This window comes from Mangrovibacterium marinum (genome assembly GCF_003046625.1).
Taxonomy (GTDB): domain Bacteria; phylum Bacteroidota; class Bacteroidia; order Bacteroidales; family Prolixibacteraceae; genus Mangrovibacterium; species Mangrovibacterium marinum.
The window spans coordinates 1-57671 of the sequence record NZ_QAAD01000018.1 but is presented as its reverse complement, the minus strand read 5'-3'; the positions used below and the strand labels follow the sequence as shown (position 1 = coordinate 57671).

The 57671-nt window shown below is 50.2% G+C and carries 41 protein-coding genes and 2 tRNA genes; 30 read left to right on the top strand and 13 right to left on the bottom strand.

What is annotated here, in order from left to right:
* Positions 1 to 208 precede the first annotated feature (208 nt).
* Complete coding sequence (tpx, locus tag C8N47_RS14795) at positions 209 to 721, top strand: thiol peroxidase (RefSeq protein ID WP_107823355.1); 513 nt, start codon at positions 209 to 211, stop codon at positions 719 to 721.
* Between the two features lie 72 nt (positions 722 to 793).
* Here tpx and C8N47_RS14790 read toward each other — a convergent pair whose 3' ends face one another.
* Both C8N47_RS14790 and C8N47_RS14785 read right to left on the bottom strand, forming a co-directional pair.
* A complete protein-coding gene (locus tag C8N47_RS14790; protein WP_107823344.1) occupies positions 794 to 1219 on the bottom strand; it encodes a hypothetical protein in 426 nt (141 codons plus the stop codon).
* A 418-nt stretch (positions 1220 to 1637) separates the two neighbouring features.
* A complete protein-coding gene (locus tag C8N47_RS14785) occupies positions 1638 to 2216 on the bottom strand; it encodes a peptidylprolyl isomerase (RefSeq protein WP_107823343.1) in 579 nt (192 codons plus the stop codon).
* 433 nt (positions 2217 to 2649) lie between these two features.
* On the opposite strand from C8N47_RS14785, the gene C8N47_RS14780 reads away from it, so the two are divergent.
* Together C8N47_RS14780 and C8N47_RS14775 are read left to right on the top strand one after the other, a co-directional pair.
* Entirely contained in the window at positions 2650 to 3483 is an 834-nt protein-coding gene (locus C8N47_RS14780) for a UDP-2,3-diacylglucosamine diphosphatase (protein WP_107823342.1), read from the top strand.
* Positions 3484 to 3502: 19 nt separating this feature from the next.
* Positions 3503 to 4546: a glycosyltransferase family protein gene (locus tag C8N47_RS14775; protein WP_211316160.1), complete on the top strand. Its 1044-nt coding sequence runs from the start codon at positions 3503 to 3505 to the stop codon at positions 4544 to 4546.
* A 598-nt stretch (positions 4547 to 5144) separates the two neighbouring features.
* Here the strand turns inward: C8N47_RS14775 and C8N47_RS14770 are convergent.
* The 4 genes from C8N47_RS14770 to crtD are packed head-to-tail and all read right to left on the bottom strand — an operon-like array spanning position 5145 to position 8665.
* Entirely contained in the window at positions 5145 to 5867 is a 723-nt protein-coding gene (locus tag C8N47_RS14770; protein ID WP_146161539.1) for a hypothetical protein, read from the bottom strand.
* Complete coding sequence (locus tag C8N47_RS14765; protein WP_107823340.1) at positions 5864 to 6562, bottom strand: fatty acid desaturase; 699 nt, start codon at positions 6560 to 6562, stop codon at positions 5864 to 5866. The genes C8N47_RS14770 and C8N47_RS14765 overlap by 4 nt, the downstream gene beginning before the upstream one ends.
* Positions 6562 to 7206: a carotenoid biosynthesis protein gene (locus C8N47_RS14760; RefSeq protein ID WP_107823339.1), complete on the bottom strand. Its 645-nt coding sequence runs from the start codon at positions 7204 to 7206 to the stop codon at positions 6562 to 6564. Before C8N47_RS14760 ends, C8N47_RS14765 begins: the two co-directional genes overlap by 1 nt.
* Positions 7199 to 8665, bottom strand: a complete 1467-nt coding sequence (crtD, locus tag C8N47_RS14755; protein WP_107823338.1) for a 1-hydroxycarotenoid 3,4-desaturase CrtD — start codon at positions 8663 to 8665, stop codon at positions 7199 to 7201. The genes C8N47_RS14760 and crtD overlap by 8 nt, the downstream gene beginning before the upstream one ends.
* A 111-nt stretch (positions 8666 to 8776) precedes the next feature.
* Between crtD and C8N47_RS14750 the strand changes: the two genes are divergently transcribed.
* The 5 genes from C8N47_RS14750 (at position 8777) to C8N47_RS14730 (ending at position 15381) form a co-directional block, all read left to right on the top strand.
* Positions 8777 to 10261 carry a phytoene desaturase family protein gene (locus C8N47_RS14750; protein WP_107823337.1) on the top strand — a complete coding sequence of 495 codons (1485 nt, stop codon included), beginning with the start codon at positions 8777 to 8779 and terminating at the stop codon, positions 10259 to 10261.
* A complete protein-coding gene (locus C8N47_RS14745; RefSeq protein ID WP_211316159.1) occupies positions 10239 to 11078 on the top strand; it encodes a phytoene/squalene synthase family protein in 840 nt (279 codons plus the stop codon). Before C8N47_RS14750 ends, C8N47_RS14745 begins: the two co-directional genes overlap by 23 nt.
* A complete protein-coding gene (locus C8N47_RS14740; RefSeq protein WP_107823336.1) occupies positions 11079 to 11768 on the top strand; it encodes a lycopene cyclase domain-containing protein in 690 nt (229 codons plus the stop codon).
* 1073 nt (positions 11769 to 12841) lie between these two features.
* Complete coding sequence (locus C8N47_RS14735; protein ID WP_107823335.1) at positions 12842 to 13186, top strand: hypothetical protein; 345 nt, start codon at positions 12842 to 12844, stop codon at positions 13184 to 13186.
* A gap of 200 nt (positions 13187 to 13386) precedes the next feature.
* The gene (locus C8N47_RS14730; RefSeq protein WP_170111411.1) at positions 13387 to 15381 is read left to right on the top strand and encodes a tetratricopeptide repeat-containing sensor histidine kinase; all 1995 of its coding nucleotides are present in this window, start codon (positions 13387 to 13389) and stop codon (positions 15379 to 15381) included.
* Positions 15382 to 15440: 59 nt separating this feature from the next.
* Here the strand turns inward: C8N47_RS14730 and C8N47_RS14725 are convergent, their stop codons facing one another.
* Positions 15441 to 15962 carry a NanQ anomerase/TabA/YiaL family protein gene (locus C8N47_RS14725; protein WP_107823333.1) on the bottom strand — a complete coding sequence of 174 codons (522 nt, stop codon included), beginning with the start codon at positions 15960 to 15962 and terminating at the stop codon, positions 15441 to 15443.
* Positions 15963 to 16153: 191 nt separating this feature from the next.
* On the opposite strand from C8N47_RS14725, the gene C8N47_RS14720 reads away from it, so the two are divergent.
* The gene (locus C8N47_RS14720) at positions 16154 to 16663 is read left to right on the top strand and encodes a hypothetical protein (protein WP_107823332.1); all 510 of its coding nucleotides are present in this window, start codon (positions 16154 to 16156) and stop codon (positions 16661 to 16663) included.
* Here C8N47_RS14720 and C8N47_RS14715 read toward each other — a convergent pair.
* Positions 16601 to 17044 (bottom strand): (deoxy)nucleoside triphosphate pyrophosphohydrolase, encoded by a 444-nt coding sequence (locus C8N47_RS14715; RefSeq protein ID WP_170111410.1) that lies wholly within the window; start codon positions 17042 to 17044, stop codon positions 16601 to 16603. The genes C8N47_RS14720 and C8N47_RS14715 overlap by 63 nt on opposite strands.
* Before the next feature lie 19 nt (positions 17045 to 17063).
* Between C8N47_RS14715 and C8N47_RS14710 the strand changes: the two genes are divergently transcribed.
* The 4 genes from C8N47_RS14710 (at position 17064) to C8N47_RS14695 (ending at position 19418) form a co-directional block, all read left to right on the top strand.
* Positions 17064 to 17627, top strand: coding sequence for a hypothetical protein (locus C8N47_RS14710; RefSeq protein ID WP_170111409.1), 564 nt, complete (start codon positions 17064 to 17066; stop codon positions 17625 to 17627).
* 159 nt (positions 17628 to 17786) lie between these two features.
* Positions 17787 to 17862, top strand: a tRNA-Gln gene (locus C8N47_RS14705).
* A 276-nt stretch (positions 17863 to 18138) separates the two neighbouring features.
* Positions 18139 to 18211 (top strand) — tRNA-Gln (locus tag C8N47_RS14700).
* Positions 18212 to 18356: 145 nt separating this feature from the next.
* The gene (locus C8N47_RS14695; protein WP_107823329.1) at positions 18357 to 19418 is read left to right on the top strand and encodes a sialidase family protein; all 1062 of its coding nucleotides are present in this window, start codon (positions 18357 to 18359) and stop codon (positions 19416 to 19418) included.
* A gap of 225 nt (positions 19419 to 19643) precedes the next feature.
* On the opposite strand, the gene C8N47_RS14690 is transcribed toward C8N47_RS14695, so the two are convergent.
* Positions 19644 to 20531 carry a LysR family transcriptional regulator gene (locus C8N47_RS14690; RefSeq protein WP_107823328.1) on the bottom strand — a complete coding sequence of 296 codons (888 nt, stop codon included), beginning with the start codon at positions 20529 to 20531 and terminating at the stop codon, positions 19644 to 19646.
* A gap of 144 nt (positions 20532 to 20675) precedes the next feature.
* Here C8N47_RS14690 and hutH point away from each other — a divergent pair, with 144 nt between their 5' ends.
* The 9 genes from hutH (at position 20676) to C8N47_RS14645 (ending at position 32928) form a co-directional block, all read left to right on the top strand.
* Entirely contained in the window at positions 20676 to 22250 is a 1575-nt protein-coding gene (hutH, locus tag C8N47_RS14685; protein ID WP_107823327.1) for a histidine ammonia-lyase, read from the top strand.
* Between the two features lie 13 nt (positions 22251 to 22263).
* Positions 22264 to 23499 (top strand): imidazolonepropionase, encoded by a 1236-nt coding sequence (gene hutI, locus C8N47_RS14680; protein ID WP_107823352.1) that lies wholly within the window; start codon positions 22264 to 22266, stop codon positions 23497 to 23499.
* Positions 23500 to 23503: 4 nt separating this feature from the next.
* A complete protein-coding gene (locus C8N47_RS14675; RefSeq protein ID WP_107823326.1) occupies positions 23504 to 25501 on the top strand; it encodes a urocanate hydratase in 1998 nt (665 codons plus the stop codon).
* 76 nt (positions 25502 to 25577) lie between these two features.
* Positions 25578 to 26390, top strand: coding sequence for an N-formylglutamate amidohydrolase (locus C8N47_RS14670; protein WP_107823325.1), 813 nt, complete (start codon positions 25578 to 25580; stop codon positions 26388 to 26390).
* 36 nt (positions 26391 to 26426) lie between these two features.
* Positions 26427 to 27776, top strand: coding sequence for a formimidoylglutamate deiminase (gene hutF / locus C8N47_RS14665; RefSeq protein ID WP_107823324.1), 1350 nt, complete (start codon positions 26427 to 26429; stop codon positions 27774 to 27776).
* 409 nt (positions 27777 to 28185) lie between these two features.
* Positions 28186 to 28551, top strand: a complete 366-nt coding sequence (locus C8N47_RS14660; RefSeq protein WP_107823323.1) for a DUF6686 family protein — start codon at positions 28186 to 28188, stop codon at positions 28549 to 28551.
* 51 nt (positions 28552 to 28602) lie between these two features.
* Positions 28603 to 30831, top strand: a complete 2229-nt coding sequence (gene pflB / locus C8N47_RS14655; protein ID WP_107823322.1) for a formate C-acetyltransferase — start codon at positions 28603 to 28605, stop codon at positions 30829 to 30831.
* Between the two features lie 210 nt (positions 30832 to 31041).
* The gene (gene pflA / locus C8N47_RS14650; RefSeq protein WP_211316158.1) at positions 31042 to 31833 is read left to right on the top strand and encodes a pyruvate formate-lyase-activating protein; all 792 of its coding nucleotides are present in this window, start codon (positions 31042 to 31044) and stop codon (positions 31831 to 31833) included.
* A gap of 297 nt (positions 31834 to 32130) precedes the next feature.
* Entirely contained in the window at positions 32131 to 32928 is a 798-nt protein-coding gene (locus tag C8N47_RS14645; protein ID WP_107823320.1) for a formate/nitrite transporter family protein, read from the top strand.
* A gap of 727 nt (positions 32929 to 33655) precedes the next feature.
* On the opposite strand, the gene C8N47_RS14635 is transcribed toward C8N47_RS14645, so the two are convergent.
* The 4 genes from C8N47_RS14635 to C8N47_RS14620 form a co-directional block, all read right to left on the bottom strand.
* Entirely contained in the window at positions 33656 to 33841 is a 186-nt protein-coding gene (locus C8N47_RS14635; RefSeq protein WP_107823319.1) for a cysteine-rich CWC family protein, read from the bottom strand.
* A 121-nt stretch (positions 33842 to 33962) separates the two neighbouring features.
* Positions 33963 to 34853, bottom strand: coding sequence for a tetratricopeptide repeat protein (locus C8N47_RS14630; RefSeq protein ID WP_107823318.1), 891 nt, complete (start codon positions 34851 to 34853; stop codon positions 33963 to 33965).
* A gap of 154 nt (positions 34854 to 35007) precedes the next feature.
* Positions 35008 to 36174, bottom strand: coding sequence for a glycoside hydrolase family 43 protein (locus C8N47_RS14625; RefSeq protein ID WP_107823317.1), 1167 nt, complete (start codon positions 36172 to 36174; stop codon positions 35008 to 35010).
* A 181-nt stretch (positions 36175 to 36355) separates the two neighbouring features.
* Positions 36356 to 40513 carry a hybrid sensor histidine kinase/response regulator transcription factor gene (locus C8N47_RS14620; RefSeq protein WP_107823316.1) on the bottom strand — a complete coding sequence of 1386 codons (4158 nt, stop codon included), beginning with the start codon at positions 40511 to 40513 and terminating at the stop codon, positions 36356 to 36358.
* 353 nt (positions 40514 to 40866) lie between these two features.
* On the opposite strand from C8N47_RS14620, the gene C8N47_RS14615 reads away from it, so the two are divergent.
* The 8 genes from C8N47_RS14615 to C8N47_RS14580 all read left to right on the top strand — a co-directional run bounded on the left by C8N47_RS14615 (position 40867) and on the right by C8N47_RS14580 (position 56591).
* Positions 40867 to 41787, top strand: a complete 921-nt coding sequence (locus C8N47_RS14615) for a glycoside hydrolase family 16 protein (RefSeq protein WP_107823315.1) — start codon at positions 40867 to 40869, stop codon at positions 41785 to 41787.
* Positions 41788 to 41937: 150 nt separating this feature from the next.
* Positions 41938 to 45066, top strand: a complete 3129-nt coding sequence (locus tag C8N47_RS14610) for a SusC/RagA family TonB-linked outer membrane protein (RefSeq protein ID WP_107823314.1) — start codon at positions 41938 to 41940, stop codon at positions 45064 to 45066.
* Positions 45067 to 45090: 24 nt separating this feature from the next.
* On the top strand, positions 45091 to 46977 hold the full coding sequence (locus C8N47_RS14605; protein WP_107823313.1) for a RagB/SusD family nutrient uptake outer membrane protein: 1887 nt from the start codon (positions 45091 to 45093) through the stop codon (positions 46975 to 46977).
* A gap of 32 nt (positions 46978 to 47009) precedes the next feature.
* On the top strand, positions 47010 to 50006 hold the full coding sequence (locus C8N47_RS14600) for a SusC/RagA family TonB-linked outer membrane protein (protein WP_107823312.1): 2997 nt from the start codon (positions 47010 to 47012) through the stop codon (positions 50004 to 50006).
* Positions 50007 to 50025: 19 nt separating this feature from the next.
* Positions 50026 to 51711, top strand: a complete 1686-nt coding sequence (locus C8N47_RS14595; RefSeq protein WP_107823311.1) for a RagB/SusD family nutrient uptake outer membrane protein — start codon at positions 50026 to 50028, stop codon at positions 51709 to 51711.
* Positions 51712 to 51730: 19 nt separating this feature from the next.
* The gene (locus C8N47_RS14590) at positions 51731 to 52603 is read left to right on the top strand and encodes a discoidin domain-containing protein (RefSeq protein WP_107823310.1); all 873 of its coding nucleotides are present in this window, start codon (positions 51731 to 51733) and stop codon (positions 52601 to 52603) included.
* A gap of 117 nt (positions 52604 to 52720) precedes the next feature.
* Positions 52721 to 53869: a glycoside hydrolase family 88/105 protein gene (locus C8N47_RS14585; RefSeq protein ID WP_245915724.1), complete on the top strand. Its 1149-nt coding sequence runs from the start codon at positions 52721 to 52723 to the stop codon at positions 53867 to 53869.
* Between the two features lie 679 nt (positions 53870 to 54548).
* Entirely contained in the window at positions 54549 to 56591 is a 2043-nt protein-coding gene (locus C8N47_RS14580; protein ID WP_107823309.1) for a DUF2264 domain-containing protein, read from the top strand.
* Positions 56592 to 57671: the final 1080 nt, after the last annotated feature.

Genomic DNA, 57671 nt, shown 5'->3' with positions numbered 1-57671 from the left:
ACTCACCACTCACCACTCACCACTCCTCCCTGCATTTCTGTGTTCAAAAAAAAATCGTTAAAATCGTGATGCCGGCAAACAAGCGGGGCACAGCATTGTTTTATTGTCAGACTGGTCTAAAGAGGCAGCCTGGGAAGGCTGCGCGACCGACAAAATGCATATTAACCGACAGGCCGATGGTCTGTATAATTTGATAAAAAAAACTACAATGAAAGAAACAACTGGAAAAATTACATTTAAAGGAGGTCCGTTAACTTTATTGGGCGAGCCGGTTCAAGTTGGGCAAAAAGCCCCTGATTTCACGGTGCTGGGTGCTGATTTAAGCCCTGTTCAACTGAGCGATTACGATGGAAAAGTTCGTATTCTGGCGCTCTATCCATCCATCGACACGGGTGTTTGTCAATTACAAAACAAGCGTTTCAATGCCGAAGCCGACAAACTGGATGGCGCTGTGGTTTTGTCCATCTCATGTGACTTACCCTTCGCGCAAAGCCGCTTTTGTGCCGCCGAAGGCCTGGACAAGGTAATCACCCTCTCGGACCACAAAGATGTTGACTTTGGCTTAAAATACGGATTCTTAATCAAGGAACTACGCTTACTGACCCGCGGTACAATCATCATCGATCAGCAAGGTACTATTCAGTATGTTGAAATCTGTCCCGAAGTAACCGACGAGCCAGACTACGAAACTGCTTTGGCCGTGGTCAAAAAACTGATTTAGTCATCTGACTATAAACAACTGGCCGGGTGAACCGAATTCACCCGGTCTGTTTTATTCTGCCGGCGAGTCGGATCAAAGTGCAAACGTAAGCCCTCCGGTAACATTGTTTATTGCGGCCTCAGCCCAGATAAACCAGCGCTGGCCAACGCGATAGCGGAGGCCCAGGTGCAAATCACCAACCAAGCTTTTCTCGTGCCAGTCCTTACTGCCGCCACCCATTTCAATCTCGGCACTCACACCGGCATAAATATTCCAATGATTCTGTCGCGGTCGCCAGCCGGCTTCGGTAAAATGATAACTTAAGCGTGCCCCCAGATACGGCGTTTTAGCTTGTCCGTCGGCCTTACTCTGCCGATAGAGAGAGGCTTGGGCTCCCACCGATACCTTTTCGGTCAGCAGGTAATCGAGCACCATCTTTCCGCCTACCACACTCTCGTATTTAAACTCTTTGGAAAAGCCACCCGACAGATAAAGCGCTCCGGCATAACCATTCCACATATTATAGCGTTGTCGATGAGCTTTCGCTGCTGGTGCCGAAACGGACAGGGCAGATTGCTCAGGCCCCTTATTTACTGTGGGCACACTGCCTCGGCACGGATAAACCAAGAACAGGACTGGCAGCCCCAAACAGATCAGGGATTTTCGCAATAGTATTCTTTTTATCATAGGTCGAATTTGTTCAATTTTCAGCAGTTTCGCCCGGGAGCAACTACACATCCGGCAAAGCTTCCGATTGTTTGAGCAGGGAGCATCCGGAAATCCACCGAACTGTTAATTGAGCGACTGACAGCCACCAAACGGAATCAAGGCCTTCAACCCGACACCAACTGCTATGAGCTAAATACGCAGCAAAGTCCAATTTATTGTTTACAGCGAATATTTCCGCCCGTCGACAACCTGGAGGCAAGCACGCAGACTAACGAATGCGTCTCAGATTATAGATAACCACCGGCTCGTTCAGATACTGTTCATCGTCCTCCAGCAGCTGAATCTGACGCAACACATCCATTCCTTCCAGCACCTTACCAAAAGCAGCAAAGCCCTGGCCGTCGGGGTTTCGTTTTCCGCCAAAATCCAATTCAGGCTGATCACCCAGGCAAATAAAAAATTCGGTTGATGCTGTCCCCGGCTCATTGCGGGCCATCGAGATCACCCCATCGCGATGCTTAATTCCCGTTTGGGCGGTTGTCTCGTGCTGAATGGCGGGATAGCGGGCAATCTGCACATCGTCCTGCAAGCCACCCTGCACCACTTCAATTTTCACCGGACTCTGCGGCTGGTTATCGGGACGTACCACCCGGTAGAACCGGGCATTCAGATAAACAGCCTGATCGACCAGTTTTAAAAAGTTGCCGGCCGTTACCGGAGCATGAACAGTGTCCAGCTCTACGATAATATTTCCCATCGAGCTTTCAATTTCCACTTTCGGCAGCGGACTTTTACCACAGGCCATCAAACTAAACAACAGCACTACAAAACCCAACAATTTCGTCATAAACTTTTCAATCTGGTTTATTTGCCCCAAAATAGGGCTTTCCAATGAGTTTTCAGCCCTACTTGCTGTCAGAACTTTATTCCGGGACTTGTTTTTGGTGCCGAGAAGGGAGATTCAGTCGTCAGTCGTGAGTCGTGAGTCTTGAGTTGTCATTGGTTGTCAGTCCTTGTTGGTTCTCCCTTTAGGGAGTCAGAGGGTAAAACACGGACGGGCGATTTGTTGCTGGTTACTGGTTACTGGTTACTGGTTCATCAGACATTCAATCCGTCAATCCGCCAATCCGCCAATCCGCCAATCTGGGCCTGCGCAAGCAACCGAACAACACGCTTCATAAGTTCTTAATTTTCAACAAAACAAATTCACGGGCAATTGACCATCCTTTAATCGATGCGTAATTGTGAAAGCCGATTTTAGCCGTATAAAATGTTAGCGGATGATGAAATCCAGAAAAATTGAGATCGCCGTTTTATCCGATCTCCACCTGGCCACGCGTGCCTGCAAGGCCAAAAAGATTTTGCACTATCTAAAATCGATCCACCCACAGATACTGGTGCTCAACGGCGACATTATCGACTCGTGGCGCTTTAGCCGCAACTACTTCCCCAAGCCACAGCTGAAAGTCGTCCGGCAACTCATCAAGATGATGGAAAAGGGGGTGCAGATCTTCTACATCACCGGCAACCACGATGAATTTTTACGCCGTTTCAACCAAACCGAGATTGGCAAGCTGAAGATTGTGAACCAACTTATTTTAGAGTTGGATGGCCGGAAAACCTGGATCTTCCATGGCGACCTGTACGATCATATCATTCACAAAGCCAAGTGGCTGGCCAAAATCGGAGCCGCGGCCTACGGACTGCTGACGGTGCTGAACAACGGCATCAATCTGCTGCTTCGTTCCTTCGGACTGAGGGAGGTCATCCTCTACAAGCGCATGAAAAAGAAAGACAAGAGCAACCAACCGACAGCTTTCGAAAAGGCCATAGCGAGCACTGCCGCGCTGAACAATTACGATACGGTAATTTGCGGGCACACCCACCTTCCGAAGGACAAGCGGGTGATGATGCCGGGGAAGACCATTCGCTATATCAACTGCGGCGACTGGGTGGAGCATTTCACGGCGGCAGAGTACAACGAGGGCAAATGGGAGCTTTGCTATTTTGAAGATCCGGAGGAGGAAAATGCCCCGGATGACCCGGAGATGCCCGACAACAAACAACTCTATCAATCGCTGATCCGGGAGCTGGCTCTGGCAAACTGTCTGTAAACCTTAAAACACAACGTGTATGAACCACCAACAAATCAAAATTTTATATGCCATCCAGGGCACCGGAAACGGACATCTGGCACGCGCTACCGAGATCATCCCCTTGCTCAACAAGCTGGGGCAAACCGACCTGCTGGTCAGCGGCACCCAGGGCGACCTTGCCCTTCCTTTTCGGGTGAAGTACAAACGCTACGGACTAAGCTTCATCTTTGGCAAACACGGAGGCGTGAGCATCGGGCAGACCATCCGCCAATCGCGCCCCTTCCGTTTGCTGCGCGATATCCTCAGCCTGCCGGTTGACAACTACGATCTGGTGATCAGCGATTTTGAGCCGGTATCGGCCTGGGCCTGCAAACTGCGCGGCAAGGCCTGCATCGGGCTGAGCCACCAAAACGCAGTGCTTCACCCACACGCCCCTGCGCCACCGCAAGCTGACCGGATTGGACGCTTCATTCTGAAACACTATGCACCTGCTACCATCCGTTACGGCTTTCACTTTAAACCACTGGATGCGCAAAACTTCGCCCCCGTGATCCGTTCATCGATTCGCCAGGCCAAACCACGCCAGCTCGGGCATTATACGGTATACCTGCCAGCCTACAGCAATGCGGAAATAGCCCATATCCTTCGCCTGTTTCCGCAGTATAACTGGCAGGTATTCTCGAAACACTGCCGCGAGGATTACCGCCAGGGATCGATCTGGTTTCGCCCTGTATCGCTGGAAGCCTTCACCAACTCGTTTGTGAACTGCACCGGCATCCTCTGCACGGCGGGCTTCGAAACACCGGCCGAAGCCATCTATATGGGCAAAAAGCTTTGTGTGATTCCGATGAAAAACCAATATGAGCAGGCTTGCAACGCCGAATTTCTCCGCAGCATGGGCATCCGCGTGCTGAGCGACTGGCACCACGCAGCCGACATGATCGATCAATGGCTGCGAAGCAACAAGCCCTTGCACATCAACTACCCCGATGAAACCTTCACTATCCTCCGGCAGCTTGTCCGGCAGACCGTGGAACACCATCCGGAGCGGACGCGATCCTCGCTGCTGTTGGCCAATTAACGACGTGCGGGGATCTGTGGATTATTGGGTTATTAGATGCTCGGATTTTCGGATTGATGGACCGACTGAAGGATTGAAGGACTGAAGGATTGAAGAAGTCACAGCCAGTGATAATTTACAATTTAACGATTTACCATTGACGATTGGAAGAAATCGCAGTTGACGGATTACCAGATACTCGGATTGGTGGATAGTCGGACTACCGGATGCTTAGATTACTGGAGTGATCAACAAATTGAAGGATTGACGGATTGATGGATGGAATGCCTGATGGACCAGCAACCAGTAACCAGTAACAAATCGCCCGTCCTTGTTTTACCCTCTGACTCCCTAAAGGGAGAACCAACAAGGACTAATAACCAAATGACAATGAATGACAACTCTCGTCTCACGACTCATAACTGATCACTGCGACTGATTACCGGACTCCCGGATTTCTGAATGTTCGGATTACTGGACTGACAACAAATGACAATGATTGACAACAACTGACAACAAAATGACAACTCACATCTCACGCCTCAATACTCAAGACTCACGTCTCACTACTCAAGACTCAAGACTCACGACTCAAGACTCACGACTCACGTCTCAATCACTACATCTTCAAAAAGCGTGGCAGCCAGGTCAGCGAACCATGCTCGCGGGTAATCGCATCGTAGAGTGCCTGGTAAGCTTCCTCATCGTTCAGCCGGTCGTAAGCTTTCAGACGGAACAGGTCAACCATCAAACCAAACCAGCAGCAAGTGCTGAATGGCTGAGCCTTAAGCATAGCCCGGCTCTGCTCGAACAACTCAAGGGCTTTTCGCTTGTCGCCCCCCAGCAGTCGTGGCTTGTGCAGTAGCATCATCCCCTGCTCGAACCGAAAGAACGGGTCGTCGGCTTCCCGTTCCTGCGCCTTATTCATCGCTGCCTGGTGCGCGGCATAGAAAAAAGGGGTTTTCATCGGGAACATACGAATTTGCAGTGCCCGGAAGCCAGCCTCAAGCCCCCAAAAGCCCGCCTCATTCGGGTAGATCGTTTGAGCCAACTCCAGCTCTGCCAGCGCCTTAGTGATTTCCAGCTCCGCATCGGCCGCCCGGTTGTTACCCACATAATAGCCGGCAAGTCCGTAGCGTGCCAGAGCAATCTCTTGCTGCCAGGAAGCACTCGTATCGGGCCTGCTTTTCATCGTTCGGATCAGGGCAGGCCATTGTTCCATCCGGTCGTTCACATAACTGTGGTACAACCGACAGCGAATAGAGTCGGCCGTCACCTGCGCCCAGCCCGACGCCGCAACCAGCAGGAGCAACCAGCCGAGTAGAAACAACGGTCTGCTCATAGCTCCTCCTTTCGGTGGGCTCGTTCCGCTTTTGTCCGATAAAGCTGCCACCATGGAATTCGGGGAAGCTCGTGATGCTCCCAATGGTAGCCAAAGAAATAACAGCTGAGCATGGCCCACCAATGCGGTCCCTGCTGACTACGTGCCCGATGTGGCATCATATCGTCGCTGTGCGGCTTGCGATGTGGCAGATAGGTACCCACAAAGAACAACTGAAAACTGGCCAGCACAGCCGGAACGATCCAAAAGATCAGCAGTCGAGGTACTTCAACCCAAATCTTCAGCAAATTGAATACAACGGCCATAAACAGGAATTGCCAGATTGTAGCATAGCGTTTCAAAAAGACCAGCCACCACAGCCATACATTTTGCGAATGGACATAATAATCCGGATCTTTTTCGGTAGCCGGAAACAGATGATGCCGGTAGTGATTGCTGCTCAGCTTCCGGTACGACAAGCCGGCAAAAAAGAGCGATGCCGCCCAGCCAAAAGCCATGTTCACAGTTCGGTTGGGGCTCACCAGTCCATGCATGGCATCGTGACCGGTAATGAATAAACCAGTGTACAGGTAAGTTTGCAGAGCCAGATGCAAGTAAGTAGCGACAGACGAAAGCTCGAGCGGAGCCCACAGCAAACAATACAGCAGATGCCCCAGCCAGCAAAACATGATTAACAGCGCAACGAGAACTCCCATCAAAGTAGATTTAAGCTAATATTCAAACCGGCAAAAAAGATCAGTTGCCAAACAACAATCCAAACAGCCAACGGATTACGAATGTTTAAGCGGGCAAATTTCATGGCGGATAAAAACAAAACGGACAGCCAAAACCAGTCGATATAATTTCGCAGGGGTATTTGTCCGTTTTCCCAGGTCCACATATCCAGCCGAACAGCCACGGGTTCCATCAACAGGTCGAAGGCCACCATCAGCAATCCGCCAATTACGGACATCCACCATTTTAAGTTGAAAGCCGAAAGCGCCACATAAATGCCATAACAGAGTACCAGCCAATTGACACCAATCAACAGCGGCGTTTGCCAGAGCTTCAGTCCCAACACCGGGCCGTAGGTATACGAACCAAACAGGTAGCCGGTTTGAGTACCGATCAGCTCGGCAACAAAAGCAGCAACTGCAACAAGCAAGAGGCAGCCATACACCCGGGCATTGCGCGGCTGATGGAAAAGCACCAGTACCCCAAAGGACAGGAAGAGATTCCAGGCACTGAGCTGTTTAAATAGTCCTTCGGTTTGGGGAAAGCTAAAACCAACAATACCCACCAGATAGAGGATCGCCAGGCCGATGCGCACCGGCCACAGCAGCTTGCTTGCTTTAATCATGGCCTTCCTCCTTTTCTCCGATCCAGTCGGCAACAATTTTGGCCGATGACAAACACAGCGGAATACCTCCTCCGGGATGTACACTTCCCCCCACAAAGTAGAGGCCCGGCATCGTTTTCCGGTGGTTGGGATGCCTCCGAAAAGCCGACCAAAGACTGTTGGAGCTCGTGCCGTAAATAGCTCCTCCAACCGAAGAGCTTAGCTGTTCGATTCCTTGCGGGTCGAGCAATTCTTCGCAAACGATGCGGGATTCGATTTCACAATTCAGCATGCGCTCCAGCTTTTCAACAATACGGGCCCGGGTTTGCAGCTTCAGCCGCTCCCAGTCCTGCCCCTCATCAACGGGAGCATTCACCATCACAAACCAGTTCTCGGCTCCCGGCGGAGCATCGCTGCCTGTCATCTTGTTGCTCACATACACATAAACCGTGGGATCGTTGCTGATGGTCTTTTGGCGAAACAAACAGTCGAACTCAGCCTCATAATCAGCACTGAAAAACAAATTATGCAGATCAAGCTGATCATACACCCCGTCCATGCCCCAATAAAAGATCAGTGCCGAGCTCGAAGGCTCTTCCTTGCGCCGAGGCTTGCGATGGGCACCATCCTGCAACAGCGAATCGTAGAAATACCGCACATCCACATCGCTAACCACCAAATCATAAGCGATCTGCTGCCCTCCGACCTGTACGATTTTAGTTGCGCGATCGCCCGGCGCCACCCGTTGAACCGGCGTGTTAAAATGAAACTTCACCCCCAGCTTTTCAGCCTGCTGCTGCAAGGCCTCTGCAATGGCATACATCCCCCGATCGGGGAAATAAGCGCCCTGATTATGCTCCAGATGGGCAATAACTTGCAGCGTTGCCGGCGCCTGGTACGGGTTGGAGCCGTTATAGGTTGCAAAGCGATCGAACAGCTGCACCAGCCGCGGATCGTTGAATGCCGCCTGGTTTTTTCGATGCAGGGTCGTGAAAGCCTGTATCTGCGGAAGCTGCATCGCCCGGCGCAAATTGCTCCACGACAGCAGCCCCGACAAGCGGTGCAAACTGTTAAAAATGAATATTGGCGCAGTGATCCGGTAGAGCTGTGCCGCTTTTTGCAAATAACGGGTTACAGCCTGTACCGGCACGCCCAGCTTAGCCTTTAGCTCACGGGCAAATCGTTGCTGATCGGCATAAGCATTCAACCGTGTTCCATCTTCGTAAAAGTAGCGGGTCACCAGCTCGAGCTTCCGATACGCAATACGCAGCTCCGGATCGAGTAGCTCATCCAGCAACTCGGGCATGGTAAACAGCGAGGGCCCCCGGTCGAAACGATAAGCTCCCATTCGCGATTCATTCAACTTACCACCGGCATGACTTGCCTGCTCGTACACGCTGACAGCATAGCCCATCCGCGCCAAACGAATGGCAACCGCCAGGCCGCCAACACCGGCTCCGATCACAGCAACTTTCTTCATAGCTTCGCGTTCAATAAATTAATAAACAAGGCTATCCCAAAAAAATATCACTCAATATAAAAACTTTTCACCGCTTATTTGTTTAATGAATAAACATTTTTCCTAAACAACATGACTCAAAAAGCACTAATCATCGGAACCGGACTAGCCGGATTGTCGACAGCCCTCAGACTAAGCAGCAAAGGCTACGCAGTGGAGATGGTAGAGAAATATCATCGTCCGGGAGGTCGGTTAAACCTATTGGAGAAGGACGGATTTAAATTCGATATGGCCCCAACCTTTTTCAGCATGAGCTACGAATTTAAGGAGCTGGCCGACTACTGCGGGATTCCGATGCCCTTTGAATTTGTTGAGTTGGATCCGCTGTATGCGGTTCATTTCGAGGGGGACCAACGTTCCTATTTGATTTATAAAGATCTAAAAAAGCTGGCCGAAGAATTTAAAGAGCTGGAAGTTGGCCTGGAGGAAAAGCTGCGCCGATTTCTGAAAGCTGCCGGTGAAATTTTTCACGACACCGAGCACATTGTCATCAAGCAGAACTTCGACAGCCTGCTTGGCTACCTGTTGCAACTAACCCGGGTTCCGCTGAAACACGCTCCCAAGATGTTCTATTCGATGTGGAAAGAAATGGAGCGCAATTTCGATTCGTTTGAAGTGAAAGTGATTTTTTCGCTGGTTGGTTTCTTCCTGGGATCCACGCCTTTCGACACACCGGCGGTTTATGCCATGCTGAATTACACCGAGCTGGTACACGACGGCTACCACAACGTAAAAGGAGGGATGTACAAGATTGTGGAAGGGCTGGTTGCAGAGCTGGGAAAACGCCGGGTGCAGATGCATTTCGGCGTGGAGATTAACCGCTTTGAAGAGCGAAACGACCGGCTAAGTGCTTTTATCGACACGACCGGCAAGCGCTGGGAGGCTGACCTTTTTGTGGTGAACGCCGATGCAGCTGCCTTCCGCGGACAAGTGCTCGGCCGTAAAAAGTTCAGTCCGCAAAAGCTGGATGCCCAAAAGTGGACTTTAGCGCCGCTAACCATCTACCTGGGACTGAACACCAAGGTGAAAAATATGTACCATCACAACTATTTTCTGCGGAGAAATTTCGAAGAATACGCCCATAAGATTTTTAAAAACAGCATCAAGCTCGACAAGCCGTATTACTATGTAAACATTCAGTCGATGCACAATCCGGACTACGCGCCCCCGGGCAAGGAAAGTGTTTTCATCCTTTGTCCGGTGCCCGATTTGCGTTTCAAGCCAAACTGGGACGATGCCGAAACAATTGCCGATGCCATCGTCCAGGATTTGAGCGAACGCACCGGCTTCGACTTTGCAGCGCATACCGAAAGCCGGACGGTGTACGATCCGCAACAGTGGGAAAGCCTTTTCAACCTGTACCGGGGCAGTGGCCTGGGGCTGGCTCACGATCTGAACCAGGTTGGCGGTTTCCGTCCTTCAAACAAGGACGAGCAGCTGACAAACCTCTACTACGCGGGAGCTTCCACCGTTCCGGGAACGGGGCTACCCATGACTGTTATCTCATCGCGACTTGTAACCGAACGAATTTTAAATGATCATGGAACTTTATCGTAAAAACAACCTCGATTGCAGCCGGATCACCACCCGCAACTACAGCACTTCCTTTTCGCTGGGGGTGCGCATGTTGAATGCCAGGTACCGCCCGGGCATCTACAGCATCTATGGCTATGTGCGCTATGCCGACGAGATTGTCGACACCTTCTTTGAGCAGGATCAACGGCTGCTGTTCAACGAGTTTAAGGCCGAGAGCTGGAAAGCCATCGAGCGGGGTTTCAGCATCAACCCCATTATCGACAGCTTTCAGGAAGCCGTGCGCCACTACAGCATCGACCACCATCTGATCGAAGCCTTTTTGAGCAGCATGGAGATGGATCTTTACCAAAGTGAGTACGATCCCCGGCTGTTGGAACGCTACATTTACGGCTCGGCTGAGGCCGTGGGGCTGATGTGTCTGCGTGTTTTCTATTTCGACGAGCCGGAAAAATATGCCGGGCTTGTTGAGCCGGCCCGCAAGCTGGGTGCTGCATTTCAGAAGGTCAACTTTCTGCGTGATGCGCAGGATGATTTCGAAAACAAAGGGCGAATCTACTTTCAGGACATCGATTTTCGCCGGTTCGACCTGGCCAGTAAAAGACGCATAGAAGCCGAGATTGACGCCGATTTCAAAGCAGCCTACCAGGGAATCCGGGCGCTCAAAAAGGAAGTTCGCTTTGGGGTATATCTGGCGTACATCTATTACCTGCGTCTGTTCCGCAAGATCAAGCGGGCCCGTCCTGCCGACATTTTACGGCAACGCTACCGGCTGTCGAATCCCCGGAAGATGTACCTTTTGGCGAATGCCTATCTGAAAAATGCTTTTAATATTTTGTAGATGCAAGCAGCACAGTTTACTTATGCGGCCCTTTTACTGGGAACCATTGCCATTCCGCTGGCCCTAAGCTTCGACCGAAAGGTTCATTTTTACACCCACTGGAAATACCTGTTTCCGGCCATATTGGTTAGCGCCGCTGTTTTTCTAATGTGGGACGTTCATTTTACCGATGCAGGAATCTGGAGCTTCAACCCGGATTATGTCACCGGCTATGGCTATCTGGGCTTGCCCGTCGAAGAATGGCTGTTCTTCCTGTGCATTCCCTATGCCAGTTTATTTATTTACGAGGTGATGAAAGCTTACCTGCCCCGCCTGGAAATGCCCAATTTGATGCTTGCTCTCAGCCTGTTCATCATCGCCGGATCAGCAGCCATCAGTTACTTTCACCGGGCACAGCTCTATACCTTCTTCAACTTCCTGTTTCTGGCAATTTACCTGGGCTACACCATCTTCCGCAACCGCTTTAAAGCCCATCTGACCAAATTCTACCTCTGCTTTTTAATCGGGCTGCTCCCCTTCCTGATCGTTAACGGCATTCTAACCGGCCTGCCTGTTGTGGAGTATCATCCGGAACACATCCTGGGCCTGCGCATCTTCCATATTCCGGTGGAAGATTTTGGATACTTTTTTCTGCTCTTACTGATGAACACAACCATCTACGAGACTTTAAAAGAAGGGAAATACTATTGACCGGATTGATGGATTGACGGATTGAAGGATTGAAGGATTGAAGGAGGAACTGCCAGGGACAATTTACTATTTAACGATTTACCATTGACGATTGGAAGAAGGCACAGTTGACGGATTACCGGATACTCGGATTGCTGGATAGTCGGACTACCGGATGCTTAGATTACTGGAGTGATCGACAAATTTAAGGATTGAAGGACTGACGGATTGATGGATTGATGGAGGAACAGCCAGGGACAATTTACAATTTAACGATTTACCATTGACGATTGGAAGAAGGCGCAGTTGACGGATTACCAGATACTCGGATTGCTGGATGGTCGGATGTTTGGATTGAAGGACAAATTGAAGGATTGATGGAGTGAAGGAATGAATGCCTGATGAACCAGTAACCAGTAACCAGTAACTAGTAACAAGCAACCAGCAACCAGCAACCAGTTGAAGAGAGCACCAGCCTGAAAGGCCAGGTTAATTCAGCCCGGGGCAGAGCGACGAAGCCTGCCTTTGGTAGGCCAGAAGCGGCACCCCGGGATAGAACAGCCCCGCACCCCTTCGATCTTGGGAAAAGCGCCAGGGACAATTTACAATTTAACGATTTACCATTGACGATTGGAAGAAGGCGCAGTTGACGGATTACCGGATACTCGGATTGCTGGATAGTCGGACTACCGGATGCTTAGATTACTGGAGTGATCGACAAATTTAAGGATTGAAGGATTGAATGCCTGATGAACCAGCAACCAGTAACCAGCAACCAGCAACCAGTAACCAGCAACCAGCAACCAGTAACCAGCAACAAATCGCCCGTCCTTGTTTTACCCTCTGACTCCCTAAAGGGAGAACCAACAAGGCCTAATAACAAGTAACCAGCTCCCTTTATGGAACGCTGTGCAATCCTCTGTGTCCTCTGTGGTAAAAAAAGTGGCGGATTACCGTTTTTTGGGACAAACACGAAATGTCTCATAACTCTCGACTAAAAATCAACTGAATCGGATCATTTTTCAGTTTCATTGATTATTTTTAGGCAAAACTAACGACCTCTGCCCGGCAGAGGGCCAAACAAATCATTGAAAATGCTAAAATACACCCCCTATCTCCGGCTAAGCCAACACGAATCGGGACATTACGAGCTGGGCTTTGTTTTCCAGGCCGACAGCAAGCAAACAATTATCGGGATTGACCAGGCTCCTGTCACAGACGACAGCCACAACTATTGGGCAGTAACCATTCGTTTATCGTCCCGAATTGAAATTGTGAATGGTCCCGACGAGCCGGTTATCTCGGGAACGATCTCCATCGACAGCGCTGTTGCCAGTCAGTATACAACGATCAAATGCCTTATTCAGCAGGATCTTGCCGGAGAGAATGAAACCGCTAATGCCCGAGATACCAAGATCGACTTCAGCGATGCTGACTAAAAGACAACTACCACCAACCAGCACTTGTTAACGCCAGTGTTCATCTCATTGGGAGGTTTGAAATCGCAGATAAAAATCCCGGCAGCTTTCAATCAATCCCCAGCCATCCTGACTTCCTTATGTATAGAAACGATATTAATCCCGGCCGCCGATTTCGGCTCACCCTTATCGCTCTCCTGCTCTTGCTAAGCGCCCCGAGCATGGCAGAACCTTCCGTCCGCGACAGCCTGACCATTGAATCGTTGCTGGAGCATATCCGCGAGCAATCGGAGAACAGCCCGGACAGTGCACTGGCAACCATCCGCGAGCAAGTACAACTTTATCAGCAGAATGGGCAGCAGAAAGCACGCTGGGAGCTTCAGCTGGAGGAAAGCAACATCCGTCGTTTTCTCAACCAGCAGGACTCGGCCAACCAGCTTGCCGCAACGGTACTGGAGCAGGCTCAACGCTCGGCCAACCGCTTGATGACGGCCAAAGCCTACCTTCAGCTGGGCATCAATAAAGTACAAATTTACAAACTTGACGAGGCCGGCGACTATGTTTTAAAAGCCCAGCAATTAGTGCAGGACGACGACCCGGTCTTGTTGCGCTTCCGGATAGCCAACGAGCTGGCCATCATCTACAAAAAACTTCAGAAATTTGACTTGGCACTTCAGTATTACGACCAAATCATCGCGAATTACTTCGACGAGCTACCGGCCTATAATCGTTACCAAACCTTGCTGAACAAGGGTAATGTTTACGCCATGCGCGAAAAATACGATGAGGCAGAAACGCTGTATAGTCAGGCCTCGCAACAACTGGAAAACACGAGCTACACCCGCCAAAAGGCGCTGGTACTTTACAATATGGGCGGCATCAACTACCGCAAACAGGATTATGCCAAAGCCACCAGCAACATAAAGCAGGCCATGACTTTTTACCAGGCCAGCGGCGAGAAAGCCCAACTGGAGCGCTGTCTGCGGGTTTTGGGAGCCATCGATTACGAACGGGGCAACTACGAGCAGTCCATCGACTACTACCAGCGGGCACTGGAGGCTGCCCAAAGCACCGGCAACATCAAAGCAATTCAGGACAATTACAACAACCTGTACCTGGTGTATGCCGACCTGGCAAAAAGCAGCCGGCGGGCAGACTACCAGCAGCTGGAAATTGACTACTTGACGAAGTATTACGAGCTCAAGGACAGTCTTTACCAAACCGAGACGACCAACAAAATCATTGAGCTGGAAAAGAAATACGAGAACGAGAAAAAAAACCACGAGATTGAAAAGCTCTCGAAAGAAAATGCACAACAGGAAAACATCATTCTTCAACAAAAAGCCCACAGCCGTTTTCTGATTTTGCTGTCGCTGTTTATCAGCTGCATCTTACTGCTATTCATCTACATCTACTTTGTCAACCGACGAAAAAACAAGCTGATCTCCATTCAGAAAAAACGGCTTACCAACCAGCGCAACATTATCGCCTCGCAAAATAAAAACCTGCAACAATCGCTGGACACACAAAACCGGATCTTCCGGATTATCGGGCACGACTTAAGAAGCCCCCTGATCAGCATCTTCAACTTCAGCGAAATTATCGATTTTATGACCGAAGAAGGCCAAACCGAAGAACTGAAGTCCGTATCGAAAGAGATCAGCAAGATGGCCGGATCGGTGCTCGACCTAACCACCAACCTGCTAAACTGGGCCCGAACACAGGCCGGAGACATCCGTCCGTTCATCCAGCCCGTATCGGTGAAGGAAGTGGTGAAACAGCACCATGAAATATACCAACAGCTGGCCGAAGAACAAAAGTTGATTCTGGACTATCCGCAGATGGATGAAGTTTCGGTGTTGGCCGACCAAAATATGCTGAACACGATTTACCGAAACATCCTGAACAACGCCATAAAATTTACGCCACCGGGAGGGCGCATTGCCATTAGTTGCACCGCCAACGACGGCCGGGCCGAAATTGCCATCGCCGATACCGGCATGGGCATGAGCAAACAGCAAGTGCAACAACTGTTCGACAACAACCAAAAGCAAGCCGGCAAAGATGCACAGGGACGCAAAAGTACCGGGCTGGGCTTATCCTTCTGCAAGGAGTTTACCGAGGCCATGCAGGGAGAGATCCGCGTTCAGAGCGAGCAAAACAAGGGTACTGTCTTCCGGCTGCAACTGCCAATTGCCAGCGAAAAGCCCAGCTAGCAAATAAGCAAAACCGGAGACACAAGCCGCAAAGCTTCTGCCCCCGGCTTCGGGGCGGACTATTCGGCCACGGCGATTTTAAGAACCAGCTTTTTCACCGGAGCAGCTTCTCCGCTCTTTACACCCGGGCGGTGCAGATCGCCGGGGAAAAACAGGAAATAATTCGCGGAAGTGGCCCGGTACAAAGGCCCGTCATTGTCGCCGTAAAAGATCAGGTCTTTTTCAGCGTTGTACGCACCGGCATTTTTTGCATCGGCCAGCGGCATCACACCCATCTGCTCTTCACCCGAAATCAGGTACTGCAAGTCGATAAATCGGCGGTGTGCCTCCCAACGGGCATCTTCGGGCTCCTTCGTATTGTATTCGGAAACAATTGCGGTAAGCTCGCCTTCAATGATGGGATACTTGCCGACCTCCAACGATGAGAGATCTTTTTTCATAAACGCGAAGACAGCCTTCCAGCGTTCGGGGCTGGCATGATATTGTTTATAAAACTCGTCAACGTCAACCGAGGGATCCAGACTGAGGCCTAATCCGTCGGCCCAGACTTTTGAATCAAACCATTCTTGTATTGTACACATTGTTTGGCATTTTTATATTGAATGATCAAATGTACGCATTGTTGCGCGAAAACGAAGCCCCTCATCTTCCAAGCAGGAGGTCGTCGGAAAAGAATCGTTAACAAATCTAAATCTGCGCTTAAAAAATCAGCCACTTGCCAAACTTTTTTATAAACTTTGAGTTCAAGTTATATAAAGGAGGATTGTCGGGTATGAGTTTCGCTGCTGTTTTCAAACTACTTCATATTTACTTAATGGCTACCGTAAAATATTTCATCACCTTCCCCTATGCCATGCTGCTAGGTGTTGATTTTTTACAAAGCCTGATTGTGGTGACCATTGGCGGCATCAGCGGTTTTTATTTTTTCTATTATCTGAGCGGTCATCTCATTCATTTCTACTATCAGCATCACCACAAATTACTGGCAGCCATCAAGAAAGTACTTCGGGTTGATCTGCACCGGATGATCGAAGCCAAGGAAAAACCGGCGCGACAAAAGATCAACAAGAAAGCCCGGTTGATTGCCAAACTGAAGAAGAAATACGGCTTTTGGGGCATCATCATCATGACCCCCAGCTTACTGAGCATTCCCATCGGCGCGTTTTTGCTGAAAAAATATTACTCGCGCAAGAAACACATTGTGACCTACATGACCCTTTCAATCCTGGGCTGGGCACTGCTTTTTTCCTCCATCTTCATCATCCTGCCCAAACCAATGTAGTTGTTCCAGGCGGGTTAAGGCGATCAGTAAGCGATCGGCCTCCTGCCAGTCCGGCTGCCCAAGCTCACTGGCATTTAGCCAGATGTACCTCTGATGCTCCGTTAAGCACAGCTCCTGCATTCCCCGTTGGCAAACAAAAGGGTACAGCTTAACCTGCTTGCTGCCATAATCGTGCACCAACGGATATAAAAAAGCCTCGGGCCGCACAACGATGCCCAGCTCTTCCTGAATTTCGCGCCCGATACATTCAACCGCGGTCTCCCCCACTTCAATCTTTCCGCCCGGAAACTCCCATTGATTCGGATGGTCGGTATCGGCATGCCGCTGCACGGCCAACAGTCGTCCCTGATGAAAAATTAACGCACAACAAACCTCAATCATCGTGAATAACTTTGGTGTAATGCCTAAATTTAGCCTTTCATTTGAAACAAAGATCATGACCTCGGAAGAAATTCAGCAACTCATCATTGAATGGGGAGACGTGCGTTACCTGCCGGACTATTTTCATCGCCATCCGGAAGAAATGCACAAACTGGTTGAAATTGTCTTCAGCGAAAGCCACTCCTCGAACTGGAGGGCTGCCTGGTTGCTGGATAAAATCAATGAGAAAGATCCGATCCAGGTTCATGAGTTTATTCCTCCAATCATTGATTTCGCTTACTCAACCGAAAACGGCTCCAAGCTACGGCACCTACTCAAAATTATTAGTCTGCATGAGATTCCCCGCGAACAAGCGGGAAAACTTTTCGACTATGCCTTCTCGGTATTTACCAACCCAAACTATGCCATTGCCATCCGCGTACACGCCATGCAAATTCTATTCGAAATTTCAGAAATGGAATACGAATTGAAACCGGAACTGATTTCTTTAATTGAAAATGAACTGGAGATACACCCCAGCCCGGGGATAAAATCAAGGGGAACCAAGCTATTGCGAAAGCTCTGCAAGCAAACCAATCGATGACCCGATTTTGCAATTTTTTGCTGTTTTTCTATTTTGCTGAAAATCAATCACCGCCAGAAAAAGTATGTTCTTCAACCTAAAAAATCTCAAAAACCGTTTTGAGGATTAAATATTTTCTCTACTTTTGCATCCGTCTTTACAGAAAAGACCAACAATGATTGACCCGTGGTGTAATTGGCAACACGTCTGATTTTGGTTCAGAAGAGTCCAGGTTCGAGCCCTGGCGGGTCAACCAAGCAACGAGAGGATTTCGGAATACCGGAGTCCTCTTTTTGTTTTCAGGAAGGCCAGGAACGCCACGACGATATAAAGTTCGTCACGCTGAAAAACATTGGTCTAACGATCGTCTATCGCAATTGCGAAATAGTGCCAACAGCCCGGATGGTCGCCAATTGCAAGTCCCCCACCCGGCACTGTTACTGGTTTTCCAACTAATTTTACGGACTGAATTTGCAGAATAAAAAAAAAGATCTATTTTTGCCGCGTCTTTATCAAAAAGACACAGAATGATTGACCCGTGGTGTAATTGGCAACACGTCTGATTTTGGTTCAGAAGAGTCCAGGTTCGAGCCCTGGCGGGTCAACAGAAAAAGCAGCTCAACCGGGCTGCTTTTTTCGTTTAGGGCAATTTTAGACCTTTACTGTCCCGTGAAACAATTACTTTTACCTCCGGAGAACACAATACCCGAACCACAAAAACACTAAATCCGAAAAATACAATTTGATTTCATGAAGAAGAATTTCCCAATCTATCTCTTCGGATGTCTGATCATCCTGGCATTTAGCGCTTGCAGTCCAAAACCATCGGCTAAAGGTGTAGAACTGGAAGTCGTAACCACCGAGTTCCTGTACGACACAGCGGCTTTTCCGCAGTGCCACGCCTCAACCATTGTTGAGACCAAAGACGGTCTGCTGGCTTCTTTCTTTGGTGGCACCCACGAACGGGCCAACGATGTGTGCATTTACACCACCCGTAAAGTTGACGGCGAACAATGGTCGGCACCCGAAAAAGTAGCCGACGGATTTGTAAACGACACCCTGACTTACCCGACCTGGAACCCGGTTTTGTTTGAAGTTGGCGACCGCTTGTACCTGTACTACAAAGTTGGCCCCAGCCCAACCGAATGGTGGGGAATGTCGATCTATTCGACTGACGAAGGAAAAAGCTGGTCACAACCGAAAAAGCTTCCCGAAAATATTCTCGGCCCCATTCGTAACAAACCAATCAGCTTGAAGTCGGGCGTTATCCTGAGTCCTTCAAGTATTGAATACACGCCGGAACTTTGGAAAGCCCACATCGAGCGCTCGACCAACGATGGGCGAACCTGGACAAAAATTGATATTCCGGCGAACGACAGCATCAAAGTCATTCAACCAACGCTGCTGGTTCACCCCGACGGAAAAATTCAGGCTTTGCTACGGAGCAACCAAAATGTGATCATGCAAAGCTGGTCGGACGACGATGGCCTCACGTGGTCGGAAGTTAGCCCAACCAAAATCGTTCACCCCAACTCGGGCATCGATGCCGTTTCAACAACTTCAGGCTGGTACTTCCTCGTGAACAACCCGCTAAAAAGTGGCGAGTCGTGGGAAATGGGCCGCAACAAACTTTACCTGTACGCCTCGAAAGACGGCATTAACTGGGAGAAAATATACGACTTGGAAGACCAGCCCCAAGGTGAGTTCAGCTACCCGGCAATCATCCAGGCGAAGGATGGCAGCCTGCACATCACTTACACCTACAACCGGTCAAAAATCAAACACGTACAATTGCATTTTAGCGAAGAATAATTTATGGCCCGATACAGGACAGAAGAGGCTGTACCAAAAGTCGACAAGGAGAAATTCAGATTTACAATTTACAAGCTCTTGCTAATTTTACCCCTCCAAACCTCTCCGGCAGCTGCCGGATGGCTTTAAGTCCCCTTCAGGGGATTTAGGGGTCAGTAACTAAATGGACTTACAATTTGATAGTTTAGGAAAAACTCTTCAGATTTTTGAGACAACCTCTTTCTTTTATTCATCAGTCAACGATTTCAGTGCATTCTTCAGCGCCGGATTGCGGTTATTTTCCTTCCAAACAGCATACAAACCGGTGCGCTGCCGAAGTTTATCCAGCGGAATTTGCTTGATCTTCAAATCGTAACCTTCCTGCAACGAACTCGGCACAATCGCAATGCCGATGCCCTCTTCCACCAGTTTGAAAATCGTCAGGGCATTCACCGACTTATGGGGAACTTTGGGTTGAAAACCATGATCCTCAAAAATGCTCATGATCAAATCGTAGTAGTACGAACTGTATTCACTCGAAAACAGAATGAACTGCTCGTCCTTCAATTGGGTCAAGCTTTCAAAATTATCGCTATTCAGCGGATGATTCTCGGGCAAAACCACGGCAAAAGATTCTTCTGAAACCTGCAGTTTTTTGATTCCAACAGGCACATTCGGCATGCGAACAAAGCCCAGATCAAGCTTGTGCTTCAGCAACATTTCCAATTGCAGACTGTTCGACATTTCTTCCAACACCGCCTGAATATCCGGAAACTGCTGTTTCAAATTGAGCAATAAGTCCGGAATCACCTTTTGCGCCGCCGATCCGATGAAACCAATGCGAAGTTCCGCCTCCTTTCCCATCCCGATGCTCTCCAGATGATGCTGCACCATGTTCAGGTGGTTAAAAATGAAGTCCACCTCCTCCTTCAGAAACTTCCCTGCCGGCGTCAGTTCTACGTTACGCTTCGTCCGCTCAAACAATTGCACACCGTACAACTCTTCCATTTGTTTGATCTGGCGCGTCAAGCCGGGCTGCGAAATATACAGGCGCTCGGCAGCCTTCCGAAAACGCAGCTCTTCAGCCAAAACCTGGAAATAACGCAAATGCCGCAATTCAATTTGATAACCCACAGTTATTATTTATTGACAAAATTGGTATTTATAATTATCAAATATAAGCCGTAATTTTGAATTATCAATATGCGACCTTCCTGCATCCAACGAATTCCTGAACGTATAAACAATTGAAGTTGAACTAAAAGAAAAACATTAGATATGTCGACAGAGGTATTTCATTATGGCGAAGATTTCATGACCGCTTCGAAAGCGCTGGCATTGAGCAGCGGCGAACTGAAGGGCATTTTAAGTCCGGCAACAAGAGAACGCGTCCGAAAATCGCAACAAATTGTAGAAGAGATCATCCAATCCGACCGGGCAGTTTACGGGATCAACACCGGCTTCGGCCCGCTTTGTACAACGCGGGTTTCTGCGCCCGACACCAAGAAGCTGCAGGAAAACATTTTGAAAAGCCATGCCGTTGGAACCGGCGATCCAATCCCGACTTCCATAGCAGCCATCATGCTGGTTTTGAAAGTTCACGCCCTGGCCAAAGGTTTTTCGGGCATCCAGGAAGCAACCCTCGATCGTATCATCTGGCACATCGACCGCGGTGTCACCCCGGTTGTCCCCAAACAGGGCTCGGTTGGCGCATCGGGCGATTTAGCTCCGCTGTCCCACTTGTTTCTGCCACTTATTGGATTGGGGAAAGTGGATTACAAAGGCCAACGGCGGGAAACTTCCGAGGTTTTAAAAGAACTCGGTCAGGAACCACACCAATTGAATGGCAAGGAAGGTTTGGCACTGATTAACGGCACGCAGTTCATGGCCGCCCATGCGGTTGTCGCCATCATCAAAATGCAGAATCTGATTGCCTCGGCCGACCTGATTAGCGCGATGATGATCGAAGGTTTGACCGGATCGGCCCGCCCGTTCCTGCCACAATTGCACGAAATCCGTCCATTCAAAGGAAACCGCCACACAGCAGAAACGGTCAACAACCTGCTGACGAATTCCGACATTGTACATTCGCACGAACACTGCACCCGCGTTCAGGATCCCTACTCTTTGCGCTGTATGCCGCAAGTTCACGGAGCATCGTGGAATGCCTGGCTGCACCTGAAAGAAACCATTGAAATTGAAATTAACTCGGTGACCGACAACCCGATTGTGTTTGAAGACGGCTCCACAATCAGTGGCGGAAACTTCCACGGGCAGCCCATCGCCATGCCCATGGACTACGCCTGCCTGGCCGCCTCCGAAATCGGGAACATTTCCGACCGGCGCATCTATTTGTCACTCATGGGCAACTTTCCCGGAGTGCCGAAGCTTCTGCTGAAAGAAACCGGCCTCAACTCGGGCTTCATGATCGTTCAATATACATCGGCCGCATTGGCCAGCGAGAACAAGAGTTTGTGCTACCCGGCCAGCGCCGACAGCATCCCCACCTCCATGGGACAGGAAGATCATGTGAGCATGGGCTCCATCAGCGGGCGCAAACTGCTGCAGGTGATCGACAACGTGGAACGCATCCTCGGGCTGGAGCTTTTCTGCGCCGCCCAAGCGCTCGACTTCCATGCGCCACTCCGACCAACACCGATTTTGGACGGACTGCAAAAAGCAGTTCGCAAGCAGGTTCCCCACATCACCGAAGATGAATTGATCAACGACTACATGCATCACACCATCGACATGGTTAAAAATGCCAACTTGGTTGCCACGGCGAAGGAGATTTCCGAAGAAACGTCGGCGCCTTACCAAACATCACTGAGCAACTTATTTGATGAATTTTAAATCGAAAGCTGAAATGAACTATTTAATCGGACCAATACGCGAATTGCTGACCATGGACGGTTTGCCCGACAAAGGCCCCATCGCCGATGAATTATTGCAACCGGTTCCAAACGCAGGAATTCTGTTTGATGAAAACGGAATTCTGGAAACTGGAGACTTTGAATTGCTCAAAGCAAAATCGAACGAGCAACCGATCGGAATCATCGAATTGAAAGATGACTTTGTTTGCTTACCTGGGTTCGTCGATAGCCACACCCACATCTGCTTTGGGGGTTCGCGTGCCCGAGATTATGCGATGCGCACAGCCGGGAAAAGCTATTTAGAAATAGCTGCCGAAGGTGGCGGCATCTTGGATACGGTTCGCCAAACGCGCAAAGCCACTCAGGAAGAACTGACTGCCGGTATTTTAAAACGAATTGCCCGTCACTTGAGCGAAGGTGTCACCACCTGCGAAGTAAAAAGCGGTTACGGACTCTCTGTGAACGAGGAATTGAAGATGTTGCGTGCCATTCAACAGGCAAACTCGAAAACTCCGGCAGACCTGATCGCCACCTGTCTCGCAGCACACACACATCCTTTCGACTTTGACGGAACCAAACAAGAATACTTAGCGGAAGTAATTGAAAAATTATTCCCCATTTTGAAAGATGAAAATCTTTGCTCGCGAGTAGATGCTTTTGTTGAACAGGAAGCTTTTCAGGCTGAAGATGTTTCCAACTACTTCAAGGCAGCCAAAGAACTGGGCTTCGACATCACCATTCACGCTGACCAGTTTACAGCAACCGGAAGTGCGGTCGCAGCTGAACACGGCGCGGTAAGCGCCGACCATCTGGAAGCCAGCACCGACAAAGAAATTCAATTGCTCGCAGAATCCGGCGTAGCGCCGGTGGTATTGCCGGGTGCATCGCTTGGATTGGGCTGCAACTACGCACCTGCCCGAAAACTACTCGATGCCGGTTTGCCGTTGGTCATTGCCAGCGACTGGAACCCCGGCTCGGCCCCCATGGGCGATCTGCTCTGCCAGGCTGCCATTTTGGGCACTGCCGAAAAACTGAGCGCTGCCGAGATTTTCGCGGCCATCACCGATCGCGCAGCTGCTGCCCTCAAGCTAACCGATCGCGGGAAACTCGCAAGAGGACAAAAAGCGGATTTCATGCTCTTCCCGACTTCCGATTACCGGGAGATTTTATACAACCAGGGCAAATTGAAGCCTGAACAAGTTTATAAAAACGGACAAAAAATCAACTAGCACCATGACTTTCAAGGAACAAATAGTACAGGGAATCCCCGCCCAATTGCCGGCTCCCAGGGCCTATGACCCAACAATCAGCCACGCACCAAAACGCAAGGACATTCTTTCTGCTGAAGAAAAAAAACTGGCCGTCATGAACGCGCTTCGTTACTTCCCGGCAGCATGGCATGCCGAGCTGGCTCCCGAATTCATGCAGGAACTGAAGGATTACGGGCGTATTTACATGTATCGTTTTCGCCCCGATTACGAAATGTACGCCCGACCGATTGGTGAATACCCGGCTCAGTCACAACACGCTGCGGCCATGATGCTGATGATCCAGAATAACTTAGATCCGGCTGTCGCACAACATCCCCACGAGCTGATCACTTATGGCGGCAACGGTGCCGTATTTCAAAACTGGGCGCAATACCTGCTCACCATGAAATACCTGTCCGAAATGACCGACGAGCAAACACTACACATGTACAGCGGCCATCCCATGGGGCTGTTTCCGTCCTTCAAATCGTCGCCTCGTGTCATCATCAGCAACGGCATGATGATTCCGAACTACTCGAAACCCGACGACTGGGAGAAATACAATGCGCTGGGAGTTACGCAATACGGACAAATGACGGCTGGTTCGTGGATGTACATTGGCCCGCAGGGAATCATCCACGGAACAACCATCACCGTGATGAATGCCTTCCGAAAGAAACTAGCGTTGAATGAAAGTCCGAAAGGTAAAATATTTCTGACCGCTGGGCTGGGTGGCATGAGCGGCGCCCAACCGAAAGCCGGGAATATTGTCGGCTGTATTTCGGTATGTGCGGAAGTCAACATCCAAGCGATCAAGAAGCGCCATTCTCAAGGTTGGGTTGACGAGATTATCGACAATCTCGACGATTTGGTAACACGGGTTTCCCTGGCCAAAGAGAAAAAAGAAACTGTATCGATCGCCTATTGGGGCAACATTGTGGATGTGTGGGAACATTTCGACAAAGTTGGTTTGCATGTGGAAATTGGCTCTGACCAGACATCGCTGCACAACCCATATTCAGGCGGCTACTACCCGGTCAGCTTGAGTTTTGAGGAAGCGCAAAAAATGATTTCCGAAAACCCGGAACAATTCAAAGTCGAAGTGCAGGCCTCGTTACGCCGGCATGCAGCAGCCGTGAATCGCCACGCTGCCAAAGGAACTTACTTCTTCGACTACGGCAACGCGTTCCTGCTCGAGTGCAGCAAGGCCAACGCCGATGTGATGACCGAAGACGGTAGTAAATTCCGCTACCCATCGTACGTCCAGGACATCATGGGACCGATGTATTTCGATTATGGTTTTGGTCCTTTCCGCTGGGTTTGCAGTTCCGGAGATCCAAAAGACCTGGAATATTCGGATCAAATTTCGCTCGACGTATTACGCGAAATGCACGAAAAAGCGCCGGCGGAAACTAAAATGCAACTTGCCGACAACATCCACTGGATGGAAGAGGCCGGCAACAATAACATGGTGGTTGGCTCGCAAGCCCGAATTCTTTACGCCAACTGCGAGGCCCGCATTGAGATCGCTTTCCGCTTCAACGCAGCCATTCGAAATAAAGAAATTTCAGCGCCGATTGTGCTTGGCCGCGACCACCACGACGTGAGCGGAACGGATTCGCCTTTTCGCGAAACCAGCAATATTTACGATGGCAGCAGCTTTACGGCCGACATGGCTGTGCAAAACGTCATTGGTGATGCCAGTCGCGGCGCCACCTGGGTATCGCTACACAATGGCGGTGGTGTTGGCTGGGGCGAAGTCACCAACGGTGGGTTTGGCATGGTGCTCGACGGCACCGAGGAGGCTGATGAAAAGCTGCGGATGATGCTCCTGTACGACGTCAACAACGGCATTGCCCGCCGCTCGTGGGCACGTAACAAAGAAGCCATGTTTGCCATTGCCGAAGAAATGAAGCAAACACCGGGACTGAAAGTAACGATTCCAAATCTGGTGGATGCCGAGATTTTAAATAGTCTATAGTCACAAGTAAAAAGCGACAAGCTTCAAGCAAAATCCTGTCTTGAGGCCTGCAGCTTGAAGCTTAATACCTGATTTAATGAACAACAACGATAACCTTTTTAACATCACACGACCGGCGGAAATCCACTCGCCAATCGTGTTGAGCATCCCCCACAGCGGAACTGAAATCCCGGAGGAACTGCGCGAGGAGTTCAAAACCGAAATGTTACCAGCCGATGATACCGATTGGTTTGTGGACGACCTTTACGCTTTCGGAAAGGAATTGGGCATACTCACCATTAAAGCCAACTACAGCCGACTGCTGATTGACCTGAACCGGAATCTGGACGGCGTGCCACTTTACAGCGATGGTCGGGTAATCACGTCCGTTTGTCCGGCAACCGATTTTAACGGTACCCCAATTTACACTGACGAACGCATAAGCGTTTCCTCAGAAGAAATTAAACGAAGAAAAGAGAAATACTTCAGCCCGTATTACGCCGCTGTTCAATCATTATTGGACGAGGTGCACCAAAAGTTTGGCGTTGCCCTGCTGTGGGACTGTCATTCCATTCGGCGTTATGTACCAGGAGTTCGCACGGAGAAGTTTCCGGATTTGATATTAGGGACGGCTGACGGCGCAACTGTTCCGGTTGAGCTGGAGCAACTGGTCAGCCGAAAACTCGCTTCAGGCAACTATCAACTGAGCTTAAATACACCATTCAAAGGTGGAAACATCACTCGCTGTTTCGGACTGGTTCAGCAAAAACAATACGCCATTCAGCTTGAAATGTCGAAAGATATTTACATGGATGACAGCGAAACAAAATATCATCCGGCACGAGCCGCCAAACTGCAGCAACTGCTTCGCGAAACACTGCAAGAACTCGACAACAATCTTCTAATCTGATTCCTAAAGTCTAACATCTATCCGCCAACATTCAATATGAAACTCTTTCAATTTACCGCACTCTTTACCGAAGAGGGTTGGATCAGTCCGGCTTATGTCGGTGTCAATTCAACAGGACAGATCACCTCCATCAACAAGACTAAACCGAGTGAACCTTTTACCGATTTTGAGAAGATTGACGGCTATGTATTGCCCGGTTTTCAAAATGCGCATTCGCACGCTTTCCAATACGGAATGGCCGGAATAGCTGAAACACATCAGCCCGGAACTGATGACGATTTCTGGAGCTGGCGCGAGGCGATGTATCGTTGCGCTTTGTCCTTTTCGCCGGATGAGCTGAAAAAAGTCGCACTGAATTTATACCGCCGGATGCTGAAAAACGGCTACACCCAGGTTGCCGAATTTCACTACCTGCATCACGACCAGGACGGAAAACCTTACGCCAACCTGGCCGAAACAGGAACAGCCTTGATCGAGGCAGCCGCCGAAGCCGGAATAAAAATCACGCTCGTACCCGTTTTTTACCAGAAAGGGAATTTCGGAACCAGCTTCTATCCGCAACAGCGACGTTTCATTTCGAAGACTTACGAAGATTATTTCAAGCTTTTGGAGAGCAGCCGAAAAGCGGTTGACTATTATGAAAATGCGCAGCTGGGTTTTGGCGTGCACTCCATGCGGGCTGTCGATGCCTGCGATATTATCGCGACGGTTGCGCAGGGACCCAAAGATTTACCTTTTCACATTCACGCGGCAGAACAGCTGAAAGAATTGGATGACTGTAAAAATCATTTGGGCACAACACCGGTCGACTGGCTATTGGATAAAGTTGGTTTGGATGAACGGTTTCATTTGGTTCACTGTACACACTTGTCGGATGAGGAGTTGCACGGGGTGGCCAAATCAAAAGCCAACGTCGTGCTTTGCCCGGGAACCGAGGGAAACCTGGGCGACGGTATTTTCCGGTTGCGCGATTTTCACGCTGCAGGCGGCAACTGGTCAATCGGAACCGACAGCCATATCAGCCTCAACCCGCTCGAAGATTTTCGTTGGATGGATTATGCGCAACGGCTGGTGAGCCACAAACGCAACACCTTCTCCGACGGAGGAAGGACCTTGTTGCACCAATCCCTGGTGAACGGGCGGAAAGCAATGGGAACGAACAACGAAAAGTATTTCAGTATTGGTGCCTCTTTCGACGCCGTTGTTTACCGGGCCGACAACCCCGTGTTGCAACAAGCAGGGTCGGAGCATTTGCTACCTGCCATCATCTACAACTCCGATTCGTCGGATGTGCGGGGAACGATTGTGGATGGCCAATGGGTTGTTGAACAGGCTGAGCAGCCGGTGAGCAGCCGTGAGACGTGGGACGTGAGTCGTGAGTCGTGAGTCGTGAGTCGTTAGTCCTTGTTGGTTCTCCCTTTAGGGAGTCAGAGGGTAAAACAAGGACGGGCGATTTTTTGCTGGTTGCTAGTCCATCAGTCCTTCAATCCTTAAATTTGTCGATCACTCCAGTAATCTAAGCATCCGGTAGTCCGACTATCCAGCAATCCGAGTATCCGGTAATCCGTCAACTGAGACTTCTTCCAATCGTCAATGGTAAATCGTTAAATTGTAAATTATCACTGGCTGCGCCTTCTTCCAATCGTCAATTTGTCCATCCAACAATCCAGCAATCTAAAAATCCAGTAGTCTGACAATCCACACATCTTCCATAGCTAAAAATCCCAACATTTAGCGATTGCACAGGTCGAAAAACATTTGTTATTTTGAATCGTTTTAAATAAAAAAGATTCAAATGATTCGTGGGGAAGAGCAAGAGATTATCAATCAAACGATCAACGGAAAGGTTTACCGCTGCCAAAGCTGCAACAAAATTCATGTCGATTTCAAGAATCTGAGCTTCAGCTTTAACAAAACGGAGTACCGGAATTTCAAGGAATACATGAAAAAGCTCGATGGTGATTACTGGCTGCAACAAAATGAGCGACAATCGGGTAAACCTAAGATTATGATCCCTATCAACCACCGAAACCTGCTGCTGAGTTTCAGCAAAGGCGAACTGATTGAGCTCAAAAACCTCCTTTCATCCACCCAACAAGGGAGAACAGCTTTCAGGTGGGTCACCACCCGTTCTATGGATTTTCAACTATCAGATAACTAAGGCGCGGTCATCCACACCCCTCGACTGCCAGCAAGCATAAAAATCAACATCATGAAGACGACACCACAATTTAAAGAAGGGCGATGGAACAAAACAATCGATGTACGCGATTTTGTTTCACAAAACATTAGCACCTACACCGGAGACTACCACTTTTTGGCCGGGCCAACATCCAATACCCAAGCACTTTGGGACATCTGCAAACAAGCCTTAAAAGAAGAGCGCGCTCGCAAAGGCCTGCGCAGTGTTGATACCAAAATCGTTTCGACCATTGCCTCCTTCCCGGCAGGTTATATCGATAAGGACAAGGAAGTGATTGTAGGCCTGCAGACCGACGAACTGTTGAAACGAGCCATGAAGCCTTATGGTGGCTTCAAAGTAGTGAGCCGAGCGCTAACAGAACACGGATATACGCCCGATCCGCATATTGCCGAAACCTTTAAGAAGTATGCTAAAACCCACAACGACGGGGTTTTCGATGCCTACACCACCGAGATCCGGACCTTCCGTTCGCTGGGTTTCCTCACCGGCCTGCCCGACAACTACGCCCGTGGCCGGATCATTGGCGACTACCGTCGTTTAGCGCTGTACGGTATCAACCGGTTGATTGAAGGCAAAAAAGAAGACCTCGAAAATATTACCGGTCCCATGACCGATGCCACCATTCGTTTGCGCGAAGAAGTGGCCGAGCAGATCAAAGCCCTGCACGAGATGATCGAGATGGGCAAAGCTTATGGTCTGGATCTTTCACGCCCTGCCGAAAACGGACAGGAAGCCGTACAGTGGACCTACATGGCCTACCTGGCTGCCGTAAAAGAACAGGACGGAGCTGCCATGTCGCTGGGAAGTGTATCGTCCTTCCTCGATATTTTCATCGAGCGCGACCTGCAAGCCGGACTAATCACGGAAGAACAAGCTCAGGAATACATCGACCAGTTTGTGATGAAGCTGCGCATGGTACGTCACCTGCGTATGGAAGCTTACGAACAAATTTTTGCGGGCGACCCAACCTGGGTAACCGAATCCATCGGTGGGATGCTGATGGACGGACGTAGCAAAGTGACCAAAACTGCTTTCCGCTTCCTGAATACTTTATACAACTTAGGACCGTCGCCCGAGCCGAACATCACGATTTTGTGGTCGCAACAATTGCCGCTTCACTTTAAAGAGTTCTGTGCCAAGGTTTCCATCGACACCTCATCTATTCAATACGAAAACGACGACCTGATGCGGACCACCAGTTGCTCCGACGACTACGGTATTGCCTGTTGTGTGTCGTTCCAGGAATTGGGTAAACACATCCAGTTCTTCGGTGCCCGCACCAACCTGGCCAAAACCCTTTTGCTAGCCCTTAACCAAGGACGTTGCGAAAATACAGGAACGCAGGTCGTTAACGGCATTCCAGCTGTTGAAAGTGATTACCTGAATTACGACGAGGTGATTGCCAACTTCAAAATTGCCATGAAAGAAGTGGCGCGCGTGTACAACGAATCGATGAATATCATTCACTACATGCACGACAAATATTACTACGAAAAAGGCCAGATGGCGCTGATTGACACCAACCCGCGCATCAACCTGGCGTACGGTATTGCCGGTTTGTCGATTGTTGCCGACTCACTTTCGGCTATTAAACATGCCAAGGTGAAACCTGTTCGGAACGAAGACGGACTGACCATCGACTTCCAGATTGAAGGCGACTTCCCCAAATACGGAAACGACGACGACCGCGTGGACCATATTGCCCGCGATGTGGTGGCACATTTCAGCAACGAGCTGAAACAATTACCGGTTTACAAAAATGCCAACCCAACCATGTCGGTGCTAACCATCACCTCGAACGTGGTGTACGGTAAAAAGACCGGTGCAACACCCGACGGTCGTGGTAAAGGAGTGCCTTTTGCGCCGGGAGCAAACCCCATGCACGGACGCGACACCCACGGCGCCATTGCCTCGCTGAACTCGGTAGCCAAGATCAACTACCACGACTCGCAGGACGGCATCTCCAACACCTTCTCCATTGTGCCCAAATCGCTGGGACCTAACGAGGACGAACGCATTGAAAACCTGGTTGGCCTGCTCGATGGTTATTTTGCCAAGAATGCCCAGCACCTGAACGTCAATGTACTCGACCGTGCTTTGCTGGAAGACGCCATGGCTCACCCGGAAGAATACCCACAGCTGACCATTCGTGTGTCGGGCTATGCGGTGAATTTTGTCCGCCTGTCGCGCGAACAGCAGATGGAAGTGCTCACCCGCTCCTTCCACGATAGCATGTAATTGCAACGAAAAACAAATAAACTAAGAGGACGTCCAAAAAGTAATTTGCTGGCTTTAGCACCCTGCAAAATGAAAGTATTTTTCAGGTATACCCCTCCAATCTCTCCGGCAGATGCCGGATGACTTAAAGTCCCCTTCAGGGGATTTAGGGGTTAGAAACTTCGGCGAAGCATACAATTTGATCATTTCAAATAAAGTTAACCGTACTTTTTGGACGACCTCTATTTTCAACTAACGCCCGATACACGCTCCATGACTGAAGCTTCGCCAACATTAAACGTTCATTCCATCGAATCCTTTGGCACCCACGACGGACCGGGCATTCGGCTGGTTGTGTTTTTGCAGGGCTGCAACCTGAAGTGTTTGTATTGCCAAAATGCGGATACCATCCAGACGAAAGGAGGACAACTGATGACGGTTGATGAGATTGTCCGCCGCGCAGTGAACATGAAGCCCTACTTCGGTCGCCGGGGAGGCGTTACCATCTCGGGAGGTGAACCCTTGCTTCAGAGTAAAAGGCTGATTCCGCTGTTTGAACGTTTAAAAGCCGAAAGCATTCACACCAACATCGATACAAACGCGACGGTGGCAGGCATTGATGCGCAAAAGCTGATCAGTGAGCTTTCCGACCTCGTGATGTTCGACATGAAACACACCACCGAAGCAGGCTTTGAAAGCCTGACCGGACGCAACGGATTGCAAACGGCCATTGAACTGATCTCCTTGCGCGAGAAAAGTCAAAAGCCTTACTGGTTGCGTTACGTACTTATTCCGGGCTACACCAACAAGCCGGAGTACCTGCAATGGCTGATCGATCAGTTTTCGGGAAACAAATATCTCGAGCGGGTTGAGATTCTTCCCTACCACAAATTGGGTCAATACAAATGGGAAGCGCTGGGTGAAAAATACCAGCTGGAAGATGTGCGGGAAAACACCCCCGAAGAAATTGATCAAGCCCGACTGATGCTCGAACCGCATTTCAAAGAAGTCATCAGTAAATAACAACGCTAATTGAAAAGCATGATAATTTGATCAAGAAAAATGACGGCATTGACTACTTGTTATGCTATGCCGTTGAGTTAAAGAAAATGACTTTATAAAATCGTTGTTGTCTCTGTGCAACTCCGTGTAAAGACTCCGTGGATCTCTATGGTTGAATCGTTTGTCTTTGTATTTTTCACCACAGAGTGACACAACGGAAATCACAGAGTTACACAGCGTTCTTTTCAAATGTTTAGCGAAATGACATTGATGTACAATTGTCTGATCGTCTTTTGTCTAAAATCTAATTTCTAAACGATGAGCTTAAACACACCACCACGGATACTCGAAATTGCCGGCGAAACGGCAATCGTAAAAGACAATTACAATGTCAAAAAAATATTGGTATTGAGCTTCCTCGCCGGGGCCTACATTGCCTTCGGCGGACTGCTTTCCATTATTGTCGGCGGAGGTATTCCCGAAATCGCAGCAAGCAACCCGGGTTTGGCAAAATTCATTTTCGGCGCTACTTTCCCCGTTGGACTGATGATGGTGGTGATGGCCGGCGCGGAACTGTTTACCGGCAACAATGCTTATTTTATGCCCAACGTGCTCAGCGGCAAACAAAGCTGGATCGCCCCGCTGCGCAACTGGATGCTGGTGTACTTCGGCAACTTGATCGGCTCGCTGGTTATTGCTTACTTTTTGGTGCACCTCACCGATCTGGTCAGTCACGATCCCTGGCATCAAACGGTACTGAATATTGCAGAAAGTAAAACGTCGAATCCCTTCTACAAAACCTTTTTGAAGGGCATTGGTGCCAACTGGCTGGTCTGCCTGGCCATGTGGATGGGCATGTCGGCCCAACACACCACCGGTAAGATCCTCGGCATCTGGTGGCCGGTGATGACTTTCGTGGCCTTGGGCTATGAGCACTCCATTGCCAACATGTTTTTCATTCCGCTGGCTATTTTCGAAGGTTCAAGCGTTAGCTGGTCCGATTTTGTTTTCCACAACCTGATTGGTGCCACATTGGGCAATATTGTGGGCGGAGCTTTCTTCGTGGGTACTTTGTACTGGTATGCCTACGGAAAGCGCAGTAAAAGGCAAAAGTAAAAAGCAGGAAGGCAACAGTGATCAGTCGCTGTCGCAGATTGAAGGATTGAAGAAGTCGCAGCCAGTGATAATTTACAATTTAACGATTTACCATTGACGATTGGAAGAAATCGCAGTTGACGGATCACTGGATATTCAGATTACTGGATGGCTGGATTGATGGACAAATTGAAGGATTGATGGACTGAAGGACTGATTGAGGGATTGAAGGATTGAAGGATTGAATGCCAGATGAACCAGTAACCAGTAACCAGTAACCAGTAACCAGCAACCAGCAACCAGCAACCAGCAACCAGCAACCAGTAACCAGCAACCAGCAACCAGCAACCAGCAACCAGTAACCAGTAACAAATCGCCCGTCCTTGTTTTTACCCTCTGACTCCCTAAAGGGAGAACCAACAAGGACTGGCAACTCAAGCTTCAAGCCTCACACTTCAAGCCTCACACTTCACCCCGCCGGGGGATTTCTCTGCGTCTTCTCCGCGTCCTCCGCGTTTTCGTATTTTAACCGCAAAGAACTCAAAGAAGACGCTGAGTTCCGCAGAGATGACGGATGCTCAGCCTTTCAGGCTGCTAACCCCCTTGCTGTGCTCCTGGCTATCTTGTCTCAAGACTCAATACTCACGACTCACGACTGACCACTGGACTCATAGACCTATGCACTAATGGATTAGAATTCACTAATCGTCGATCAACAACTGAGGTACTTGGAGCTTGTGGCTTGAGGCTATTCCCTCCTTTCGGCCATTAACTTGAGGATACATTTCCGGCAGAGGCAACGGTCATAGCTTGCACCGATAAGATCCTGAACATGCTCGGGAATCAGCAGATCGGCGCACTCGCAGTTCAGGTCGCCGTGACAATGAACATCGTTTCCGCAGGATTCACAGGTTTGTGCTTCGTAATTATTCATAATCTGTTCTTTTCTGAACTGCTAAACAGCCGGCAACAGCTTCAGTTCACAGCCCGACACACAAAAGGCTGCTCAACCCATTGGTTAAACAGCCTCTTGTCTGTTCATAAGCGCATGCCCCCTAGTTCATCCGCTTCTTCATCTGCTCGGCTTTATCTTCTTTAAATTGCTTCTTATACAACTTATAAAGCGACCCGATTAACAGTTGATCCTTCGGATATTCCTGCAGCGACTCTTCCAGTATCACCCGGGCCGATTCGTAGCCTTTATTAATTTGCTCCAGGCGTTCGCGGGTGCCCACATAAGATTCCAGGTTGGCCTTGTTGGCTTTTTTAGCAGCCTCGTAACGGGCAACTTCCGCTTCGTTGGCAGCATCAGTCTTTTCGAACATGGTTACGCCCAGCATCTTTTTCGAACGTTTATCGCCGGGAAACTGCTCCTGCATAGCCTGAAAAACGGCGATTGCCTCGTCGTATTTTTGAGTGCGCTCCAGGCTGAAACCATACAAATACTGGTAGTTTTTCTTTCCGGGAACAGCCTCGTTAACCGTCTTAAAACTTTCCACCGCCTTGGCGTACTGCGCCGTATTGAAATACAGATAAGCCAGCTTTTTGTCGAACTCGATCGCTTCTTCGGGCAGTTTTTCTTTTCCCGCAAGCAGTATTTTTTCGGCCTTCACCGGATCCTTCAACCCATAATAAGTATCAGCCAGCAAACGAGCCGTGCGCCCGTAGTTGTAATTCAGGGCCAGTGCTTCTTCCAGCAGCGGCTTCGCCTTATCGTACTGATCCAGCTTGGCATAGTTCATCCCGGCCCGATAGACGCAAGCCGTATCCAACATATCTTGCGCCTGATAGGCAGCATGGGCTTCTTCAAACAACCGGGCTGCATCGGCATACTGTTCCTGCGATTCGGCGCTGATCGCGTCACTTTTTAAAACATCGGCATTTTGCGCCTTTGCGCATACAACCAGCAGCAGAAGGCTTAGAATGGATAAAATCGTTTTTTTCATTGCTTATTCTTTTTGTAATTGAGTTAGTCGTATTTGGCGTTACAAGATACTCGAAATTCGGAAGCCTGAAAAACCGGCCGTCCACAAAACAATCGGGCCGTTCGCGTAGAGCCCTCAATTTAGAACCGTTCTCAATTAACAGAAACCTCCGCCATTAATCGATGAAGACCGACAAATCCCACGCGTCGTGCCAGCGAATAACAGGAAGGTCGTTTTCAAATTGAATGGGCAGCCAGATATAACGTCCATCAATCGGATTTTTCGGTGTCCAGCGGTCGCCCATGTAGATGAACGCATCTTTTTTGCCTTGTACCGGCACAATGTAAGTGCTTTGCGAATGAAAGGTTAGCCCGGCATCAGCGCCAACACAGGGATTTCCGAGCGCTTCCCAGGGGCCCCAAATCGAGCTGGCGCGGAACAGACGTGCCGCGTTGGGCTCCCAGCCGGTACATCCCGAGGCCATCAGATAGTAGGTTCCGTTGTGTTTGAAAAGCGCCGGTGCTTCGTTGTGCCCCGCCGGAAAGATGCGGCTGTATTTCCCGGTGAAGCCCTGGTAGTCGTCCGTCAGCTCCGAGATGTGCAGGGTCAGGTTATCTTCCGATGAGTGAATATGGTAAGCTTTGCAGTCGTCATCGACAAACAACTGCATATCGCGCGACATCTGTCCGCCCTCCAGATCACGCTGCAGAAACAAACCTTCATCGATGGCCTGGTACCACTCGGGCGTCCACCATTCCAGCTTGTCGGCATATTTCTTCGTTTTCAGCTCATCCGGATAGCCAAGCGGCCACTGTCCCTGATTGGGGCGTAAAGATTTCACAAAAGTGTAGGGGCCTGTCACCCGATCGGCAACAGCCACAGCCGTTCGTGCCGCAGCATAGCCCTGCCCTTTTAACTCAAGGTGAAACCATAGCACAAACTTGCCGGTCTGCTGGTTGTAAATCACTTTGGGGCGTTCAATCACGCAGCCTTTTTCAATATCCGATCCCGGCTGGTCGGAAACCTCCAGGGCAATGCCTTCGTTTTGCCAGTTGTACAGGTCGGTTGACGAATAACAGCTCACCCCAAACTGGGCGGTATTACCTGCCACGCCGGCAGTTTTAAACTCGCCAAACCAGTAATAAGTATTGTTGAAGAATAAAATACCGCCACCATGGGCGTTGATGTGTACACTGTCGGTATCGAGCCACAGCTCGCCGGGTTTAAAACCGGTGTTTTTAGCCTGCTTAGCCGTTCCCGGCGAACAGCTGCCCAGCAATACAGCTGCTGCAACAGCCCCTAAAAAATGCAAAAATCCTGTTAATCCTTGTTTTCGCTTCATGCTTGAGTTGAAATTAATCGGTTGTCGAATCGTATTTCCATTTATTGGAGCCCAAACATACGCTGCTGCCGGCGCGATTGCTGGCAGAAATTTAAAAGTTAATGGTACAAAATCGAACTTCGGGGCATAATCCGCCCACCAGGCACAAAGCCCTCATTCAACACCCGGTAAAGCACTTAGCTTACGACTTGTCGCCAACATCCACGGGAAGGCCTTTTTCCATATACTCCCGCGGGGTACACCCATAAAACTCCTTAAAGCAGCGCGTAAAATACGAGGGACTGGAGAAACCAACCATGTAAATAATTTCGGAGATATTCCGTTTTTTCTGCACCAACAGGCCGGCGGCCGTTTTTAGCCGCTGCGTGCGGATGAACTCTTTGGCCGTTTGACCGGTCAGCGCCTTGATTTTCCGGTACAGCTGGTTGGAGCTCATCTTCAGGGCCTGGCTAAACGCCTCAACATCAAAATTCGGATCGTCCAGATTTTGCTGGATCGCTTCAACGGCATCCTTCAAAAAGATTTCATCCAGCGATGATAATTCCTCCGTTTCGGGCTCCAGAATCTGCTCGGTCCGCAAGCGATCCTGCAGTTGCTTTTGGGCTGAAAGGATGTTGTTGATCTTCAACTTGAGCGAAACCAGGTTGAAGGGCTTATAAATGTAATCGACAGCCCCCAGCTTCAAGCCCTTTATTTCATCGTCCTGCATGGTCTTGGCCGTCAGGAAAACCAGCGGTATGTGCGACAGGTTAATATCCTGCCGGGCAATTTGGCAGAACTCAAATCCATCCATTTCGGGCATCATGATGTCGGACAAAATGAGATCGGGCAGCTGTTCGCGCGCTTTCTCCAATCCTTCTTTTCCGTTAAAAGCGGTGATTACCCGGTAGTCGGCAGCCAGGCCCGTTGCTAAAAAGTCGTTCAGGTCGGCATCATCTTCAATCACCAAAATCAGTTGTTTGCCCGCTGCCGCTTTGGCTGATAGCGAAAGGCTTACAGATTCCCCGGCCGTCTCCTCCTCTGCATCAGCCGGCAAGCTGTTGATCGTCTCATGCTGCAAGGCATTGGCCAGCAATTCCGGATTAACCGGGATTTCAACCCTGAAACAACTCCCTTTGCCGGGTTCACTAGCAACGCTGATGGTACCGCCATGCTGCTCAACCAGCGCTTTGGCCAGGAACAAACCAATACCGCCCGTACTTTGCGTGCGCCGCTGGTGCACCTGATAGAAGCGCTCGAAGATCTTGTCCAGATACTCGGGCGGGATACCGATTCCGCTGTCTTCCACCTCCAGCACCAGCGTTTGCAGCACTTCACCTTCCGGAGCCCTCAACCTTGCGCTCACCACAATTTTACTGTTGTCGTTCGAGTATTTAAAGGCATTCGAAATCAGGTTGAAAATAACTTTCTCAAGCTTATCCGGATCAACATAAGCCACAATCGACTCCGGATCAACATTCAGACTAAAATGAATGCGCCGCGAGTCGGCCATGGGTTTGAAAAAAGCATAAACCTCGCTCAGCATCTGATCAACATTGCAGGGTTGGGCATATAGTTTTTCATCCACCCCCTTTTCAATCTTCCGAAACTCCATCAGCTGATTGACCAGTCGCAGCAACTTGTAGGCACTGTTTTTAATCAGCTCGGCTTGCTTGGCGGCGTAAGCATTCAGACTTTTGTCGGCCGTAAGCTCGCGGGCAGGCCCCAGAATCAAAGTCAAAGGTGTTTTCAGCTCATGGGTAATATCGGTGAAGAAGAAGGACTTCAGCTCATTCAGGCGGGCCATCTCCTGGTTTCTCATTTGCTCAAACTTGAGTTCACTTTTCACCTGCGCCCGGATAAAGGTGTACTTGCTGAAGAAATAGAGCAGGCCGCCAACTGCTGCCAGGTACACCAGGTAAGCCCAGATGCTCTTCCACCAGGGTGGCGAAACCAGCAACACCAGCGCGGCTTCCTGTTCGCTCCACTGGCCATCGCTGTTTTTGGCTTTCACGCGCAGCGTATAGCTCCCGGACGGCAGGTTAGTGTAGGTAGCCGTATTTTGAGCACCTACCTGATTCCACTGATTGTCAAAACCTTCCAGCTTGTACTGGTATTCATTCTTTTGGGGATTTTTGTAATCCATGGCCGAAAACTCGGCAGTGATCATCTTATCGCGGTACGACAATTCCAGCTGCGACGTGTAAGGGATACTTTGCAATATGCCCATTCGCTTTTGCAATTCCCGGTTCTCGTCAACCGGCTGGTTAAGCACCTTGAAACTGGTAATAACAACCTTCGGCGGACGGGCATTCTTAACGATGCTATCGGGTGAAAAGCTTAAGAATCCATTTTGGGCATCGAGCACAAACTGGCCGGTCGCCAGCTGCAAACTGGAATTTCGCGCCAACATCAGATTTTCATAATCGCGCGAAAAATACTGGCCAACGACCTCTTCGTTGCCCATATTCATCTTTATAAACCCCCGATACATACGCACCCACAGATTACCGCTGCCATCCTCAAAAAGGTTGGTCACAATTTCGTTGCTCAGATAGGCCTTATCGGGAAATCCCCGAAACTGAACCGGCGATTTCTCGTCCCCATCCGAAGCTATTAAAGCTTTGTTCAAGCCCGAGTTGGTGCCAACCCACAGGCCACCGGAGCTGTCTTCAAAGATCGCATTAATCACATTATCATTCAACGAATTGCTATCCTCAACTGAATAAAAATACGACTCGAAATGCTCGATTTGCGGATCATAACAGTTTAAGCCATCCTGCGTGCCAATCCATAGTTTTCCGGCCGCGTCTTCGTACAATGTGCGGATATTGTTGTCGGACAAGGAGCCGTTTGCAGCCTTGAAATTTTCACTGACAAATTGCCCCTTTCCCGTTTTGCGGAGCCTGGTGATCCCGCTCTGAAGGGTTCCCAGCCAAATTGTTCCGGGATAGGCCTTGCTCAAGACAATACTGCAAACCTTGTCCCCCGCAATCGGGCTTCTGCTCTGATGATTGAAGTACTGTGCCTTCGCCGGATCGAGCAGACCATCGCTGTTGTATGGATAAAAGATCAAACCGGCATCTTCGGTGCCAATCCACAAACCGGCGGAGTCGGCCGCCAGGTCCAGCACCGAGCTGGCGCCAACCTTGCCCCCTGCCAGGGGATAACCCAACGAGCCATATTTTTTTCGAAACAGGTATTCTTTTTGATGGCGCCGGTATTGAAAAACCGTATTGCCTGAAGCAACAAACAGCTGCTCACCACGCCCGGCAAAGCAACGCACGGGGCCATTTCCGGGCAACTGCCCCGACTCAGCAGGCAAGCGATAGCGATCCACACCGCGCTCGGTAATGGAGGCACGATCGATAGTAGCTCCGCCCACCCACAGCAAACCACTGGCATCAACCCAGAGGGCCGAAATACTGGCAGATGAGAGGCTGGCGGAATTTTCAAGTTCGGCCTGATAAGCAATCATCCGGGCCTCGGTCGGCGCCAACTGCTGCTGATCGGCCCGCAACAGGCGCAGGCCATCATTCCAGGTACCAATCCACAGATTGTGAAACTGGTCGTAATAAAGCTTGGAGACCACTCCGCCTGGCTGCCCATCGCCTGAAGCACTGAGGCTGAAGTTGGTAAAATGCAGCTGCTGTCCTTCGTCAAGTACCCTTATCCGGTCAAGACCACCGCCCCAGGTACCTGCCCACAAGCAGCCATCGGCCGACTCGGTGATTTGCGTAACAACCGAATTGCTAATGGAGTTGCCCGATGCCTGGTGTATAAAGCGGTCAAACGAATCGTTCTCCGCCGACTTGCGCAGCAGACCATAGTAGGTGGCCACCCATAAAATGCCGCGACTATCAATCATGACATCGCTCACAATATCGGCGGCCAGGAAGTGAACCTTCTCGCCGCTTTCGGGATTTAAGCGGTACAAGCCCCCTCCCCAGGTGCCAATCCAAATCGCTCCGGACGGATCTTCGCAAAGGGAAAGTATGCGATTACGAAATTCGTAGTTTTTAAAGACGCCGGTCTCCGGATCTAGCCGGCTCAACCCAACGGAGGTACCAATCCAGATCGCGCCATTCTTGCCTTCCATCAGCGCCACAATCTCGCGGTTGGCTACCGACACCGAGTCGTGAAATCCCGGCTGATAGTTGATGCAGTTATATCCATCGTAACGGTTCAAGCCATTCCAGGTGCCCACCCAGATAAAGCCCTTTCGATCCTGAATAATGGTATTGGCCCGGCTGTTGGTAAACCCGTCCTGCATGCCCAGATGAGCAAAATGAATTTCATTCTGAGCAGGACTTATAATCGCCACTATGGCAAACAGAAATGACAAAAATAAACGGTTCATGGCTTCCTGGCTTAGGTTTGATACAACAGTTAAACTTCGAAAAAGTAATCGAATTATTTATCACTGCAAAAATAGCGCAATCCGCCTCGTAAAGTATGCTTTTTCTGCACCAGCCCTCCACAACAACTATACACAACTCTTTTCAAACAACTTACAACGACCAAAAAGAGGTCAATCATCAAATTTCACAAGCGAAGGAATCGAATAATTGATAGCCTTTATCGAATAATTAGCACTCCTGGCAAATCCGTATCAGTATAAATCGAATTCATTCTATCCCCCGCCATCTGAAATACCCACATTTGTTTGTGCCTCTGACATGAGGACAATCATTCGACTAAACTTTTGAGATCATGTTATCCAAACTGAACCAAACTGTAATTCGCATTCAAAAACAAATTAGGCTGACAGCCCCCTTGCTGCTTTGCTGCGGGCTTCCCATTTGCGCTACTGCCAACTGCATGCAAAACGTGCAAACCGATCCGATTCCCCGCCACAAAGAAGGACTAACACTGGTTTGGAATGACGAGTTTGACCATATCGGCACCCCCGATCCGGCCAACTGGAACTACGAATACGGATTTGTCCGCAACCAGGAATTACAATGGTACCAACCCGATAATGCGCGATGCGAAAACGGCACACTAATTATTGAAGGCCGCCAGCAAAAAATTGCCAACCCCTCCTACAGTCCAACAGCGCACGACTGGCGCAACAGCCGCGAGTACGCCCACTACAGTTCATCGTGCCTGATCACCAAAGGGCTGCACGAGTGGCCTGCCGGCGGCTATTATGAAGTGCGCGCAAAGATTGACCCCCGAAGCGGCTCGTGGCCGGCCATCTGGCTGCTGGGAACCGATGGCGAATGGCCCGATAACGGCGAAATCGATATGATGGAATTTTACCGAATCAATGACGAGCCTCATATTCTGGCCAATGTAGCCTGGGGAACGGCCCAACGCTACCAAGCAGCCTGGGACAGCGTGACCAAAAAGCTGAGCGATTTTACAAGCCGCGATCCCCAGTGGGCCGACCAATTCCATATCTGGGCCATGAAATGGGACAGCAACAGCATCCGCCTGTATCTGGATGGCGAGCTGCTGAACGAAACCGACCTGACCAAAACGCGAAATGCCGACAGCCGCAATCCGTTTGTCGACCCGCAAAAATTTTACCTGCTGCTCAACCTGGCCATCGGCGCCAATGGCGGAACCCCCATCGACTCGGGCTTCCCCCTGCGCTACGAGGTCGATTATGTTCGTGTATATCAGTAATACCAAGATCAATTAAACCAACGCATCAGATACGAATTACGAAAGCTCTCACAGAATTTTAAACAATAAATAAATCATCTCTAATCTATGAAACAAAGATGCACAAGGAGTAGCTTCCGAATGAGAAGCAACGCAAAATCCTTGCTCCGCATGACTTTTCTGAGTCTATGGGTCATGGGAGTAAGTTCGATGTCGTCTTGGGCTGCCGAAAAGAATACCGGCAACAGGTATGAGCAGAAGCCCTCAGCCTCCAGCCAAACGGCTCAAAACCTGACAAGCCAGAATCAACAAAAACGAACGATTCGTGGTAAAGTAGTCGACCAAACCAAGGTTGGCGTCCCCGGAGCAACCGTCACCATTAAGGGAACGACGATCGGGGCAGTTACCGACATTGACGGGAACTACAACCTGTCGATTCCCGATAATGGCGGAACCCTGGTTGTGTCATTTGTTGGCTACAGCACGCAGGAAATCGAGATTGGCTCGCAGACCGTTATTAATGTCAGTCTGGAAGAATCGACGATCGGTATCGGCGAAGTGGTTGCTGTGGCCTACGGGACACAGAAAAAAGTAACCATCACCGGGGCAATCTCGGCCATGACCGGCGACGACCTGTTAAAAACCCCGACCGGATCAGTAGCCAACGCACTGTCGGGCGCAGTCACCGGTTTATCATCGGTTCAGTATTCAGGGGAACCGGGTGCCGATGCGGCCGACATCTATATCCGCGGGGTGGCAACTTCAAACGGCACCAGCCCGTTGATTCAGGTCGACGGTGTTGAGCGCGACTTCAACTCAATCGACCCCAACGAAATTGAAAGTATTACCGTTTTGAAAGATGCTTCGGCAACAGCGGTATTTGGGGTGCGTGGTGCCAACGGCGTTATCTTAATTACCACCAAACGCGGTACCGAAGGGCAGGCAAAAATCAACTTCTCAACGTCGGTTGGGGTGCAGGTGCCAACCAAACTGCTGGAGTTTGCCAACAGCTACCAATACGCCAGCTTCTATAACGAAGCACAACAAAACGATGGCGTATCGACCGATGCCTTAAGATACCAACCTGAAGTGCTGGAAGCCTTCCGCACCCACTCCAACCCGATCCTCTACCCGGATATGGACTGGATGGACTACTTGCTAAAAGATGGCGCCATGCAGTCGCAACACAACGTAAGCATCTCGGGAGGTGTTGAAAAGGTTCGCTATTTTGTATCGATAGGTGCCTACACACAGGAAGGGCTTTTCAAAACCTTCGACGTAGGCTACAACTTCAACTTCGATTATAAACGCTACAACTACCGGGCGAACCTCGACTTCGATTTAACCAATTCGACCCTGCTGTCGGTAAACCTTGGTGGTAACACATCAACCCGCACAACGCCCATCTCAAACGAAGATCAAAATCAGTTGTTTCGCCAGCTGTACTGGGCAACGCCCTTTGGTGGAGCCGGTATTATTGATGGAAAACGTATTGTGAGCAACCCCGACTATATCCCCGGCGTGGGAACCGATGGTTTAAGTCCTTACTACGGCAAAGGTTATAATCGCCGCAATGTGAATGACCTGAACGTTGACATCGCCTTACGTCAAAAACTCGATTTTGTAACCAAAGGGCTGTCTTTCAAAATGAAAGGAGCATACAACAGTAGTTACACACAGCTTAAATCACGTAGTTCATCAATTGCCTATTACACACCGGTTGAGACAAATGGCACCATCGAATACCGCAAGAGCGGCGACGACGGCGAACTGGGATATGGCGAAAGCTATTCGCAGGGACGGAACTGGTATGCTGAAACCAGTTTGAACTACGACCGGAAATTCGGCGACCATACCATCGGTGCTCTCGCCCTTTACACCCAATCGAAAACCTATTATCCGGCATCCTATACCGATATTCCTTCGGGTTATGTAGGCTTGGTTGGTCGTGTAACCTACGACTATAAAACCCGCTACATGGCCGAGTTTAACGTGGGTTATAACGGATCCGAAAACTTTGCTCCGGGCAAACGCTACGGCTTCTTCCCGGCCGGCTCGCTGGGCTGGGTAGTTACCGAAGAAAACTTCATGGCCAATGTAAAACACATCGTCAACTACATGAAGCTTCGTGCTTCGTACGGGATTGTTGGTAACGACAAATTCGGCAACAGCCGCTTCCTGTATATCCCCGACTCGTACGTACTTGGCGGCAGTGGCTACAACTTTGGGACCAACGTAGGTTCGAGCCAGTCGGGAGCTTACGAAGCAGCCAAATCCAACCCATTGGTAACCTGGGAGAAAGCCCACAAACAAAACTACGGAATTGACCTGGCCTTCCTTCGCGAACGTTTTAAACTGTCGGTGGATGTTTTCAAAGAACATCGCGAAGACATTCTGTTACGCTCCGAAACGGTTCCCGGTATTGTTGGAGTAACCTTGCCGGTGATTAACCTGGGAGTTGTGGACAATCATGGTTATGAAGTATCGATGAAATGGAATGACAACGTCGGCAAAGATTTCCGCTACTGGGTCAATGGCAATTTCTCCTTTGCACGCAACAAAATCATCGAGCAGGGCGAAGTACAGCCCAACGAAAACTATATGTGGGAAACGGGTCGTCCGCTGGGATCGAACATCATCCGTAAATTCTGGGGATTTTATGACGACACCGCCAACGAACGCTACAAAAAACAATACGGGATTGACATTGCCGAACATGCCGGCGGACTGGAACCCGGCGATGTGGTGTATGTTGACCTGAACAAAGACGGAATTATCGACTCGGACGATATCACCAAAGCTGGCTACACCGACGTTCCCGAATATGTTGTCGGAATGCAAGTGGGCTTCGAGTGGAAGAACTTCGATTTCAGCTCGCAATGGACCGGCGCTTTCAACACCAGCCGTTTGCTGCAGGAAACCTTCCGCGAACCTCTGGGCGATACCAACGGTAAAGGACTCTTGCTTTACCAGTACGAACAACGGTGGACACCCGAAACGGCAGCAACAGCCAAATTGCCTCGGGCAACACTGGCCCACAAAACCAACAACTACCAAAGTTCAGACCTGTTCCTGGTTAATTCAAACTATGTTCGTCTGAAAAACGTTGAAATCGGTTACAAAATGAACTTCCCGTTACTCAAACGTGCCGGTGTCGAAAATTGCCGCATCTACCTGAACGGATACAACTTGTTGACTTTCTCGAAATTCAAGTTGGGCGACCCCGAATCAAGAACCAGTTCGCGCCCCCAATATCCGCTTACCCGTGTGTTCAACCTCGGTTTGAAGGTTGGCTTTTAATTGTAAACCATGACGCTAATAAATATGAAAAAAATAAAAATATTTTGTGCTGCCATCCTGCTGGGAGGTATTGCTCTGACATCCTGCGTGGATGACTTCGCAGTGGGCGACTCATTCCTGGAAAAACAACCGGGGGTAGACGTCACCCAGGACACCATCTTCAATAGTGCCGAATATGCCCGTCGTTTTTTGTGGAACGACTACAGCAAATTATACTACGGGCTGCCAATTTACTGGAACAGCATTGACAATAAAATGAACATGGGCATGTTCGAGACCCTTTCCGACTGCTGGCACAGCCACCTAAGCTGGGATGGTGTGAACCGCCACTACTACTCGGGCAGCTACAGCGCCGGAACCGAAAGCGGAAGCGATACCCGCTTTGGCTACACTAACGAAGAAACCTGGGAGGCCATTCGCCAAAGCTGGATCTTCATCGAAAATGTAGATCGCGTACCCGATATGGATGAAGCCGAGAAAAAACGACTGAAGGCTGAAGCCAAAGTCATTATTGCCTCCCGCTATTTCGACATGTTCCGCCACTACGGAGGACTTCCCATCCTGGATCACGCCATTCAAGTGAGCAACGATGCTTCGGCTTATCAGTTTGAACGCGGAACGGTTGATGCAACCGTGACGTTCATGACCCAACTGCTGGATCAGGCTGCTGCCGACCTCCCTTGGTCGCTCGATGCTGCCGACATCTCCAACTGGGACGGGCGCTTTACACGCGCTGCTGCTATGGCGCTAAAATGCAAAGTGCTGCTGTTTGCGGCCAGCCCGCTGTTCAACGACAGTGAACCTTACTGCACCGAAGGCCCACAGGAAGCGGTTACCAACTTGCAGGTATGGTACGGAGCTTACAAACCCGAACTATGGACTGAATTATTGCAGGCCTGCGAAAGCTTCTTTACCGAGCTGAATCAAAAAGGTGTTTATGGTTTGGTGCAAGCCGCTGGAACAAGCCCCGCTGACTATCGAACAGCTTTCCGCAATGCCTACTTTACCCGTGGTAGTGGTGCAGCCAACCCCGAGATGCTGATTTCAACCCGCGTGCGCTACACCTACGGCAGCAACTGGCAGTGGAACTATTATTTTCCGCAGTCGAACATGAACGGAGCATTCACTCCAACCCAGGAATATGTTGAAATGTTCCCCATGGCCGATGGAACGCCCTTTGACTGGGATGACCCCAATGATGTGGCCAACATGTTTACGCAACGCGACCCGCGCCTCTTCGAAACCATCCTGGTGGAAGGCGCCAGCTACCAGGGACGCCAGGCTGAATTGTGGGTTGGCGGCCGCGAAGCCCGTCAAAATTCGGAACTGGAAACCGGCCAATATGCTACCGGCTATGCCAACTACAAATTCATTCTGGATTTCTCGGCCAACCTGAACAAACCCACCTTGTGGCCTTATTTGCGCCTCTCGGAAGTATACCTGATTTATGCTGAAGCCCTGTTAAAAGCCGGCAGAACCGGCGAAGCCATCAACATGGTCGACCAAGTGCGTGCCCGCGTAGGAATGGGTGGACTGGAGGCCAGTAACCCGGACAAAAACTTGTCGGATGCTGATGTACTGATGGAAGAAATCCTTCGTGAACGGGCCTGCGAACTAGGGCTGGAAGATGTTCGCCTGTTCGACCTGATCCGTAACAAACGAGCCGACTTGTTCCAAAAACAACTCCACGGTCTTCGTATTTACCGGGCCGACGGTGTACAAGACTCCTGGTCCGACAAAGACGCCTCAACACGCGGTCCGCGTCCAACGGAATTTACCTACAGCAAATTCGAGTTAACAAATGCCAAAAGAGCCTGGTGGACCAGCTTCAGCCCCAAATGGTATCTAGCGGCCTTCCCGCCGGTTGAGGTGAACAAAGGTTACGGCCTGACTCAAAATCCGGGATGGTAAACCAGGGTGTAAATCATTAAAAACAGATTAGTATGCTTACAAGATACAAGATTATAGTTTTAGCCACGTTTATGCTCCTAGGCATAAACGCCTGGTCTCAGAACCTGAGTGCCTCAGGCCAGGTAACCGACCGCTATGGCAACCCGGTGTCGGGCGCCTTAGTTGTTTCGACGGCAGACCCTGCGATTAAGGTATATACCGACAAAGCAGGAAAATTTCAATTGTTCGTCACGGCCAACGATCAGCTGCGAATTGTGACTTCCGACAATAGTACGAAAGTGATTCCGGTAGACACCGAAAACGCAATGAGTATAAAAATGGACTTGGCTTCCGAGTCAGTCGACCGCGGCTTCGGTATCCGTCAAACAGTGGCCGAATCAACGGCAGCCATCTCCAAAAGCTCTTCGCAGGATGTGAACAACCGCTCGGCATTCAGTATTGCCAACTCACTATACGGCAATGCTCTGGGCTTGTCGACCCTGCAAAACAGCGGCCCGGCCTGGGATCAGGAACCTTCCTTCTATATTCGCGGACTGCAAACGCTTTCCACCAATGGCATCCTGGTGCTGGTTGACGGACTGGAACGCGACATCAAGTATGTTGTTCCCGAAGAGGTTGAGTCCGTGTCGGTATTGCGCGATGCGGCGGCGGTGGCTCTTTACGGCTACCGGGGTATTAACGGGGTGCTTTCCATTAAAACCATTCGCGGAAAATACAAAACCAACGATGTAAACGTGAGTTTCGATCACGGTTTTAAAACGCAAACCCGGATGCCGGAGATGGTGGATTCCTATACCTACGCTCAGGCTGTTAACGAGGCCTTAGCCAACGATGGTGAAGCGGCCCGTTATTCACAGGATGAGCTGAATGCCTTTCAAAGTGGCAACTATCCGGACCTGTACCCCAATATCGATTGGTTTAACGAAGTGTTCCGCGACAACGGTATGTCGAACATTTACAATGTTAACTTCCGTGGTGGGGGCCAGAAAATGCGCTATTTCACCATGTTTAACCTACAGGGCAACCAAGGCTTCTTTGATAATGCCGAAATGAATGACGGCTATTCAACACAGGAAAAATTCTCGAAAGGTAACATTCGCACAAACCTGGATATCGATCTGACATCAACCACACAAGTTCAGGTAAACCTGATGGGGGTGCTGAACGAATTCTCGCGCCCGGGACTTGGCTCGGACAATATCATGTCGAATCTCTACAACACGCCTTCGGCAGCTTTCCCGATTAAAACAGCCGACGGAATATGGGGCGGGAATGCCACCTGGGGAGGAAGCAACCCCGTTGCATTGTCGCAAGCCCGAGGTTACTCCAAAGGACATACCCGCGCCTTGTATGCCGACGTGAAGTTAACACAGGACTTAAAAGAAATCCTGGAAGGCTTAAGTGCTTCGGTACGATTGGGCTACGATAATATTGCCGCCTACTGGGAAGGGCACAACAAAGATTTCGCCTACGCCAGCGATGCGGTAACTGATTGGCAGGACGGTGTGCCGGTGGCCACAAGCCGCTACTCGGCAGGTGCCGACAGTGAACTCGGCTTCAGCAATAAACTCGACTGGCAAAACCGCCACATGAATTTCATTGCCAATGCAGACTATCAACGTTCACTCGGCAAGAACAAACTCTTTGGTTCCTTAATCTATTCCTTCGAGAATATGAATAAAAACAACCAAAACAATACCTACTACCGCCAAAATGTAGCGCTTTACGGGCACTATGCGTACGACAGCCGCTATATTGCCGATATTGCCCTGGTGGCTTCAGCATCCAACAAACTGGCGCCGGGTAGCCGTTGGGGATATTCGCCAACAGTTTCGGCAGCATGGGTGCTCTCTAACGAGGACTTCCTGAAAGATGCCCGTCAAGTTGACTTCCTGAAACTAAGAGCTTCATGGGGGATTATCAACACCGACAATATCCCGGCCGAAGACTACTGGGAACAAAGCTTTGGTGGCGGCGGCGGCTACAACCTGGGAAACAACTACAGCTGGTACGGAGGTACTGCCGAAGGTCGGTTGGCCAGCATGAATTCATCGCGCGAAAAAGCCATCAAATACAACCTGGGGCTTGATGCCGGCCTGTTTGGCGGGCTTACAGCAAGCGTTGACGGATTCTACGAAAAACGGAAAGACATCTGGGTGTCAGCCGGTGGTGCCAACTCGGCCGTACTGGGTGTTAGCTCGGCTTATGTGAATGCCGGCGTGGTGGACAGCTGGGGCTTTGAAGCGGGCGCCAATTACACCAAACAATGGGGTGACCTGAAAGTGGACCTGGGCGCCAAATTCACCTTAGCGAAAAACGAGGTGAAAGAAAAGCTGGAAGAACCCCGGGCTTACGACTACCTGCGCGAAACGGGCAACCCGGTGAACCAGATCTTTGGCCTGCAGGCAATTGGCTACTTTATCGACGAAGCCGACATTGCCAATAGCCCGGCACAACAGTTTAGCGAGGTGAAAGCCGGCGACATTAAGTACAAGGATCAGAACAACGATGGCATCATCAACGACTACGACGCCATCCCGATGGGCTACAACAGCACCGTTCCCGAAATTTATTACTCCTTCAACGTTGGTGTTGAATACAAAGGATTTGGTGTAAGCGCTCTGTTTCAGGGAGCTGAAAACTATACGGCTGTATTAAACACCAGCAGCATGTACTGGCCCCTGATCAACAACACCAACATCTCGCAGAACTATTACGACAACCGTTGGACTCCGGAAACACCTTTTGCCAAGTATCCGCGCCTGACCGCTCAAAGCAACGACAACAACTTCCGGACAAACTCAATCTGGCTGGCCGACCGCTCCTTCCTGAAACTGAGAAACGCTGAAGTGTATTACAAGTTTTCATCCTCATTATTGTCGAAACTGAGAATGAAATCAGCCAAAGTGTATGTGCGCGGTGTTGACCTGTTCTCGATCGATCAAATCGACCTGTCGGATCCCGAATCAGTAGGTATTGCCTACCCAATGACTCGCTCGTTTAACCTTGGCCTGGCCGTTGGATTTTAATTATTAAATATTGACAATCATGAAACTAAAAAATATACTCGTTACATTAAGCTTGCTGGCTGCATTCTCCGCTTGTACCGAAGAAATGGACTACAACGAGTTTGTCAGCTACGATGAAGAACAGATTTTTGCGAGCTTCGACCGGACCCAAAGCTTTGTAACCAATGTTTACAGCTACCTGGACTACGACTTCGGCAACTTTGGCGGAGGAATGCTGGCGTCGGCCAGCGACGAGGCTGACTATGTCTGGAAATCGTCGAACGTACACGACTTTTACAATGGCGCCTGGAGTCCCAGTAACCCCAAGGCTGATATCTGGAACAACAGCTATGCGGGCATCCGCGCAGCCAACTTTTACCTGACTGCATCGCAGGGGCACACCTACGACGACTTCAAATTCAATCAGGACTACAACGATCAGATGGATCGCTTCAACCGCTACCAGTACGAGGTTCGTTTCCTAAGGGCTTACTTCTACTTCAACCTGGTACGCCAATACGGCGATGTACCTTTGATAACTGAGGTGCTGACTGCTGATGAAGCGAACAGCCTGAGCAGAACGGCTGCCAGCGATGTGTTCGACTTCATCGCCACTGAATGCGATGCCATTGCCAACGAGCTGCCGGCTTCCTATCAGGATTTACCTTACACCGAAACCGGCCGGGTAACGCGACTGGCGGTGCTGTCCCTAAAAGCGCGCAGCCTGCTGTACCGCGCAAGTCCCTTGTTTAACACCAGCAACAATGCCCAATATTGGAAAGATGCTGCCCTGGCTAACAAAGCCGTGATCGACAGCTGTGCACATTACGGCAAAAGCCTGGGTGCCTACACCGCTCTGTGGGGAACCGAAAACTACAATGCCTCGGAAGTAATCTTTGCCCGCCGCATCGGCGACCTGAATTGGCTGGAATCAAACAACTTTCCGGTTGGCGTTGAAGGGGGAAGCTCCGGTAACTGCCCGACGCAAACCTTGGTTGATGCCTACGAAATGAAAGCAACCGGAAAACGCTGGAACGAGGAAGGTAGCGGCTACAATGCCGCCGAACCTTACGAAGGTCGCGACCCGCGCTTTGAAATGACCATTGCTAAAAACGGCGACACGGGTTGGCCTTCGTATAACAGCAACGAGCTGCAAACTTATGTGGGTGGCCTAAACGGAGCACCTCTGTCGGGAGCAACCACTACTGGTTACTACCTGAAAAAGTATTTGGACAGTTCGGTTGACTTACGTCCCAATACCAGCAACAGCAAACGTCACTCGTGGATTACCTACCGCTTGGGCGAGTTTTACCTGAACTACGCCGAGGCTGCGTTCAACTATCTGGGATCGGCCGATGCCACCGATGGCGAATTAACCCTGTCGGCTGTGGATGCTGTGAATGTAATTCGCCAACGCACCGGCGTAAACATGCCCGCCCTGGAAACAGGCTTGAGCAATGCGGACTTTGAAACGAAATATAAAAACGAGCGGATGGTCGAACTGGCCTTCGAAGGTCATCGTTTTTGGGATGTTCGCCGCTGGAAAGAAGGAGCACTTTTTGCACAGATCAGCTGCATGCAAATCGAGAAAAACAGCGACGACAGCTTCAGCTATACCCGTTACGTGAAAGAAAGAGGTTGGGACGACAAAATGTACTTCTTCCCCATACCGGATAGCGAGAGACGTAAAAACCCGAACCTAAGCCAAAACGCCGGGTGGAATTAGTAACCTTTAAATTGAAGTTATGAAAGTATTTACAAAATATGCAACCATAGCCCTCGCTGCATTGGCTTTTGCCAGTTGCGACGATAACTTTGAGCCCCTGGCCGGCAACGATACCAATGTTGCGGCTCCTTCAGCGATTCAGGCCATCTCTGCCGACTCGCTACCGGGGCAAATCATTCTGCACTGGCAGGTGCCGAGCGACTCGAACTACTACCTGCTTAAAGTGAAGTATTACGACCACTTAAGCGGGAAAGACGTCTTCCGTGTTGCTTCTGTTTATCAGGACTCGATGTTGATTGACAATACCCTGCGAAAATTCGGCAACTACGACTTCTCGTTTCAAACTTTTAACGAAGCCAACGTGGGCAGCCAAACACAAAGTTTCAGCGCCATGTCGGGCCGGGCGACAATCACCGAAACAATCTCCACGTCAACAATTCCGTTGACTGCTGATCAGCTGAGTACAAACAACCAGGAACCATCAGAAGGACCAATTGCCAACCTGCTGGATGGCGATATTTACAGTTTCTTTCACACCCGCTGGTCATCTCCGCAAATTCCGATGCCACAGTATGTGCAGATCGACCTGACGGAACCCATCGAAGATTTTCAGTTTTACTACCAAAACAGGGCCTGGTCGCAAGTAGGCCCCGAAATTTTGGAAGTACAAATCAGCAACGATGGCGAAACCTGGGAAACCATTAAAACAATCAGTGCAGGCTTACCATCGGCCGGAGGTGCCGAGTACACTTCCGAGATCTTCCGTCCCGGAAAAACCTTTACCCACTTCCGGTTCAATTGTGTGCAAACCTACGGGTCGAAGAATTACTTTAACTTAGCTGAGTTCCGGCTCTACGACGTCGACATTCAGACCTACGACCCCGAAGCATAAACGAAAACACAACACCCTAACTCGAAATGGGAGAAGTCCTTCGCGGCCGTTCTCCCATTTCTTTTAAAACCAACTAACAGAAACACAGCATCACCAATGAAAAACACCAACAAACAGATGATGAGAACCAGACAACTGCAGTTCGTGCTGCTTTTGCTGCTCTGCGGCACCATGGGCAATGCCTTTGGGCGGTCGGGCAAAAACAAGAAAGAATACCGAAAAGTATGTTCGCTGATTGAGCGGGTAAACGATCATTGGCAGGCGCAGCATCCCGATCCGGGCAATGCCTTTTGGAACCGGGCGGCCTACCACACCGGCAATATGGCGGCCTACCGCGCTACCGGCAACAAGGACTATCTGAACTATTCGCTCAGGTGGGCCGAACAGAACAACTGGAAAGGCGCACCATCCGACGACAAATCAAAATGGAAATACCACTACGGCGAGTCGGCCGATTATGTGCTGTTTGGCGACTGGCAGATCTGCTTTCAGGTGTATGCCGAGCTCTACCAGCTCGATCCCGATCCGGAAAAAATCAAACGCGCCCGCGAAGTGATGGAGTACCAGATGTCGACCGATAAAAACGACTATTGGTGGTGGGTAGATGGTTTGTATATGGTGATGCCAGTCATGACCAAGCTGCACGCCATCACCGGCAATGCCCAATACCTGGATAAGCTGTACGAGTACTATTCCTTTGCGCGCGAGCTGATGTACGATCCGGCGACCGGCTATTTTTTCCGCGATGCCAAATACATTTATCCCAAGCACCAAACCAACAGTGGCCTGAAAGACTTCTGGGCGCGCGGCAACGGCTGGATCTTTGCCGGCTTTCCGCGGGTGCTCAACGACCTGCCCGCCGATGATGAGCACCGCAGCGAGTATGTGAAAACCTTTCAACGCCTGGCTGCCGCGCTGAAACAGAGCCAACAGCCCGAAGGCTACTGGACCCGCAGCATCCTGGACCCCGCGCAAGCACCGGGCCCCGAAACCAGCGGAACAGCCTTTTTCACCTACGGCTTTTTGTGGGGCATCAACAACGGTATCCTGGATCAGGAAGAATACGGACCAGTGGTAGCCAAAAGCTGGAACTACCTGACCACCGTGGCCTTGCAGGACGACGGCCGCCTGGGCTATGTGCAGCCCATTGGCGAGCGTGCCATCCCCGGGCAGGTGATCGACAAAAACTCAACAGCCGACTTTGGGGTGGGCGCCTTCCTGTTGGCAGCCACCGAGTACCTGAAGTTTTTGGATACCAAGAAATAAACGCGAAGAACGCAAAGAAGACGGATGTTCGGATGCTCAGGTTTTCGAATTGCCGGATCACTGGATTGATAGACTTCATGGACTAACAATCCGAGAGTCCAGTGATCAGTCGGGAGACGTGAGTCGGGAGACGTGAGTCGTGAGTCGTGAGACAAGATAGCCAGGAGCACAGCGAGGGGGTTAGCAGCCTGAAAGGCTGAGCGTCCGTCATCTCTGCGGAACTCAGCGTCTTCTTTGCGCCCTCCCGAAGCAAGTTCGGGACACGTTCTGCGGTTAAAATACGAAAACGCGGAGGACGCGGAGAAGACGCAGAGAAATACCCCGGCGGGGTGAAGTGTGAAGTGTGAATCTTGAGGCTTGAGGCTTGAAGCTTGAGTTATTAGTCCTTGTTGGTTCTCCCTTTAGGGAGTCAGAGGGTAAAACAAGGACGGGCGATTTGTTGCTGGTTACTGGGTACTGGTTGCTGGTTCATCAATCAATCCTTCAATCCTTCAATCCTTCAATCAATCCAGCAGTCTGCGCTTGCGATTTCTTCCAATCGTCAATGGTAAATCGTTAAATTGTAAATTATCACTGGCTGTGACTTCTTCAATCCATCAATCCTTCAATCCTTCAACCCGTCCGAAAATCTGACTATCTTACAATCCGAACAATCATTTAAACAAAAAAATAGCACCAGATGCAAACACCAATCAAACCATTCATCACACTACTGTTGCTGATCACAGGCTGGCTCACAGCCCAGGCTTCGGCCCCTGCAGCAGCCGATAAAAACGATACAACGAATGTCTTTCAACTGGTCGACCCCGACTTTAAAACCAGCCCCTATACCGGCATGACCCGCCAGCACTGGGTGGATGCAGCGCGATACCTGCTGGAGGGCGCCTTTAGCTATGTCCACCAGCTGGACGACCCCATGCAGTTTCCCAAGCAGCCTGGCAAAAGCTACCCCCGCAACGAGGGTCAGGTACCCACCGAAAAACTCGAAGGTTTGTGCCGCACGCTGTTTGTGGCGGCTCCACTACTGCGCGAAGACCCGAGTCTGACGATCAACAATGTCCGCGTTGCCGACTACTACCGTCATCAACTTGAAAACCTGCTGGATCCCCAAAACCCGTCGTTCATCCGCCATCGTGCACCAAACGGAGGCCCCAGTCAGATCCTGGTCGAATTTGGGGCACTGGCCATCTCCCTTTTCGTGGCCCCCGACATCATCTGGGAACCACTGCCGCAAGCCCAAAAAGATCGGCTGGCAGAGCTGATGCTCAGCTATGGAGACGGCCCCACGGTAGACTCCAACTGGAAGTTCTTCAACATCTTCGTGCTCAGCTTCTTCAAGGATCAGGGCTATGCGGTCAACGACTCCTTGCTGGAAGAATACCTCCGCAAGTCGCTGCTCGACTACCGCGGCCAGGGCTGGTACAACGACCATCCGGCCTACGATTATTACAGTATGTGGGCCTATCAGCTGTACGGAATCATCTGGTCCGAAGTGTTCGGGAAAAAGTACTACCCCGACTATGCCGAGGCGTTGACGCAAAATTTTAAGGAGATGAACCAGAGCTACCCCTACCTGTTTGCCCGCGATGGTAAAATGGTGATGTGGGGCCGAAGTATCTCCTACCGCATGGGTGCCATTGCTCCCTTTGCCTTCTGGGGAATGCTCGACGAGTCGCAAGCCAACCTGGGCTGGTTACGGCATATTTCCTCCAGCACCATCCTGCAGTTTGTGCAGCATCCCGACTTCCTGAAAGACGGCGTCCCCACCCTGGGTTTTTACGGCCCTTTTGAGCCGGCCGTGCAAATTTACAGTTGCCGCGGCAGCGTGTACTGGATGGGCAAAGCCTTTCTGGGACTGCTGGTACCGAAAGACAATCCCTTTTGGACGGCTGTGGAAAATGAAGGCCCCTGGGGCACTGAAATGAAAGAAGGACAGGTTTACAATCACTTCTCCCCGGCCACCAACCTGCTGATCACCAACTACCCCAACATCGGCGCCTCCGAAATACGCTCCTGGTGCCATGAAAAAGTGGCCGACGACTGGCAGAAATTCCGCTCAACCGAAAACTACAACCGCCTGTCGTACAACAGTGCCTTCCCCTGGCAGGCCGATGGCGAAAACGGCGAGGTAGCCATGAACTACCGGTTAAAAAACCACGACGGACAATGGGAAGCCCTGCGCCTGTTCACCTTTAAAAAGTTTGACAACGAAATCTATTATCGCGATGCGGTATTGGAAACCAACGAGCAGGTACAACTTCAGCTTGCCGAAAAACCACTGCCCAACGGCATTTTGCGTGTCGACCGCAACCAGAGCAGCGAAAGCATTGCCATGCGACTGGGCCACTATGCCCTGCCCAAGCTGCACGGACAGCTAACAACGACCACCCGCAAAAAAGCTTCCTTCGAGGCTACAATCATCGACAATGGCGAGTACCAGCTGGCCATGGTTCCCCTCCACGGCTGGCAACAAGCCGAAGTGGTGGAAACCGAAGGACTGCACCCCCAGGCAGAGCACAGCAGTGTCATCAACCTGTCGGCCAATTTCGATCCGGCCAACAACGAATCCGGAATATATGCCTGCCTGATGCTGTGGAAAAAATCCGGCGAAAAATGGACCAACGATGAGCTGTTCCCGGTAAAGTCCATCACCTGCGACCCCCATGGCAAACAGGCTGTACTAACCTTCAAAAAGTCCAAACCGGTGGTGGTGAATTTTTGATGAACAGGAGGCGGGAGGCGGGAGTCTTGAGACATGAGACGTGAGTATTGAGTCGTGAGACAAGATAGCCAGGAGCACAGCGAGGGGGTTAGCAGCCTGAAAGGCTGAGCATCCGTCATCTCTATGGAAATCAGCGTCTTCTCTGCGTTCTTCGCGGTTAAAATACGAAAACGCGGAGGACGCGGAGAAGACGCAGAGAAATACCCCGGCGGGGTGAAGTGTGAGGCTTGAGGCTTGAGGCTTGAAGCTTGAAGCTTGAATTGTTAGTCCTTGTTGGTTCTCCCTTTAGGGAGTCAGAGGGTAAAACAAGGACGGGCGATTTGTTGCTGGTTGCTGGTTGCTGGTTACTGGTTACTGGTTGCTGGTTGCTGGTTACTGGTTGCTGGTTACTGGTTACTGGTTACTGGTTGCTGGTTACTGGTTGCTGGTTGCTGGTTCATCAGGCATTCATTCCTTCACATTTTTTACCACAGAGGACACTGAGGACCGCACAGAGTTCCGCAGAGCGTTTCAATTGGTTATTCGATATTGAACATTGGCTATTGAAAATTCAAAGTCAGTCGTAACAACGATTCAACAAGTCGGGGAGTTCATCTGTCCGGTAATCTAACAATCCGAGAGTCCAGTGGTCAGTCTTGAGTCGTGAGATAAGATAGCCAGGAGCACAGCGAGGGGGTTAGCAGCCCGAAAGGCTGATCATCCGTCATCTCTGTGGAAATCAGCATCTTCTCTGCGTTCTTCGCGGTTAAAATACGAAAACGCGGAGGACGCGGAGAAGACGCAGAGAAATACCCCGGCGGGGTGAAGTGTGAGGCTTGAGGCTTGAGGCTTGAGGCTTGAAGCTTGAAGCTTGAATTGTTAGTCCTTGTTGGTTCTCCCTTTAGGGAGTCAGAGGGTAAAACAAGGACGGGCGATTTGTTGCTGGTTGCTGGTTACTGGTTGCTGGTTACTGGTTGCTGGTTACTGGTTACTGGTTACTGGTTCTTCAGGCATTCATTCCTTCACATTTTTTACCACAGAGGACACTGAGGACCGCACAGAGTTCCGCAGAGCGTTTCAATTGGTTATTCGATATTGAAC

Excerpts from the sequence above, each read along its gene's own strand:
- tpx (WP_107823355.1), top strand. The coding sequence starts at position 209 with ATGAAAGAAACAACTGGAAAAATTACATTTAAAGGAGGTCCGTTAACT.
- C8N47_RS14790 (WP_107823344.1), bottom strand. The coding sequence starts at position 1,219 with ATGTGGAATGGTTATGCCGGAGCGCTTTATCTGTCGGGTGGCTTTTCC.
- C8N47_RS14785 (WP_107823343.1), bottom strand. The coding sequence starts at position 2,216 with ATGACGAAATTGTTGGGTTTTGTAGTGCTGTTGTTTAGTTTGATGGCC.
- C8N47_RS14780 (WP_107823342.1), top strand. The coding sequence starts at position 2,650 with ATGATGAAATCCAGAAAAATTGAGATCGCCGTTTTATCCGATCTCCAC.
- C8N47_RS14775 (WP_211316160.1), top strand. The coding sequence starts at position 3,503 with ATGAACCACCAACAAATCAAAATTTTATATGCCATCCAGGGCACCGGA.
- C8N47_RS14770 (WP_146161539.1), bottom strand. The coding sequence starts at position 5,867 with ATGAGCAGACCGTTGTTTCTACTCGGCTGGTTGCTCCTGCTGGTTGCG.
- C8N47_RS14765 (WP_107823340.1), bottom strand. The coding sequence starts at position 6,562 with ATGGGAGTTCTCGTTGCGCTGTTAATCATGTTTTGCTGGCTGGGGCAT.
- C8N47_RS14760 (WP_107823339.1), bottom strand. The coding sequence starts at position 7,206 with ATGATTAAAGCAAGCAAGCTGCTGTGGCCGGTGCGCATCGGCCTGGCG.
- crtD (WP_107823338.1), bottom strand. The coding sequence starts at position 8,665 with ATGAAGAAAGTTGCTGTGATCGGAGCCGGTGTTGGCGGCCTGGCGGTT.
- C8N47_RS14750 (WP_107823337.1), top strand. The coding sequence starts at position 8,777 with ATGACTCAAAAAGCACTAATCATCGGAACCGGACTAGCCGGATTGTCG.
- C8N47_RS14745 (WP_211316159.1), top strand. The coding sequence starts at position 10,239 with ATGATCATGGAACTTTATCGTAAAAACAACCTCGATTGCAGCCGGATC.
- C8N47_RS14740 (WP_107823336.1), top strand. The coding sequence starts at position 11,079 with ATGCAAGCAGCACAGTTTACTTATGCGGCCCTTTTACTGGGAACCATT.
- C8N47_RS14735 (WP_107823335.1), top strand. The coding sequence starts at position 12,842 with ATGCTAAAATACACCCCCTATCTCCGGCTAAGCCAACACGAATCGGGA.
- C8N47_RS14730 (WP_170111411.1), top strand. The coding sequence starts at position 13,387 with ATGGCAGAACCTTCCGTCCGCGACAGCCTGACCATTGAATCGTTGCTG.
- C8N47_RS14725 (WP_107823333.1), bottom strand. The coding sequence starts at position 15,962 with ATGTGTACAATACAAGAATGGTTTGATTCAAAAGTCTGGGCCGACGGA.
- C8N47_RS14720 (WP_107823332.1), top strand. The coding sequence starts at position 16,154 with ATGAGTTTCGCTGCTGTTTTCAAACTACTTCATATTTACTTAATGGCT.
- C8N47_RS14715 (WP_170111410.1), bottom strand. The coding sequence starts at position 17,044 with ATGATTGAGGTTTGTTGTGCGTTAATTTTTCATCAGGGACGACTGTTG.
- C8N47_RS14710 (WP_170111409.1), top strand. The coding sequence starts at position 17,064 with ATGCCTAAATTTAGCCTTTCATTTGAAACAAAGATCATGACCTCGGAA.
- C8N47_RS14695 (WP_107823329.1), top strand. The coding sequence starts at position 18,357 with ATGAAGAAGAATTTCCCAATCTATCTCTTCGGATGTCTGATCATCCTG.
- hutH (WP_107823327.1), top strand. The coding sequence starts at position 20,676 with ATGTCGACAGAGGTATTTCATTATGGCGAAGATTTCATGACCGCTTCG.
- hutI (WP_107823352.1), top strand. The coding sequence starts at position 22,264 with ATGAACTATTTAATCGGACCAATACGCGAATTGCTGACCATGGACGGT.
- C8N47_RS14675 (WP_107823326.1), top strand. The coding sequence starts at position 23,504 with ATGACTTTCAAGGAACAAATAGTACAGGGAATCCCCGCCCAATTGCCG.
- C8N47_RS14670 (WP_107823325.1), top strand. The coding sequence starts at position 25,578 with ATGAACAACAACGATAACCTTTTTAACATCACACGACCGGCGGAAATC.
- hutF (WP_107823324.1), top strand. The coding sequence starts at position 26,427 with ATGAAACTCTTTCAATTTACCGCACTCTTTACCGAAGAGGGTTGGATC.
- C8N47_RS14660 (WP_107823323.1), top strand. The coding sequence starts at position 28,186 with ATGATTCGTGGGGAAGAGCAAGAGATTATCAATCAAACGATCAACGGA.
- pflB (WP_107823322.1), top strand. The coding sequence starts at position 28,603 with ATGAAGACGACACCACAATTTAAAGAAGGGCGATGGAACAAAACAATC.
- C8N47_RS14645 (WP_107823320.1), top strand. The coding sequence starts at position 32,131 with ATGAGCTTAAACACACCACCACGGATACTCGAAATTGCCGGCGAAACG.
- C8N47_RS14635 (WP_107823319.1), bottom strand. The coding sequence starts at position 33,841 with ATGAATAATTACGAAGCACAAACCTGTGAATCCTGCGGAAACGATGTT.
- C8N47_RS14630 (WP_107823318.1), bottom strand. The coding sequence starts at position 34,853 with ATGAAAAAAACGATTTTATCCATTCTAAGCCTTCTGCTGCTGGTTGTA.
- C8N47_RS14625 (WP_107823317.1), bottom strand. The coding sequence starts at position 36,174 with ATGAAGCGAAAACAAGGATTAACAGGATTTTTGCATTTTTTAGGGGCT.
- C8N47_RS14620 (WP_107823316.1), bottom strand. The coding sequence starts at position 40,513 with ATGAACCGTTTATTTTTGTCATTTCTGTTTGCCATAGTGGCGATTATA.
- C8N47_RS14615 (WP_107823315.1), top strand. The coding sequence starts at position 40,867 with ATGTTATCCAAACTGAACCAAACTGTAATTCGCATTCAAAAACAAATT.
- C8N47_RS14610 (WP_107823314.1), top strand. The coding sequence starts at position 41,938 with ATGACTTTTCTGAGTCTATGGGTCATGGGAGTAAGTTCGATGTCGTCT.
- C8N47_RS14605 (WP_107823313.1), top strand. The coding sequence starts at position 45,091 with ATGAAAAAAATAAAAATATTTTGTGCTGCCATCCTGCTGGGAGGTATT.
- C8N47_RS14600 (WP_107823312.1), top strand. The coding sequence starts at position 47,010 with ATGCTTACAAGATACAAGATTATAGTTTTAGCCACGTTTATGCTCCTA.
- C8N47_RS14595 (WP_107823311.1), top strand. The coding sequence starts at position 50,026 with ATGAAACTAAAAAATATACTCGTTACATTAAGCTTGCTGGCTGCATTC.
- C8N47_RS14590 (WP_107823310.1), top strand. The coding sequence starts at position 51,731 with ATGAAAGTATTTACAAAATATGCAACCATAGCCCTCGCTGCATTGGCT.
- C8N47_RS14585 (WP_245915724.1), top strand. The coding sequence starts at position 52,721 with ATGATGAGAACCAGACAACTGCAGTTCGTGCTGCTTTTGCTGCTCTGC.
- C8N47_RS14580 (WP_107823309.1), top strand. The coding sequence starts at position 54,549 with ATGCAAACACCAATCAAACCATTCATCACACTACTGTTGCTGATCACA.